The sequence below is a fragment of the Fructilactobacillus sp. X7R7C1 genome, from assembly GCF_059901065.1.
The window spans coordinates 1-57,671 of sequence record NZ_JBWXVF010000004.1 but is presented as its reverse complement, the minus strand read 5'-3'; the positions used below and the strand labels follow the sequence as shown (position 1 = coordinate 57,671).

Here is a 57,671-nt window from a genome sequence, read left to right as displayed (position 1 = left end):
ATTCCGACGCCGGCAGTTCCGGCACCAAAGCACAGGTACTTCTGATCGGTCATCTTTTCACCAGAAATCTTAAGGCCACCTAAGACACCAGCAAGGACGATAATTCCAGTTCCCTGGATGTCATCGTTAAAGACCAAGTAGTCATCCTTGTACTTATCAAGGATGTTTGAAGCGTTGGCACGCCCAAAGTCTTCAAAGTGCAAGTATAAATTAGGGAACAAGTCTTCTGCTTCTTTTACAAACTTGTCAACGAAGTCGTAGTACTTTTGTCCGTAGTCGCGGTCCTGGTGATTACCAAGGTAGAGTGGGTTGTCGAGTAAACTCTTGTTAGTAGTTCCAACGTCTAAGACCACTGGTAGGACTTCCGATGGGTCAATGCCAGCAGCGGCACTGTAAACCATCAACTTACCAACTGGGATGTCAATTCCTTGAGTTCCCCAGTCACCAATTCCAAGGATTCCTTCGCCATCGGTTACAACGATCAACTTGATGTTGCGTCCGGAAGCAGTGTTTTTTAAACTTTCACGGATCGTTTCAGGGTCATCGTGATTGATTGATAAAAACGCCGCGTTTTGTGGGTTAACGTACAGTCTGGAGTAATTTTCAATTGAGTCAGCGATCGTTGGGTCGTAAACGACTGGCATGAATTCAGTGACATGTTTAGCGAAGGTTGCATAGAATAGAACCCGGTTTTCGTTGAAAATACTCATCAAGTAGATGCGTTTTTCAAGGTCACTACCCTTGTGTTGGTATTCGTCATAAACGTTTTCAACCTGTTCGTCCAAAGTTTGAACGTTCGGTGGAAGCATCCCCACCAGTCCTAATGTTTTTCTTTCATCATCAGTAAATGCAGTCCCCTTATTGATAAAGGGATTGTTCAATATTTCTTCACCTTTAGCCATATTTTAAGACTCCTTTTTGTAGTAAAATAGTCTGTAATTGATTCTTTTAAATACTAATTCACTATCAAAAAGATAGTCAAACACGATTTATTCATAAATTTAATTTATATGAGGTCATCATGAAGCTAAAAGATTTAATGTACTTCAACAAGTTAACCGAGCTTAAAAATTACACCGACGTTTCCAAGTATTATCACGTTAAACAGCCCACGATTACCATGGCCATTAAGCGTTTAGAGGATAACTTCAACGTCGAATTAATTAATCGAAATCAAGCCCACCACCAAATTAAACTCACTAAGGCCGGCGTCGACCTTGAAAAACACGTCCAGGTAATTATGAAGGAAGTAGACAAAATTAACAACGAAATGGGCAGCATCAATGACCATGTCATTCGATTTGGTCTTCCACCAATCATTGGCAACTATTATTTTCCCAAGCTGGCGTCTAAACTATTTTCACTTGGGATCCTAAATGATCTTGATAACTCAGAGAGTGGTTCCAAAAAGCTTTTAGGGGAATTAAAAGACGGTCGAATCGACTTAGCACTTTTAGGATCATCCAAACCGCTTGAAAGTAGTGAGATCGACGCGACGGTTTTAACCAAAGACCACTTCATGCTGGTCGTGAATCGACAGTCACCACTGGCAGACGCTCACTCCGTTAAATTTGCTGACCTCAAAAACGAAGAGTTTGTGGGCCTCTCCAGTGACTTCGTTCACACTCAGGTTTTTTCGGATCTGTCTAAGCTTCACGCCATTCACCCCAAAATTAAGTATCGTACGTCTGACATTGAGCTAGCCAAACAATTAGTCTCTGAAGACGTGGGGATCACCTTTTTGGTTAGTAAGGCCATTAAACCTTCCGACAACCTTGTCCCCATCCCAATTGACGATGAAGATTTACCCCCGTTTTATGTTTCGGTGGCCTTTCGTAAAAGTCACGTTCTTTCACCCGAAGAGCAAGAATTAATCAACGTTTTAACCAAATCAATTGCACAAAAAAAGTAGGAATTCCGTTTGGAATTCCTACTTTTTAGTTCTTAATAACTTAGAAACTAAACTTCTTTATCAGTTTGCGTTTCAACCCCAACACCTTCGTATTCGTCAAGAATCATCTTCTTGAGATCTGCGATCAGTGGTTCTTTCGGGTTAGCAGTTGTACATTGATCAGCATATGCCAGTTCGGCAAGATGATCGGCAGCTGCTTCTAACTCTTGTTTGCTTACACCCTGTGACTTCAGATCAAGTTCAACTCCAACCGAGTGAGCTAATTCGATGAAGCGGTGAACCAAGGCTTCCTTCAATTCTTCATTGGAGTTTCCAGGAAGACCAAGGTAGCGAGCGATGTTAGCGTAATCGTCGTCGGCTCTAAATGATTCGTACTTTGGCCATGTGGCAATCTTCTTTGGTTTCTTGAAGTTATATCTGATAACGTGTGGCAAAGTAATGGCGATGGCAAGCCCGTGGGTGATCCCGAATTGTCCACCAATCTTATGAGCAATTGAGTGGGTAATTCCAAGGAAAGCGTTCGCAAATGCCATTCCGGCGATCGTTGAGGCGGTATGCATCTTGTCTCGAGCTTCCATGTTACCGTTGTACGAGTCAGTCAGGTTATCAAAAATCATCTTGATGGCCTGAAGTGACATTGGACGAGTGTAATCTGAAGCCATGGTTGAAACGTATGACTCAATCGCGTGAGTTAAGGCATCAAGTCCTGAGGCAGCAATGGTGCCCTTTGGTACCGTCTTAACAAACTGTGGATCAACAATGGCAACGTCAGGTGTCAAAGCGTAGTCAGCTAATGGATACTTAACGTGAAGCTTTGAATCAGTAATAACTGAGAATGGTGTTACTTCTGAACCAGTTCCAGAAGTACTTGGAATGGCAACCATTTGTGATTTTTCTGGTTTGTTGTACCTGTAAGCACGTTTTCTGATATCCAAGAACTTCTGTTTAGCACCAAAGAAGTCAGTCTCAGGGTTTTCGTAAATTAACCACATCATCTTAGCGGCATCAAGTGGTGATCCTCCACCAAGGGCGATGATGGTGTCTGGCTTAAAGGCGTTCATTTGGGTAACCCCAGCATTCACCATGTCAGTTGTTGGTTCACCATGAATGTCATCGAAGATGTAGTACTGAACGTCATCTTCTCTTCGGTTCAATTCATCTAAGACTTTGTCAACGTAGTGATATTTAACCATAGAAGGACTAGTAACAATAAAGGCCTTCTTAATACCAGGCATGTCGTGGAGGTAGCGAACTGAGTTCTTTTCGAAGTAGATTCGAGGTAGTTTAATCCATTGCATATTATTTCTTCTCTTTGCGATAGTTTTAATGTTCAACAAGTCATAATCAGTAACGTTATGGGAGATTGAGTTTTTACCCCACGATCCAGTTCCAAGCGTAAGTGATGGGGTCATGTTGTTGTACAAGTTACCAACTCCAGCAAGACCAGATGGTGAGTTAACGATCACTCTCGAAGCCTTAACGGCCACCCCAAAGTCAACGGCCAATTGATCATCTGAGGTTTGAATTGCTGCGGTATGGCCTAATCCACCGTAGTTTAGAAGCTCAGCACAAATTCTGAAAGCATCCTTGTGGTCTTTTGACTTGTAGACCGAAAGAACTGGTGATAATTTTTCCCCTGACATTGGGTACTTAGGACCAATTCCGGTCATCTCAACGGCAAGCACTTGAGTGTCTTCTGGGATCTTGATCTTAGCCATGTCAGCAATTTGTTGCGCAGTGGCACCAGCAATTGGACCCTTAACACTAAGACGCTTGCTGTCAAACATGGCGTCAGTTAATTTTTGTTTTTCTTTTTCTGGAACAAAGTAAACCCGGTTTAATTCGAGTTGTTCTTTTACATCTTTATAGATATCGGCATCGATTACCGCACTATTTTCAGTGGCACAGATCATCCCGTTATCAAAGGTCTTTGATAAAACGATATCGTTAACGGCACGTGGGATGTTGGCGGTTTTTTCAACGTAAACGGGACCATTACCAGGACCAACTCCTAAAGCTGGTTTCCCAGCGGAGTATGCGGCCTTAACTAATCCAGGACCACCAGTTGCAAGGGTAATGTCAACGCCAGGGTTCTGAATCAAAGCGTTCGTAGCTTCTCGACTAGGCTTTTCAATCCATTGAATGGCGTCCTTAGGTGCACCAGCTTTAACCGCAGCATCACGCACGATTCGAGCAGCTTCAATTGACGATTGAAGGGCTTGTGGGTGCAAACTAAAGATGATGGCGTTTCTAGTCTTCATTGAAATAATTGCCTTGAATAAAGTAGTTGAGGTTGGGTTAGTAACTGGAGTGATTCCAGCAATAACACCGAGTGGTTCAGCAACTTTAATCAGGTCATTTTCAGAATCTTCTGAGATGATCCCAACGGTTTTATCATTACGAATATCGTGCCAAATTTCTTCGGTGGCAAACAAGTTCTTAATGGCCTTGTCTTCTTCAACACCACGTCCGGTTTCTTCATAAGCCATCTTAGCTAATTTTTGGTGGGCGTTAACCCCAGCAAGTACCATGGCGTGGGTAATCTTATCAACCTTATCCTGGTCGAAATTACTCATCTCATCTACGGCAATGCGTGCTTTTTGAACTTTGGCATCAATATTCTTATCGATCTCTTCAACATTGGGTTGTTGCTTTGCATCTGTCATACTTCCAGCCTCCAATATTTTCTTGTTATTTTCTTCACAACTAATATCATATCATCATCTTTTTCAAAAAGCAATGGTTCATTGTTATTTTTATCACTTATTATTCTGACGGTTATTAAACTCTTAAAAAATAATTAATTAATTTGACGAATGCTATTGTTAAATAATGCACTAACTGTTAATTAAAAAGACAAATAACGCCCTCATGACGCTATCTGTCTAAATCCTTATTTGTTAAAAAGTTTATGTCTAACTAATCTGACACACTTTTGCACCCCAACAAATGTGAAATCAGTTGTAAGAGCTAATAATAATCCAATTCCTCCGACTGACCACGTAAAGATCGTGACCAACGAGAAAATTTTACCAAGAAAGATGAACACCGCCAAAAAGAGTGTGATACTCAAAACGACGATGGTTAGTTTGTAGCGGTTAAATGGTCGACAAACCATTGTCAAAGCCAACCAACAAATGACCCCAGTAATCAAAACACTCAGTGATGAAGTAATTGAGGTGAATAGTCCAAAAATATCGCCAATCACACCAATCACTAAAATGTAGAAAACGACACTTAGTGCGGCTGGAAGTGAAATTTCATAAATGTTAGAAGCAAAGCGGTCCTTTAAAGCTCGATAATTCGGTTCAAGCGCCAAGAGAAACGATGGGATTCCGACCATTAAGTCATTAATCGGAGTGAGTTGAATTGGTTGAAACGGATAGTTTCTGGCAAAAAACAGAAAGAGCACGCTGAGCATGACCGAGAACATGGTCTTAATCAGGTACAGGCAGGCGATGCTATCAATGTTGTTAATAACCCTCCGACCTTCGTTTAACACTTTAATAAGGGCGTCGAAGTTGGAATCAATAATCACAAAATCGGCAATACTCTTGACACTTTCAGATCCTGATGCCATTGCGATTCCACAGTCTGACTGCTTTAAGGCCAGTAAGTCGTTGACCCCATCACCAGTCATGGCAACCGTCCGACCGTTTTCTTGTAGCGCCTTAATTAGCAGTTGTTTCTGGTCGGGTTTGACCCGTCCAAACACCACGTACTGCTTGACCAAATCACGGTAGTCGGCGTCGTCTTCAATCGTCGTCATGTCAACGTAATCGTAGGCATTATGAATGCCAACTCGTTTGGCAATACTTGCTACCGTCACCGGATCATCGCCAGAGATGACCTTTAAGTCCACCCCCTGGTTATAGAAAAACTGCAGGGTTTCAGAAGCGTTCGGTCGAATGACGTCTGTAATCAAGATTAAGGCAATCAGTTCACTACCAGCGATACTATCCTCGTTTAATTGGTCCACTTTTGCGAGCGCAATGACCCGAAAACCCTGTTCGGCGTAATGCTTAACTTCTTGTTGTTGCTTGTCAGTTAGATCCAAAATGAACTGAGGTGCTCCGAAGACGTATTTTCCCTTGTCGTCTAACTCAGCCCCACTCCACTTTCTCGCTGAAGAGAACGGCACGATCATACTAGCGGCGTATGGGTGTTGCTTGAACTCATTTTTAAGCGCTGAAGCGGTCTCATTGTTGTCATCAATTTCATGGACCAAAGAGCCCATGATTTCGGCAATTTGTTGATCAGTGTAATTAGGGGCTTCTTTCACCATCTGTTTAAATTTCAATTCGCCACTGGTAATCGTCCCGGTTTTATCCAGACAGATCGTGTTCACCCGTGCCAGAGTTTCAATGGAAGAAAGGTCTCTGACTAAGACCCGTTTTTTGGCCAGGTGATAGGCAGAAATTGCGAGGGTCACTGACGTCAAAAGAACCAATCCTTCAGGAATCATCCCAATCATGGCCGCCACGGTTCCCAGAATGGCATTATTAACGCTCACCCCGTGCATCAAACGGGAAACAAAAAGTGCTACTCCAAGCGGAATGATAATAAACGTCAGAATTTTGATGATTTTTTTAATCAGTGATATTAAGACACTGTTCTTACTCTTGTCGGTCTTAGCCTGGTTTGTAATCGTGTTAACAAAGGTCTCATCGCCAACTTTAGTTGAAAGCATGAAGGCTTTTCCACTAACCAGAAAACTACCAGACGTCAGTTCATCGCCGGTGGTTTTCTCAATTGGATTGGATTCACCGGTGATTTGAGACTCATCAACCTCAATCCCCTTGGTTTGTTTTACGACTCCGTCAACCGGTACCTGGTCCCCACGATCCAGTTCAACGATGTCTCCTAAAACAATCTGGTCCGGTTGAATAAGTTCAATTTTTCTGTTCCGTCTAACTTTGATCTTGCTCTGAGACAACAACGCCATTTTGTCAACCTGGCGCTTAGAACGAATCTCCTGAAAGATTCCGATGGTAGTGTTCGCTATGGCAATCACCAAGAACAACATGTTGATATAGCTACCAGTATAGAATACTAGCGCACCAAGAACTACGTTGATTACGTTAAACAGCGTAAAGATGTTTTCCACCAAGATCTGTTTCACAGACTTCGTTAGTGGTTTAGGCGCCGTATTCTTATAACCGTCTGCCACCTGTTGTTTAACTTCCGTACTCGTTAGTCCCTCACTCGGATTCACGTTATTAATATCGATCTGGTCACTTGCCACAGTTACACCTCCTTATGTAATTAATTCATTTCTAATTAATATTGTATAAGAAGGAATTAAATTTTGCACCACTAATGAAAGAAAAGCGCAAAGCTTTAAAAATAGTTAAAAAAAGAGATGGTCCAACCGGATCATCTCTTAACACTTAGTCTAAATTAAATTAGTCAATTTCAACGTGATGGTTTTGGGTTTCATCATCTTGTGATTTTGGCAAAGTAATGGTCAAAACACCGCCATCGTAATCAGCTGAAATCTTGGTCTCATCAACATCAGGGATGTAAAACGAACGGTTAACGTCACTTGATGAACGTTCTCTACTTAAGATCCGACCATTGTCACCCTTATTTTCCTTGTCAATGTCATGAACAGCATGAATTGATAGGGTATCGTTATCATAACTAATGTCAATATCATTTTTTCTAAAGCCAGGTAATTCTGCCTTTACGACGTAGTCATCGCCTTGGTCTAAAACATCAGTTTTCATTCTGTTGCTTCCAGCAACTGAGTTTAATAAACTCTTGCCAAAGTCGCCAAAAAAGTCATCCATTGGATCATAACTAGCTTTTCTTAAATCGTTTGCCATAACTAAAACCCCTTTTTATTATTTTATTTGCTAATCTCTTAGCACCCTCTATACTAGGATGGATCGTCCCTTTCACACAAGAAATTAGCTCATAATTGGGGTAAAAAGTGCTACTTACAAAATAACTTTCGTATTAACCGTTAATTTTTCCTCGAAACCGTAAAATCAAACATTTTTCGTAACATAATAAGGAATTTATTTTAATAAATTGCTTCCATTCAAGCGGCTTTATGATAAAATCAATTAATTATGCCGCTCATCTTAAATACTTAAAAAAATGGATAAGTACGTTATAATATATTTATTGTTTAAAATTTTGAAATGAGGAATGAAATTTGAATACCGGTCAGATAATACTTGATCTAATAATTATTTTAATAACGTTCTTCTTTGCTGCATTCTTTGTCGCGTGTGAGTTCTCACTGGTCCAATCAAGGCCAAGTGCCCTCCAAGAAAAACTGGATGATGAAGATATCAGTGACAAAAAGAAGAAAAAAGTTAATCGTGAAATGAAAATGGTAACCAACCTTAACGAGTATCTTTCGACAACCCAAGTAGGTGTTTCACTTGCGGGAATCATTCTTGGTTGGATTGGTGAATCATTCGTGATTGAAATCCTGGTTTCCATCATGGAATTAAAGGATTTTAGTGTTAATCCTGCTACCGCTCACAGTGTTGGTGCGATTGTTGGGGTCCTTTTACTTACCTATTTAGAAGTGGTCTTTACCGAAATTGTACCTAAAAATATTAGTATTGACATGCCACTAAAAGTTTTGAGCGTGATTGCTGGTCCGCTTCACTTCTTTCACATTTTATTCTATCCATTTGTGTGGTTACTAAATGTGTCAGCAACTGGCGTAGTTAAGTTACTGGGAATCCCCGTGGCAAACGAAAACGACGAGGCCTTCTCACAATCAGAAATTTTGAGTCTTTCAAAGGATGCCGTTAAAAATGGTGATCTAGAGCGAAACGACTACTTGTACATGCAGCGTTCGTTTGAATTAAACGACAAAGTGGCCAGGGACATCATGATTGACCGGACCCAATTGGTAACGATCGACATCAACGATACGGTCCAAGACGCCATCAACGTTTACATTCAAAAGAAATTCAGTCGAATTCCCGTTGTTAAAGACAACGATAAGGATAACATCCTTGGCTATGTCTACAGTTACGATTTGGTCAGACAATCGCAGGTCGATTCAAACGTCAAGGTCGGAAAGTTAATCCGAAAGATTAGTACGACTCCTGAAACCACGCCCATTACGATGGTACTTCAACAAATGATTAAGATGCATCAACCAATTGTTGTCGTAATCGATGAATACGGTGGAACGTCTGGTTTAATTACCGATAAGGATATCTACGAAGAGTTGTTTGGAACCGTTCGAGACGAGATTGACCCACAGGTTAACGAATACATCTTTAAACAGCCCAATGGCACTTTCCAGGTGAACGGAAAATTAAACACGTATGACTTTGAAAAGTACTTCGACGTTGAGATGCCTGCTTTTGACGACTCTGACATCGTCACAATTGCTGGTTTCATCATCGAACAAAATCCTCACATTAAAGTGGGTGACGTTGTTACAATTGATGGCTTTCAGTTTAAGGTTCTTGACTACAAGAACTCGTTCATTAACTGGCTAGAGGTCAATAAACTGGAACCAACTGATGATGAATCAGACGCAGATGACGACCAAAAAGACAAATAACTAATATCAATAAAGCCGAGGCTGTCCCTCGGCTTTACTAATACATAGGGGTAATAGAAACAATGAAAACAGTTTTAAAAAAATGTCCGGATTGGCTTTTTTACAGTCTAATTTTTCTGATTATTATCATGGCCTACATCTGGACGTTTTACTTAACCGGTAACTCACTAATCTGGGGAATGGACGGAATTGCCCAACACTACCCCATCCTCGTAAACTTTAAACACATGCTAACTGAATTTCTTGCCCATCCCAGTCACGGCTTTACCAACTGGTCGTTTAACATTGGCCTCGGTGCTGATCAGTTAACCAGTTTTTCGTACTACGTTGTCGGTGATCTCTTCAACTACCTGATCGTTTTATTTCCAGACCACTTACTGGAACTGGGTTACGGACTCCTGGTAATTCTGCGCCTGTACGTTGCTGGATTGGCCTTTTTACTATTCATCAAACAATTTCATTTTAAAAAATACAGTGTCGTACTCGGAACTTTAACTTACACGTTTGCGGGTTACGCCCTTTATTCGGGGATGCACCACCCCTTTTTTATTCTACCGATGATTTTCTTCCCACTGATTTGCTACGGCGTCGAACGCATCATTTCTAACCATTCCTTCATTCCACTGATGCTGGCCGTTTCCTTAACTTTTTTAAGTAACTTCTACTTTGCCTACATCATTGGGCTTGGCAGTATTATCTACGTCATCATTAGGTATTTCAGCATTCGTAAAAATCCTGATTTTCATTTTGTGAGTTCACTGGTCAAAATGGTTGCGGCCATTCTAGCGGGAATTTTGATTAGTGCCGTCATTTTCGTTCCAACCCTCTTATTTGCCCTGAGTTCCACGAGGACCACTTCGACCTTTGCGAACGGCTATCTTTTCTATCCCCTCTACTATTACCTTTCCATTCCAAGTAAAATTCTCGGAAATGGCTACCTGACCATTAGTTTCTGGCTCATTGTTGGGATTAGTGGACTCGGATTTTTGGGCATTGTTTACACGATGACTCACTTCAAAAAATACCTTTACCTAAACATCGGCCTGTTGGTGGTTTTCATTGGTGCCCTGATTCCGGCTTTTGGAGCCGTCTTTAACGCCATATCGACCCCATCAAACCGGTGGATGTGTTTAGGATTACTTCCAATTGGGATGGCTGCCACGATTCTTTCAGATCATCTCACCACGTTAACTAAACGTGACGTGGAAGTCATGATTGTCGCAATCATCGCTCTCATTGTGCTTATTTGGGCTTCTCGCGGCTTCATCATGAAGCTAAGTGCGCATGACTACGGTGAAATTGTCCTCCTGCTGATTTTAATGGGAGTCATCCTATGTAGTCAGCTCTTTCATTTAAAGCCAGTGACAACCATTGGAAGTGTGACCGCGGTTTTAATCGTTAACCTTATCTCACTTGGCATTGGCTACTACAGTCCCAACGTTGCCGGCTTTTCAAAGGGCATGCTTAATAAACACGTTGCCACTAACTTCATCAATAATTTCTACGACGGAGCCGATCAGTACGTTGAACCACGGTTAGGTGGATATCGGACCTCACTTGGCAACCGATACCACTATGCTGGGAAAAATGACGTCAACTTGTCGAACTACTCTAACATCAATACCAACATCCCAATGTTATTTTCGACCCGTGACATTTCATCATATCTGACGGTGGAAAATGGGGCCATTGGCCAACTTGAAAATTCTGTTCAAAATAACCAACGGACCTTTAACGCTCCGGTCGCTCAAAATGACTACCGCACCACCCTTGATAATCTAATGGGCGTCAAGTACCTCTTTATTCGCACGGGCCAACAAAACAAATCACAACCCTTTGGCTTCAAGATGGTCAAGGGTAAGGACAAAAAGCCGCTCCTGTTTGCGTCTGACAACCCGCTCGTGAACCAAAAGGACCCCGATGGAACCTACGTTTTAAAAAACAAGAACGCACTTCCAATTGCTTACACCCAGGATCAAACGATCTCAAACCGGCAGTACCAAAAACTATCCCCAACCGCACGTGAACAAGCAATGATCAGTGGGGTCCACGTTGATTCGCCAATTAAGGGCATCAAATCAGCCAAGCTAAAACAGAACCAAAAACAACTTAGTTATGAGGTGCAACCGGACTACGAAAAGACCCTTGATAACTACGATAAATTAACGGCATTCACTAACAATTCTAAGAGTATTGAGTACAACGAACCAACCATTAATCACACGTCTCAGAAGACCGCCTTAAAGATCCTTTCCGAAAACGTCCAATTAGAAAATGACACCAAGAAGCAAAATCAAGACGGTCTCCACGTGGTAACTAAGGATGCGCTTGGTAAATCAGTCCCATATTTCCTTAAGATTAAGCAACCTAACCGCACCAAAAATGCCGAAATTTACTTACAATTAGAGGGTATTCAGAGTCACGATTACTCGTCGGCTTCAAAGGAAAGCATGACCAAAAGACAGCACGCTATCAAAAATCAACCGTACACGAAGATGATGAAACTAAACGAGAAACGAAAGAACCTTCACACTCCGTTTGTCGGTCAGTACTCCTTAAATGCTGCAACGAAAGGAATGAAGAACGGTTACTCACAGTATGGACGCGACAATCTCTCAAACTACACGCAAAAGAAAAACGCTTTAATTAACCTAGGGTATTCCACCAAACGCCGCAATCAAATTAAATTGACGTTTGATGGTGTCCACCAGATTAATTTTAAACACGCCAAGATTATTGCCGTTCCGTTTGGCAATTCGTATGGACAACGGATTCAAAAACTTCAACGTAACCGTCTCCAAAACCTTCAGGTTAAAAAGAACGAAGTCAAAGGAATCAGTAATAACCCGAAGAAGTCCGTCTTAACCACTTCCATTCCCTATTCAACGGGATGGAAACTCTTCGTCGACGGCAAACAGGTACCAACTACCCGGGTCAACACAGGATTTGTCGGAGCACCCATTCAGGCTGGTAAACACCAGATTGAACTGAAATACCAAACTCCCGGACTGCTACTTGGATCAATCGCTAGTGCCTTCGGAATTTTAATCCTCGCTATCAGTGGAATCGTCATCTGGATCGTAAAGAAACGAAATTAAATTAAAAACGTACGGATAACTAATTCCGTGCGTTTTTTGGCTGCTTTGACTTCTAAGATTCTGTGCATTTAAACTTGTTAGAGGTTACACTAATAGTGACTATTTTTCATATTTAAGGAGGTAGTAATCATCAAATCCATTCGCATTTTATACATCTCAATTGCTGGCAACACTCGCAATTTCGTGCAAAATTTAGAGGACTACGCGGAAGCCCAGCATCAAAAAGATGCCAGTAACCCACTAATTGAACCAACCGAAATCTCAGATCAAAGTGACTTTGCTGACGAAACATCACCGTACTTTGTTTTCGTGCCGACCTATCTTGATGGTGGAAACGGAATCGATAACGGAGTTAAAGAACTCATGACCAACACCATGGGCGAATACGTTGCTTACGACCATAACGCTAACTACTGCATGGGAATCGTCGGCAGTGGTAATCGCAATTTTAACGTCCAATTTTGTCTCACGGCCAGAAGATATGCGGAACGTTTTAACGTCCCTGAAATTGCAGAATACGAATTACGCGGGACTGATCGTGATGTCGTTCGCATTTATCAAACCATGTGTGAAAGATCCAGAGAATATAGTAATGAAGTCGCTTTCAAAAAATAACAAATAAGAACCATTTTATGAGTGTATTGATTAGCATTTCACAATTTTATCTGGTAGGATAACCTATAATTCATGAATATTGTTTCACACTAGGAGGTAAGTTGCATCATGAAAATTATTGTTGTTGGTTGTACCCACGCGGGAACTTTTGCGGTTAAACAAATCTTAAAAGAGCATCCCGATTATGACTTAACTGTCTATGAAAAAAATGACAATATCTCATTTCTATCATGTGGAATCGCCCTTTATTTAGGTGGCGAAGTTAAAGATCCAAAGGGCCTGTTTTATTCCGATCCAAAGGAATTAAAGGAACTAGGCGCCGACGTGCAAATGAAGCACGAAGTCACTAACATCGACTCAAATAACAAAGAAATCACCGTTAAGGATTTAGAATCCAGTGAAAGCAAGACCGAACATTACGACAAGCTCGTAATGACCAGTGGTTCCCTTCCGGTTGTTCCTCCAATCGAGGGCGTTCATAGCGATCACGTCAAGCTTTGTAAGAACTGGACCGACGCTCAGGTACTTTTCGATGACGCCAAGGACGCTAAACGAATCGCTGTCATTGGAGCTGGATACATCGGGGCCGAACTAGCCGAAGCCTATTCCAAGACTGGCCATGAGGTCACTTTGATTGATGGAGTTGACCGGGTTTTAAGTAAATACTATGACCCTAAGTTTACTGACATCGTTGAAAAAGACTACAAGGACCATGGCGTTAAGTTTGAAGGAAACCAAATGGTGCAAAAGTTCACTGATAACGGTGATACGGTCTCAATTAAGACCAGCAGTGACGAATTTACGGCTGACCTAGCTATTTTGTGCATTGGTTTCAAACCCAACACGAGTCTACTCAAGGGTCAAGTTGACATGCTTGAAAACGGTGCAATCATCACCGATGATTACATGCATGCTTCTAACAAGGACATCTTCGCCGCTGGTGACAGTGCCGCCGTTCACTACAATCCAACCCACAAAAACGCCTACATTCCGCTGGCAACCAATGCGGTTCGTCAAGGAATCTTGGTTGGAAAAAACATCGAAAACGACACCGAAAAATACATGGGAACGCAATCCTCATCTGGTCTGAAGTTGTACGACCGAAACCTCGCCTCAACCGGCTTAACCATGAGTGCCGCTAAGGCTCAGGGCATTAACGCTCATCAAGTAATTGTTGAAGACAACTATCGTCCTGAATTCATGCCTACCACGACTCCCGTTCTGATGTCACTGGTTTACAGTCCTGACACCCGTAAAATCTTGGGTGGCGCATTGACCAGTCTCTACGACATTTCTCAATCCGCTAACGTGCTTTCGGTTGCCATTCAAAACGAAAACACCATCGACGACCTAGCTATGGTTGACATGCTGTTTCAACCAAACTTTGACCGTCCGTTTAACTACCTCAACATCTTGGGTCAAGCGGCTCAGGAAAAAGAAGCCAAAAACAAGTAATTGTAAGTAAAATAAAATACACCGCAAAAGAGCCCTTAACTATCGTAAGTAGTTAAGGGCTTTGGTGTCGCAACTATTTTTCTCCTTCTTTTTTGACATATTGACTAATTCGGTCCATTGCTTCTTTTAAATTTTCCATTGAAGTAGCATAACTAATGCGGACGTAACCCTCGCCGCCTGGCCCAAATGAACTTCCGGGAATGACGGCTACTTTAGCTTTACGGGCTAAGTCATAACTAAAGTCCATACTATTTTGAATTAAACCATCAGGGATTTTAGCGAAAATGTAAAAAGCGCCATCGGGATTGGCCATCTTAAAGCCCATCGCACTCAATTTTTCGTAAACAAAATCACGTCGCTTTCGGTACTCCTTTTTCATGGCATCAGTATCATTCATTCCGTTTCCAAGTGCTTCGGCGGCCGCAGCTTGTGCGTTTGTGGTGGTTGAAGTGATCGTAAATTGATCGATTTTTTCAAGTTGACTAGTGATGTCTTTAGGCGCCGCCATGATCCCAATTCTCCATCCGGTCATCGCGTGTGACTTTGAAACCCCATTCAATAAAATGGTTTGTTCGGGAAGATATTTAGCGATTGAGGCGTGTTTGCCATCATAAGTCAGTTCGCTGTAAATTTCGTCAGAAATTACAAAAATATCATGCTTTTTAATCACATCGGCCAGTTTTTGAAGTTCGTCAGGATGATAAGTTTTGCCAGTGGGATTAGTGGGAAAGTTCAAGACAATCGCCTTGGTTTTGGGGTGATCCCTTAAATTTTGTTCTAATTGTTCTGGAGTGAGGACAAAGTCAGTTTTAGATGTGTCCATAAAAATTGGGGTGGCTCCCCGCAGTTTAATAATTGGAAAGTAGAGTGGAAAAATCGGCGTTGGAATTAAAACTTCATCCCCAGGATTTAAAACCGATGTTAATGCCGTATAAATTCCGCCCGTCGCACCAGCGGTCATAATAATCTCCGTGTCGGGATCGTAGTTTAAACCGTATTTACTTTGTAAAAAGTGCGCAGCTGCATCCCGCAGTTGTTTGGTTCCCTTGGTAGGAGCGTAGTGACTCTCATTTTGTTGAATACTTTTAATTGCCGCGTCCTTAACGTGTTCGGGAGTATTAAAGTCTGGTTCTCCTAACGTTAACGGAATAATATCAGGAATCTGGCTCACCTCATCATTAAATTTTAAAATCGACGATGGTGATAGCTGCAGCATTTCTTGATTCATTTTACTTATTAATGCTTTTGACATTCTAATTCTCCTTTCGATAGACAAAAAAATCCCAGTTAACATTCGATGCTAACTGGGATTAAAAACACATTCGTTATTAGAAATATCCAACGATAATCTGTAATTAGCCTAGTTAGTATCCTTACGGTATCTAATTAGGCCCTCAAAACAACCTTACTTAGATACGCACTTGTACCAAGTAAAGTAAGTATAAAGGTCGTTTTGATGATCAATATGATTATTCATGGAATATTCCTCCTCTTCTTTAATTGCCACTAATTAAACAACTCAAATCACTTTCTGTCAATCATTTTTAAAATATTTATTTCAAAAACGCCATAAAAAAGAGAGCTAACACCGAGGTGTCAACTCTCTTTACACTTAATCTTATTGTTCGTTAAATTGTAAGTCCAAGCTAATGTGCTTACCATCTTTACTATCAATAACACGTGAATCAACAAAGACACTGTTCTTCTTAGTCTTAGTGATGTTGTCCGTTGGGTCAACGTCAACTAAAGTTTGAAAAGCGGTATCAGTTAATTTTGATAGTGGAACGTAAGGGATGAATGGAACACCCAAGTATGAGTGTAATGTTTCATCGTATTGGTCACGCAAAACGTTCATTTGATCTAAAACATCTTGAAGGTCTTTCCCAAAATCAGTTACATCCAAGAAGTAAACGTTTCGAACTTCATCAGTTTGTTCCCAAGGTTGGTCGGTCAAGATTGCTGATACTAAATCAGCCATTTTGTCTTCGTAATCTTTAATGTCATCGAGTTTTTCAATAATCTTTTTTTCGCTCATGTCATTCTTCCTCTCAATATTCAGTCTGATAGTTAATGACTATCACTTACAGTAATCATGATATCACATTTAAAGCGACTAATCGACACCTGATCTCCCATTAAGGTGCGGGAAATTGGGTTGGATTCTTTTTGTGAGATTGAGAAATAATGGTAAGATAATGCATATAAACTGATTAAAGGAGCACTCAATCAATGAACAATGAAACAGTTGGTAGTCGAATGGACCGCAATGTCGGAAACGTAGTTATTAACGTTGTTGATAAAAACGCTCAAAATTTGACTAACCCATTAAAATATTCGCAAACTCCCGGGGAAGCATTTTCAATCGAAGTCCCTGACCTAAAGGGATACGTCGTTCAGGGACTTAGTGGTGATCAGAATGCCGTCAGTTACCTCACTAACGTCACCTTTAAACGAAACGTTGATTATCCGGCAAACATGGGTCGGGTTGTGGCCGTCAATCCGAACGAGAATATCAACGGAACTTTTGCAAGAGGAACGCTCACTTACAACTTGGTGTACGCACCAAGTGCACAGGTGGTTTCCCCGGGTGTTGATAGAACAGCACCCAATCAAACGCAGTACCAAAGTGCTCCTAAAAAGAAGACACACCACTGGTTCCGCTGGATCGTCATTATTTTCCTAATTATCATTTTGTTGGGAATCTTTGGCTTATACCGTTCAGGAAAGAGTGCCCAGCAACAGGTTAAACAAAATCCGCCCGTGGTGGTTAAAAATTATAACAATAAACCCCAGAACAACGCTGATAATGGTGGCAACAATGGCAGTAATGCAGCTAACCAAAAAACTCAAGATGTCATTGAAAAAGCCAAACAAGAAATCGAACAAAATGCTAGTGAACGGGATAATAATGCTCTTCAACAAATTATCATGACCATCCAAGATGGTATCAATATGATAAAAGCCAACATTGAGTCTTTCATCGGATTCTAATTCAAAAAGAGATCATCACTGATATCAGTGATGATCTCTTTTTGTTTATCTTTCTTTATAAGGCAACATGTACTTTTTAAGGGCTTTTCCGGTAAATGATTGGGGAACTTTTTCCGATCCCTCAGGAATTCCACTGTACAGGACGTTTCCACCGTACGTTCCGGCTCCAGGTCCCATGTCAATCAACCAATCAGCCTGACTGATTACATCAAGGTTGTGTTCAACGATAATAAGAGAATCGCCATCAGCAACCATTCGTTTAAATAACTTCAGCAATCGTTGCGTATCATTCATGTGGAGACCGGCCGTGGGTTCATCAAGAAAGTAAATCTTGCCCTTCTCTTCTAGCATCTGGGCTAATCGTAGTCGTTGCAGTTCACCACCAGATAGCGTGGTCAAAGCCTGATTTAACGCTAAATAATCCAATCCGACTTCGCTCATCTGTTTCAACGGATTGGCGATTTCAGGGACATCCTTGAAGAACTCAGCCGCGTGAGCAACCGACATTGACAAAACGTCAGCGATGTCTTGTTCGTGATACTTATATCCCAAGGCTTCCTGACTGTAGCGTTTTCCGTGACACAACTCACAGGTCTGAACGACCGGATCCATGAAAGCCATGTTGGTAATTGTGACCCCTTTCCCCTTACAACGCGGACAAGCACCCTTGCCGTTGTAACTAAAGAGCTGGGTTGAAACGTTGTTGGCCTTCGCAAAAAGCCTTCGAATTGGGTTTAAAATGTTGAGATAGGTCACGGGAGTGGAACGAATACTGATGCCGGCTTGCTTTTGCGTTAGATCAACGTAATCGCCATTTAAATGGTCCTTCATGGCTTCAGCCAGTGAACTCTTACCTGACCCGGCAACTCCCGATAGAACGGTCATAATCCCGGTTGGTACCTTGACACTCACATCATCAATATTATGCATGTGAACATGCTCCAAGTCTACAAATCCCTTAGGTTGAAGTGGTTTGGCGAAGTGATGAGGTGCCCTTAACCATTTTCCGGTCAGAGTGTCAGAATCCAACACTTCTGGATAGCTCCCGGTAAAGGTAATCTTTCCACCATCAGCCCCAGATTTCGGGCCAACTTCGACCACGTGATCGGCAATCGACATGATCTCAGGATTGTGGTCAACGATAAAGATGGTGTTACCCTTCTTCTTTAGATTAATCATAGCTTTTTTAATCAAAGCGATGTCGTGAGGATGAAGACCCACACTTGGTTCGTCAAAAACGTACAGAATATCTGATAATGAATTGGTTAGGTGTTTAGCAATCTTAATTCGTTGAACCTCACCACCTGATAACGTGCTGGTGGTTCGATCGAGAGTCAAGTACCCTAATCCAATGTCAATTAACGGCTTAATTTTGGACTCTAAGCCCCGGATGATTTCATCTCCAAGGTTATCTTTAATGGACTCCAAAAAGTCTAAGAACTGCACCAAATCCATCCCAGAGACGTCGTTAATGTTATATCCGTTAATCTTAACGCTCAATGATCTGGGGTTAAGTCGAGCTCCCTTACATACCGGGCAAACTTCACGGGTCACAATCTCACTAATGGCTTCTTTGTGGTGCTTACCCTCACGACTGTTGATGATTGAACGTTTGATTCTAGGAACCACACCCTCGTACTGGCTCGTTTTGTAGTAAGCGGGCGCATTGGACAGTTTTTGTTGTGGCGCGTGCATCAACAAGTCATACTCTTCGGGAGTATAATCTTTAATTGGTTTGTCATTATCAAATAAACCACTGTAACCGTATCCCCGCCAACGCCAGGTTCCGGGTCCAAAACTAACGAAGGTAATCGCTCCGTCATTAAGTGACTTTTCTGGATCAATTAACTTTGACTCATCAACTTCATCGACATAACCTAATCCCTGACAGTACGGACACATCCCCTGCGGCAGGTTAAACGAAAAGACCTCCGAGTATCCCACAAACGGCTTTCCAACCCGTGAGAACAGGAGCCGTAATAACGAGTAGATTCCCGTATAGGTGGCAAGCGTCGACCGGGCGTTGCCGGTTAGTTGTTTCTGTTCAATTGCAATGGCAACTGGCAAATTTTTGATGTCACCAACGTGCGGCTGCCCGTACTTTGGGAGATACTGTTGTGAAAAACTAGGAAACGTTTCGTTTAGTTCACGACGTGACATGGCCGCAATCGTGTCGAATACTAACGACGATTTCCCCGATCCGGACTCACCGACAAAAACGGTGATTTCGTGTTTAGGGAGTTTGACGTTAACGTGCTTTAAATTATTTTGGTGTGCGTCAGACACATCAATTGAATCTTTATAATAAGTGTCGACCATGGTTTACCTCACTAATCTTGACGTGTTTTACTTAACTTTCTTGATTCGCTCATCACACAGAACAATGCGAATAAAATCAGTCCGCCGGATACGATAAATAAAGCGGGATAGTTGAAAAATTCAACCATTAATCCACCAAAGAGTGGGCCCACAGCCCTTCCAAGTGACATAAAAATATTAAATAGTCCCTGAAACTTTCCTTTTTGTCTGGGGTCCGCTAACGTATCAATCCACGCCGGAATTCCCGGCAATCCGTTCATCTCACCAAAGGTCAAAATAACCATGATAATTACGAAAACGGCGTACTGTCTAGCAAATATTAACATAAAGAAGCTTAGCGCGAAAATGACTACCCCAAAGGCAATCTGACGACTCATCTTAAACCGAGCCCCGATTTTATTAATAATCGGTTGAATGAAAACAATCAATAACCCATTAATCGTCCACAAGAAACTGTAATTTTCAAATGAGATCCCTAGTTGAGTCATGTGGACTGACATGACACTTTCCCAGAGCGTATAACTCATATAAATACAAAAAACCATGATGCAGATTAGCCAAATCAGTTTTAAACCGCGACTCTTTTTCTCAGAAACATCGTCGTCATCTTGTGAACGCTTAACGGCCGTCGGTTCTGGTCGATGTAATTTAATGTTAAATTCAAAAATCGTCATTAGTAACAACACAATGTAAAAACCAGTTGCCACGATGAAAACAATCGAAATCCCGTACTTCATCAAGAAACCAACCAACGCGGTTCCGACAACGACCCCCAGATTAAGCCCCACGTACAACGAATTAAAAACGTATCGCGTACTTTTAGAGGTGATCATCGATGCGTACGAATTTAAGAGCGTCATGCTGGACCCGTTACCCAGTCCGTACAGCAGTAACATAATTCCAAAGATGGGCCAGCCGTGAAAGAAGATCAAAGTCACAATCGAAGTCATCGTAATTAGAACACTGATGATGGCAGTCTTATATGGTGACCAGCGATCGAAAAGATAACCACCCAGATAGTTCCCAATAATCATGAACATTGACATGGCAAACAGCACGATGCCGGCCGTTGTCAGAGATTCATGAAGGTAATTATGCATGTAGACCGTGGTTAGCGGCCACATAAAGGATGACCCGGTATTTAATAGTAACGAATAGATTAAAACGGTACTCAACCTTAATTCTTTTTTTCTTCCTTTTACCATTTGCTTGCCTCACTTCATTATTCATTTTAATTTTTTCTTTAATTTCAACGCTTACACGATCGACCATAATAAAAGGGGAAACTCAACCGTAGTTGAAATCCCCCTAATAATCAGCAATGCTTACTTTTTTGTCGCATGCTTCTTTTCGTTATCACGCTTTTTGGCAACCAATCCGGCTACCATCGAACCCGCTACCAGCACCGAAACAACACTGGTTAACAGGATTTTCATTTTATTTTTCATGATGAAACTCCCTGCTTTTCTCCCTAATATAGTTATATCTTGTTTGCAACAAAAAAGCTACTTCTTTCTCTAATTTATAATTTTTATAATGTGATTGCCAACCGGTTACACCATTCACACTATGTAACCGCACTTTCAAAGATGAAGTTACCTGTCCCACGCTTAACCAAACTCTCTACTAAAATTAAATCCAATTTTAACTGGGAAAAAACCGATCCTTCTACTATAATTAAAGTCCATAAGGCAAATTAACGAAACGTTAATTGGAGGGAGAAACACATGATTCATATTGTTACTGATTCAACTGCTCAATTAACCCCAGATGAAATTCAAAAAAATAATCTCACGGTCGTACCACTTCAGGTTACCATTGATGGTAAAACTTATGAAGATGGTGTTGACATTACCAGAAAAGAATTCTCCGATCATCTTGCAAACGACAAAGAATTTCCGAAGACCAGTCAACCTTCTCTGGGTCAATTCATTCAAGCCTACGAAAAAATTCAAAAAGAAGATCCAGACGCTTCAATCATCTCCATTCATTTAACCAAGGTTTTAAGCGGAACGGTTGAGACGGCTAGGACCGCTGCCAAACAAGTGGGCGGAGACATCTCAGTCCTAGACAGTGATTCCACTGATAGTGGTCTTACTTTTGCCGTCATACGCGCTAAAAAATTGGCCGATCAAGGCAAGTCTGTTAACGAAATTATGGACAATTTAAAGGCTTTTGTACCAACCATCATGACCTACGTTTTCATCAACAGTTTTGATTACATGGTCAAGGGTGGGCGTGCTAGCCGGGCGGTTGGCTTTATTTCCTCACTAATTCAACTAAAGCCCGTAATTCAACTGACTGAGGGAACTTTAAAACTGAAGTACAAGTGCCGTGGCATCAAGAAAATGACCAAGATTGCCAATCAGGTCACCGATGAAATCATTAATAATAAGGATATTTCCGAAGTTGGTCTTTCATACGTTGATGACGGAACGGCCCCAAAGAAAATTGCCGCTAAGATCAAGGAAGCTAGACCTGACATCGACGTCACTTGCCGTCTGACAAGTCCCATCGTTATGACGCACGTTGGTCCCGGTGGATTTGGCTACATCTTCGCATAACTTAATCCTAACAATTAAGATCGGACATTTATGTTCGGTCTTTTATTATGAAAAGAGGAAATCATGGAATCATCGCTTGTTTATTCGGACTTTTAATGAGCCAATTATGATAAATTAGCGGTTAACACCGTGTCAACATGTGGGTATAATTAAATTATTACATAGAAGGAAGGATTTTTTATGCCATCATCAACTTTTTTAAACCTCCCCCAGGCAAAAAAGGACCGCATTAACACAGCCCTTTTAAATGAATTTTCCGCTCATCCCTTCGCTGACGCCCAGGTTGCCAGGATCATCAAGGATGCCAAAATCTCACGTGGAGCCTACTACAAATACTTCATTACTTTAAAGGGTGGCTATGATTACACGCGCAGACTGGTTTTATCAACCCTTCACCGGCCTTTCACAAATAAAAAGCTTGATGAACTAAAACCGAGCGACTACGTTGATGCCGCCCGTTCCTTTCTAGAAGATAGTGCTGAAAGTGAATACTTTGAATTTATTCAGATGGACATCCTGCATAATCAGAAAAACATTGATGATTCGGCAATCATTAAGCTGCCATCCAAACGGTGGGCCATTACCGTTCTGTGCCACCAGACGATTAAAGAAGCAATGGAATCTCCCAGTGATTCCGAAAAATTACTTCATCGGCTTCAAAAAGTTCTTGAAATTATTTATTAATTAATCCGTACAAAAAGGAGACCCAGAAGTGGGTCTCCTTTATTAATTGATTTCAATCATTAATTAATCTAAAATTCTTCGTAAGTGGCTGGATCTTGGTTGTGGGTTCGACCATCTGGTTTGGTTAACGAATCAATCGTTTCCATATCTTCAGGAGTAATCTCAAAGTCAAAGACGTTCAGGTTACCACTCTGTCTACCAGGATGAGCTGACTTAGGAATTGGCAGCGTCCCTAACTGAATCTCCCAGCGTAAAATCAATTGACCAACGTTTTTATGGTACTTAGCGGCCATATCAACTAATACTGGATTCTTCAACATCTCACTTGCACGACCAAGTGGGCTCCAGTCTTCGGTTAAAATGCCGTGTTCTTCATCATAATGTCGCATATCAGCTTGATTAAAGTAGGGATGGAGTTCAATCTGGTTGATTGATGGCATCACACCAGTTTCATCAACTAACTTGTCAAGATAATCGGGTAAGAAGTTGCAGACACCAATTGTCCGAATCAGACCATACTGTTGAGCATCAATCAATGCTTGCCATGCTTCGACGTAGTTCCCCTCTTTGGGATTAGGCCAGTGCAATAAATAAATATCGAAGTAGTCTAGACCAGCCCGATAAAGTGACTCTTGAATGGCATTAATGGCGCTCTTTCGGTCGTAGTAACGGCCTGGCAACTTTGAAGTTACCAGCAAATCAGAACGGCGCACGTTCGAATTTTCAATTCCACGACCAACGGCCCCTTCGTTTTCGTAGTTATAGGCAGTGTCGATTAACCGGTAACCCTTATGAATGGCAGAAGTGATCGCCATTGCACCTTCAAAGCCCTTTAAAAGATAGGTCCCAAATCCAATCTTTGGAACCTGCATTCCGTTATTTAACGTATAATACTCATATTCCATGATGAGAACTCCTCTCAATGTGTTTCTACGATTAGGATAAGCGGAATGAATATTCGTTTCAAGCAAGTCGATTTGTGATAGGATAGTAGTTACGATTTAAGGAGTGATAACGTGAAAAAGAAAAACCAAAAAAATAACGGATCCTTCAACTTTCGGGGATTCTTTCATTTAATTCGACAAACTAAACCACACTACTGGCAACTAATGGTTGGACTAATCCTGGGTCTAGTCGCTACTGGAGCCCAACTAACGGTCCCAAAGATTGCCCAGGTCATGGTAAACGATTTTGCCAAGGGCGTGAGTCTAGTCCTGATTTTTGCTATGGTTATTTTATTTGTCTTGAGTGCCCTAATTAACGCGGGCTCAGGAACGCTCCTGGGGTTCTTCGGTGAAGACGTCGTGGCTAACCTTCGAGAACTACTATGGGAGAAAATGGTGAAGTTAAACGTTCACTATTTTGATAGCGTGAAGACCGGAAAAATGACCTCGCGGCTCGTGAGTGACACAGATCAGATTAAAGACTTACTGTCAGTTTCATTTCCCAACACGATTACGTCGATCTTTCAACTAATCGGGGCTTTAATCATCATGCTCATCATGGATTGGCGAATGGCCTTAATCATGTTTATTGCCATTCCCATCGTCATGACCGTGATGCGACCAATCATTCACAAGTCGAGTCAGATTGGGAAATCGCGTCAGGACCAAATGGCTGATTTCAGCGGAAAGGCGCAGGAAACTTTAAACGAAATTCGCTTAGTTAAATCATCAAATGCCGAACCGTACGAAACCAACGCTGGTTCTAACTTGATTCACAATCTGTATCGAATCGGCCTCAAAGAGTCGGTCTATGACTCCATTGCGGGACCAATTCTGAACACGGTCATGATGGCTATGATTGTTGGAATCTTGGCATATGGCGCTCATCGGGTTGCCATTGGAGCTATGACCATCGGAACCATGTTTGCCTTTCTAATGTACCTGTTTCAAATCATTGGTCCCGTTAGCATGCTGGGTCGTTTTGTCACTGACCTCTCTAAAGCCAATGGTTCTACTGAACACGTCCGAGAACTCCTCATTGAACCCGAAGAAGACTTTGCGTCAGGCTTCTCGGATGATATTGGCGGTAAAACGTTGCGCCTCAATGACGTTAGTTTTGCCTACGACCCCGATGAACCGGTCTTAAAAAAAGTCAACGTCGCTGCCAAGCCCAATCAAACTACGGCCTTCGTTGGACCTTCTGGAAGTGGAAAATCAACCATCTTCAGTTTGATCGAACGTTACTACCAACCAACGTCTGGCACCCTTACAATTGGCAAGGAAAACATTGAGGACATTAACCTCTCCAACTGGCGGCATCAAATCGGACTGGTTAGTCAGGATTCAGCCATCATGGCGGGGACGATTCGCCATAATTTGACCTATGGACTAGACGAGCAGTTTACCGATGACCAACTCTGGCACGTCCTAAGCCTGGCGTACGCGGAGGGCTTTGTGAAAGAGATGCCCGACGGACTTTCCACTCAAGTTGGTGAACGAGGAATCAAGGTCAGTGGTGGCCAAAGGCAACGACTCGCGATCGCTCGGGCCTTTTTGCGAGATCCAAAAATCTTGATGCTTGACGAAGCCACGGCCAGTCTTGATTCACAATCAGAGGCCATGGTTCAAAAGGCGCTTCATCAACTCATGAAGGGTCGTACTACCCTCATTATTGCTCACCGATTGAGTACCATCGTTGATTCAGACGACATTTACTTTGTTGACCACGGTGAAATCAGTGGACACGGAACTCACGAAGAGTTAATCAAGACTTTGCCCAAGTACCGCGAATACGTTAAAATTCAATTCAAAAAATAAGGAATTCAGCAATGAATTCTTTTTTTGTGTCACAAATCAGGATTTTCCTGTTATACTTTAAGAATTATTTAAGAAATTGGAGGTTACATTTGATGGACAATAAAAAGTTATCATTATTTGCGTTAGTCTTAATGATCTTTACATCCGTCTTCGGATCAGCGAACATTTCCAGAGCGTTCTATCTAATGGGGTATGCCTCAATCATCTGGTACATCCTGGCAGCGCTCTGCTTCTTCATCCCGTTCGCGTTCATGATTGCGGAGTTTGGTGCGGCTTTTTCAGAAAAGCACGGTGGCATCTACACTTGGATGAGCGAATCAGTTAATCCTAAATTCGCCTTCACGGGAATCTCCATGTGGTATGCTTCCGCCATCATCTGGATGGTCAACACCAGTTCCGCCATCTGGGTCCCACTTTCAAATGCAATCTTCGGCGTTGATAAAACGTCAGATGCTCATCTCTTTGGACTTTCAAGCGTTGAAACCATCGGCCTTTTAGCCGTCCTTTTAATGGTCGTAATTACGTTCATCGCTACCCGTGGAATCGGTCAAATTCAAAAGGTCACTTCCATCGGTGGGTTTGCGGCCATGTTAACCAACGTAATCCTCATTGTTGGTGGTGCCATCATCCTTTTAATTAACGGACACACCTTTCAGCCGCTCTCCTGGAAAGCCGTCTTGGTGTCGCCTAATCCGCAATACGATTCATTAATTAATGTCCTCGGATTTATCGTATACGCAATCTTTGCCTACGGTGGACTAGAAACCATTGGGGGGCTCGTTGATCAAACCAAGACTCCCGAAAAGACTTTTCCTAAAGGAATCACCATCTCGGCCATCACCATTTCCGTCGTCTATTCGATTGGGATTTTCATGGTCGGAGCTTTTACGAACTGGAACCAGGTCTTGGGTTCAAAACACAACATTAACCTAGTCAACATCCCTTTCGTTATCATGAATAACTTTGGTTATCAACTGGGGACCGCCCTGAACTTTCCTCATGGCGTCTCCGTTCAAATCGGGATGTGGGTCAGTCGTTACGTCGGGGTTTCCATTTTTCTAGCACTGAGTGGGGCCTTCATCACACTCGTCATTTCGCCAATCAAGACGATTGTGGAGGGCACTCCCAAGGAAATTTGGCCGAGGTTCTTTACCAAAATCAACCGACACAACGTACCAGGTAACGCCATGATGATTCAGGGACTCTTAGTCATCTTGTTCATCCTCGTAATCTCGTTTGGGGGACAAAGTGCCAAAGCCTTCTTCAACATCTTGGTTCAGATGACCAACGTGGCAATGGTAATTCCGTACCTGTTCATTGCCTTCTCGTTCATTGGGTTTAAAGCCAACCAGAAAATCAAGAAGCCCTTTGTCTTCTACAAGAATTCACTGGTCGCTAAATTAGCGGTCTGTGTCGTAATGCTAACGGTCGGTTTTGCCATTATTTTTACGATTATCGCTCCCGCTTTGAGTGGCAACTACGTAAGCAGTATCTGGATGGTCGTAGGACCAGTACTGTTTGGTATTGTGGGTTATCTTTTGTACCACCACTACGAAAAGAAATATCTAAGTAAATAAGCAAAAATGAGACGTCCCTTTGGTGAAGGCGTCTCATTTTTTATTAGTAAATAATACTTTAATTTAAATTCATTACATTCAATAAGAACACAAAGTTATCCAAAGATATAGCGTATACTAGGTATGTAGACAACTTCAATGATATTTTGATCAAAATAAAGGGAGAAGTAAAAGTCATGAGCAATAGACATTTATATAATTGTCAAGAAGGCTGCCCAGTTGAAAGTACATTGCAAATAATCTCTGGCAAATGGAAAAGTGTTATTTTGTATCACTTATTTAAAAGTAAAGTAGTTAGATTTAATTATTTAAATAAGCAGATCAACGGCTGCTCAAAACGTATGCTGGCGCTACAATTAAAGGAACTAGAAAACGATAATATCATTGAAAAGAAGGTCTACCCAGTCGTTCCACCAAAAACAGAATACAAAATCACTAAATTTGGTGAATCACTAAAACCGGTTATTGATGAAATGGAAAAATGGGGAAAACTGTATAATTCAATCAACGACGATCAGAGATAAAAGCTTCAATCACAGTAATCTAAATTATCTAGTGAAACTCTTGTAACCTAGTAACAAAAATTACATTATTGTAAAGCATCATTTTCTCCTTAAAATTAACAGTAACTTAAATAAGGAGATTAGATAGATGATGAAAAAGAACATGAAGGCAATTGGCTTTACTAAATATTTATCAATTAAAAATCCAGACAGTCTATTTGAATTTAGTACAGAAGTCCCTACCCCTAAACCTCACGATTTATTGGTTAAAGTAGAGGCTGTATCGGTAAATCCTGTTGATGTTTATACTAGACGCGCCCAACGAAAGCAACTTGTTCATCCTAAGATAATGGGATGGGACGCCTACGGAACTGTCGTTACAACTGGAGCAGAGACGAGCATTTTTAAAACTGGTGATAAAGTTTTTTATGCTGGATCGTATAAACGACCTGGAAGTGACAGTGAGTATCAATTAGTCGACGAAAGAATAGTGGGGCATGCACCCAAAAAACTAAGTATTGAAGAAATTGCTGCGATGCCACTAACCAGTATAACGGCATGGGAAGCAATGTTTGAACAAATGGATATCGATATTAATGATACCGAAGGTAACTCGTCAAAATCTATTTTAGTCATTAATGGATCTGGTGGCGTTGGTTCGGTAGCAACCCAATTAGCCCATCTGGCCAATTTGACCGTGATTGCAACTGCAGGAAACGAAACGACTAAGAAATGGGAATTACAGCATGGAACTGATCATGTTGTTGACTATCACGATAGCATTGTTGACCAGGTTCATGATTTAGGGTTTAAGCACGTTGATTATATTTTGGAATTAGCAAATCTTGATGCTTATTGGTCAACCATCACAAAATTAATTGGTCCAAACGGAAACATTGCATCCACCACTGGATCCGGTCGAAATTTAAACTTTAGTCCATTAAAATCACGGATGGTAAGATTTGGTTGGGAATGGATGTATGAAAAATCATGGTACCAAACTCCCAACATGATTACACAACACATAATCTTGGATAAAATTGGAAAACTACTTGATGAGGGAAAAATTAAAAGTACCCTCACTAAAACAATTAGTCCCATTTCTGCCAAAAATCTTCGTAAAGCAACCAGTATGGTGGAGTCCCATCAAATGATGGGGAAGGTTGTTGTAAAACAATAATCAAATAATTAATTTGTGCCATAAAAGGCTAATCACTAAAGATTAGCTTTTTTATTTCCAAAACTCCTTGAAAATAACCCACTTCGCTTGAAGCTTCTAACTCATGTATAATAGTTATAAGACATCTTTACCGCAAAGCACTAAGAGGAGAAAACATTATATGGAATTATTAGTTTCAATGTTTCCGATACTAGTCCCAATAATTCTGCTGGGTTTTTTAAACATGCCAGCTTTAAAGGGAATGAGTGTAACGGCAATACTTGTTATTTTAGCTAGTTTATTGGTTTGGAAGATGCCAATGAAAGCTCTGGCAGCCTCAGCCATTCAGGGAGTCCACAAAAGTCTGACGATTGCTTGGATTCTCCTTGGGGCACTGTTATTACTAAGAGCACTGGAATACACCGGATCAGTTGACCGGATTAACGCTGGCTTCACCAATTTAACCACCGACATGCGCCTGCAAGCCGTCCTGATTGTCTTTCTGTTTGGGTCCCTAATTGAGGGAGTCTCGGGCTTCGGTGCTCCAGCCATGGTCACCGCGCCACTGCTAATTGCTCTGGGATTTAAACCGCTCTCTTCAATCGTTTTAGCCCTTGTAGCCGACTCAACTGCCGCCTCGTTTGGAGCCGTTGGGACCCCACTAACGGTTGGTCTAAGTAACACCGTTAGTAAAGCTGAGATGGGAAAAGTCGGGTTAAAGATTGCTAACCTCGAGTTAATCAGTGGGACCCTGGTTCCGCTGATCCTCATCGTTATGCTGGTCTTTTTGCTTCCCAATCAATACACCAAGCACCGCTTCAAATCAGTTTTACAGGTTACTCCATGGTGTCTTGCCATTGGGTTAATCTACTCGACTTCAACCATTATCAGTCAATTATTACTGGGGTACGAACTAACATCCGTTATCAGCCCCATTATTGCGCTGATCTTTGCCATCTTAAGTATTAAGTTCAACATTTTACTACCAAAAGATATCAAGAAAAATCCATGGAAACAGTCCGAAAAAGTAACCATCAAAGAAGCCCGAACCGATATTTCACTCGTAAGGGCATGGTTACCCTACGTCCTCGTAGTCGTTTTGTTAGTGATTCCCAAACTCGTCAAACCAGTTCACAACTGGTTAAACAGCCACGTCAACCTATCATTAACCAACATTCTTGGCTTTAAGGACATTGACTCGAGCTGGCTCCTTTTAGCTTCACCGGGAACCGTCCTCTTGATTGTTGCCCTACTAACGGTCCTGCTTCGTGAAGAATCATTTCGTTCGTTTTCACACGAAGCGTGGGACGTGGTGAAATCAATGAAGACCACGCTTCTGACCTTAATTGTGACTTTAATCATGGTCCAAGTCTTTACTAACACCAATTTTAACGGCGCCAAACTAGACAGCATGCCCGGTTACTTGGCATCGTTTATGGCTACTCACCTGCACGGCGTCTGGTTAGCAATCGCGCCAATTTTAGGCGCGGTTGGCTCATTTGTCACCGGGAGCACGACCGTCTCCACCCTGACTTTTTCATCAATTCAGGCTGATGTCGCCGTGGACGCTGGTTTAGATAAATTTCTCATCCTCGCCGGTCAAGTCATCGGTGCTGCGGTTGGGAACATGATTTGTGTCTACAACATTGTTTCAGTGAGTGGAGTAGTTGGATTGAAAGGACAGGAGGGGACGGTAATGCGGAAGACTGCCATTCCAGCAGCCGCTTATCTCTTTTTTCTCATTATCTCCATCTTCATATTCAAATAATTATAGGTAAACAAAAAATCCATCCCAATTCAACATTGGAATGGATTTTTTTTCAGATTTAATTGTCAAAAATTTTAATCTTTAAACGTCCATACTTCGTTAAGTAAAAAGCCAATAAACCCTAGAATCAGGATTAAATCAGTCCACATGACGGAAAGATGAGAAATTCCAATTATTACCAAAAGAAACACAATCAGGGTCACAATCCCACCCCAAATACGTTGCTTTGGAGTAATTTCACCCGCAATCTCCATTGCTGGATTCTTAATAAATAAAGTGACCGCCCAAATAATGATACAGAGGGCACTTAAAATAATCAAAATCCAGTCAATGAAACCAATGGGAAAACCATAGATGATCTCTTGGATGCCTTCAACCACACTAGTGCCAAATAAAATCATGGCCATGGCCGTCCACAGTAAACTGATACGACTAGTAAATGCGTTTTTCTTCATATTTAACACCTACCTTTAGATAAATTTTAACATATATTTAACTTTGAAAGAAAATGTTAAAGAAAAAGGGACTGACATCGTTTGTTCATTGACGTCAATCCCTAAAAATATTTTATAGCAATGCTTTAAGTTTTACCTCTGATCAGCGGCCCACTTGGCAAACTGGGTCCAAATCTCATGCTTTTCTTTCTCATCATCAGTACCCTTTGACGCCTTAATCGTCGAAGCTAACTTGGCTTTTAAGGATTTTTTCTGATCAGCTGTCAAATTTTTAACCGACTCAGTTAAATTAACCTGGCCCTCTTCCATTCCTTGATTAGCCAAGTTCAAGGTCCCGTGCTCGTGGCTGTTTTCAATAAACGACCAAATTGGGATAATGATAAATAAAGTCAAAGCAATTCTAGGAAAGAAAAACGCCAAAATAATCAAAATGACGTACGCCGCGATTGAATAGTTAAAGTTTCTGGCAAATATATAGTTGAAAACTTCGTGTTGCTTGGAATGCTTTCGGTACTTGACTTCAGCAATTTGCGACACAATGATGCGAAAGACCACCAATAAAATTAGTGAAAGAGTGCCATAAAGCATCACCGTGATTTGCGATGTATCGTCGGTCATAAGCTTTGTAAAAGTTGGAATTAACGACATGAAAAAGAGGAACACCAGGTCCATGACAACCGTCTTGTTGGCGACTTTTTCGGTATCATTGAATACTTGTGCATGCTGGTACCACAAGTTCCCAACAAAACAAAAACTAACGGCATAAATTCCAATGGCACGAAATAGAACCAGATACTCAACGTTTCCACCCATTTTCTCAATCGGCAGTTCCAACACCATCACGGTAATAATGATGGCAATGATGGCGTCACTGAAGGCATCAAGTCGATCTTTCATTTTTTTCTTGATTTCACCCATAACGTTTCCTCACTTTGATAGATTTACGCTAATTATAGCACGCCATTATGGAGATTTTAAACACATCAAAAAAGCGTTTCACAATTACCAACTTCATGATTAAATTTATCTACAACCAAAAAGGCTATCAAGTCCTTGATAGCCTTTCATTTGGCAAAACATATCATAACCGCGATCACTGATTAACCGTCTTTATGGTGTTCCACTATCTTTTGAACCATACTTGATGCTCCAGTTAAGCGTAGCGTCATATCCCCCGGTACTACCGACGGCACTTCCACTCTGGTTCATCCTTAAATCAAGTCCTTGATTAGCATTCCATTTAATTGGAGTCGTAATCTTACCATCTTCCTTTTTCCCAGGATAGTTGTAAACCTGGACGTTGCCAGTTCCTGGGTTCAAAATGGTTGGTTGTTTGCTGTTTAAGGCAAAGTAAGCCAGTGAAAATGGTGACCCGGGCCTCCCAATCTCATGTGGATTTTCAGGAGTATTCTCCTGAGAGAGCCAGACACTGTACGGACTCTTAACACGACGATCATCGGTTAAACTAGCAACCTCGTACCCTTTGTTGATGTCAATCGGGGTCTTTTTCTTGCCAAGGTTTCTTGGTTGCATGTACTGATCCTTAAAGAAGTAGTCATTTTGAAAGCCGTAGTCTAAATCCTGCGGTTGACTCAAAACAACCGATCCATTGTAGAAATTATAGGTCTCTTTTCGTCCTTGAAACTTAAGTGAATCCTGGTTGCGATCGGTTCCCGTCAATTCAGGGATTGAACTCATATTATCAGGATTATTGTCCCCAAGCTGAAGGTCAGCGGTAATATTAGTTACCTCTCGACCATTCATGTCTGGAAGATTCTTAATCGTAATCTTCTTAGCGTTCTTAAAGTTAGAGTTGGAGTCTTTCCCACTAATCTCATAATCGGTGGTGTCACTTACCGTATAATCACTATTACTAATTGGTTCTCCGTTAACATCAATGTTCTTGATGTCTTTAATACTTGGAACCACAAATGAATACGAACCATCTTTAAACTGCGTGCCTTCAATCATGTTATGAAGGGAAATCTTGTACTGAACCTCACTTCCGTCTTTGACGTCGGTCAGATTATTGGTCCAAGTATTACCACCGTCATTTGACATCTGGTTTTGTAAAATAACCCGTGGTTTAACGTTGTCGTACGGGTTATTCGACATTTCGACGGTCGCCTGACTTGACTTAACCACTCCGTCATCCGGTGCCGTAAAGTTACTTCCCTTAGCGGTTACCGTATTCTGCTTAATATTAGGATCTGGATCAGTAATAATCGTTCGAAATCCAACTGAGTCAGGTTTCCCATCATCGTCGATGGGTTCAATTCCGTTGGGGTATTCCGCCACGATTTGATCGTTATCGTCCAGACCACGCATCCCTAGATTGGTCATGTCATCCGTAACCTTAACGTTATCCCAGGTATTTCCTAAACCATTATCTTTGTAGTTGTAGGTATCGACCTTATAAAGCATCACGTCTCCAACCTTAGCGTTAGTGACAAGGTCCTTAAATTCACTTGGATCGATTTCCTTAATCATGTCATTTGCGGCACCGGTATCACTATCATAGGGATTAATATCCTTATACTTCCCCTCACGTTGAAGCGCACTTAAATCACAAACTAATTTTTTAACCCCAGGAATCTGAGGAATTTCGGTATTGGCAATGGCACTGACCATGTTCAATGCACCAGTTGCACCAGTAAATCCCCACCATGCGTAGTCACCTTGAAATTGGCTCAAAGGAACATTTTCAGTAGTGGTATGCTGATCAATTCCGTCAATTGAGTGACTAGACTTGGGATCATTATAAGTAACCGTTGCGGTGGCATGATCCGACCTGGCGTTACTATCTGGTTGCCAGTCATTAGGCATCCACTTGTAAGTCACCGGGATCCATGTTCCCTGATTAGCCGTTAAAGATGGCGTCTGACTATAATCATGGTGATTGATTCCAATATGATCTTTATCGTGCCAGTCAAATGGACCAGTGAATTCATTTGGATAAATGAACGCCGTATGCGGAATCTTTCGCGGCAATTTATGGTCACTATAATCTCCGTTGTAGTATGGATCAAACTCAAACGATAAAGCATTGTGAATAAATTGGGTCCTCAAATATGCCTTTTTAGGATTAACATGATCATTGTCAATTGCCTTTGAAGCGGTTCGGACATTTCCATATGAACCGAGTGATTCACCCGATGATCCGATGGCATTTGGATTGTCATTTTGCAGGGTAAAGGTCAGTCCATCAGCTAATGTTTTAACTTTTTTCGGGTTTTTCATATAAACGTAAAACTTAATTGTAAACGGTTTTTGTAAATCAACTTGGTTCTTCCACCACATGGTTTGAGCAGAATGATCATCACCAGTATTATCAGTTACCACCTGAACGTTGGGATATCTTTTTTGAACGCTTTCATTCGGTTGAATCCCAGCAAACATAAATTCATCCATTGACGGACCTGATTCTGGTGGTGCAGGAATGTTATACGGATTATCTGGATCCGCCCTAACACTCATCATTGCGCCACAAATCATAAATACAGCAGTACAAACCACTCCTATTAATAGCTTATAAAGTACTTCTCTTTTTATTCTCATTTTTTCTCAATTCTTTTTATTTTTCTTTTTGTGATAGAACATCCGACAAATCCAAAAAATAATCCAAATTTCGATGGTCAAAAATACCGCAATTAAAACCGGTACGTATGACTCTACTTGGTTTGATAACTTTAGTGGGGTAAACGTCTTGTGCAATCGAACCGTTTGCTTGTCAGAATGGATCATAACATCCATCCGATACCTACCAGGCTGCAATTTTTGATAGGGAATTGTCCACACCAAAGGAGTATTCGGGGCAATACTGACATCCGAATATTCCTTTATCGTATCCAATTTTTCGTTATGAAAAACTTTGACTCGCACCCTCGCATGTTGAATCAGCTGTGGGTAATTATTCTTAATCGTAACTTTAAACGCATTTAATCCATCATAATTTCCACTCTCGATGTTTGAAATTTTTAAACGATCTAATTTCAATCCATCCTGTCCACTTAACGAAACTCCAATAACGTAACTGGCTAAACTGTTAACCTTCTCGTTTGAAACGGAAGGAACCACTCCAGTAGCAGTAATGCCAGCAAGTTCTGTTCCCATAACTCGTGAATTTGTCCTGATTTGGTAATTGACTACCTTACTTGCATCCGGAGCCAAATTCACTTCTCTTTTAAGTTTTCCAACAACTTGTCTAGAAACCGAATTCTGATCATTTTTAAGCACGCTTGGATTAGCGTATGAAATACTGCCACTCGACGTGGTCGTTGCATTATTCAGCGTTAACCTAATTTTAATGGGACGGTCTCCGTGATTTTTCAAAAGAAGCGGGAGCTGGTATTCCCGATTCGGTTTAGCTTGAATCGCAAAATACTCCTTTCCCTTTTGAAGCGGAAGTCCACCCAAAACCGGCGTGGCAGAAAATGACGGATAATCATCCGAATTGGCCTGGGAAGTCATTGGCACAAACAGTTCAATCAACAAAACTCCAACTAAAATTATAATTTTAATTAGTTTTCGCATTTGAATTTTATTTCGAATTCTTCAATTCTAATTTTTTAATGAAATGACGGTTTAATATAATCAGAAAAGCGATAAAGAGAAAAATCACTCCGGCTACCATTGTGCCCCATTTAAGCATTTGTCCTGTTTGAGGTAACGTACCTTGTTGCTCCCCACTAACAGCAATGGTTGGCGGAATTTTAGTGCCTTCTGATTCAGAGGGACCTGGGGTTTTATTAGACATATCTTCAGGTTGACCACCCTGTCCATTGGGTGCTGGAGTTACGTTTCTACCAATTCGAATTGTGGTATTTGAATTAGATTCACTCTTCGCAAACGAAGCTGCATTCGCTTCTAACCCAACGGCTATTAAAATAGTTAATCCAGTTAACAGTACCATCCTTAAAAACTTAGAACATTGTATTCGCATTTGTACATCTCCCAACCTAGTTATTTAGATTGATCGTTTCTTTTATCAAGTTCTGCTTGCTGTGTGGCAATCAAATCCTTTTGTTTTTTGTGTTGACGGTACAAAACGTAGCATAAGATCAAGATTAAGATTAACAAGATAATCAATAGGATGATCCACCACCAGTTTTTATTAGCATTATTAATTGCTGCCTGAGCAATTGAAATATGGAAATCTTTTTCAATATCCCACTTGTTTCCGTTAATGTCTGAAGCCTGCAAACTCAAATGATAATTACCGGGTAACAACGCGTTTTTGCCAAAATTATTCATAAAATTAAAGTTGGAATTAGGCGCCATACTTAAGCCACTCTGGTTGGCCTTACTCAAGACTTTCTTTGGATTACTCTTTCGGTAAATCTTGTCTTTTAAATGCATTTGACTAACCGTCGTGGGCTTTTCGTTCGCTAACTTAGTATAAATCACCGGTTCATTAGATACCTTCCCCGGTTTAATACCTTGAGCCGTAAGCTTTGGTTTAATGGTTTGATTAGTGTTGTCACGAAGATAGACGGGCATTGCTAAAGCAAACTTATTATTAACGCTGACTCCCCTTAACTTAGCTGCAGAAGGTGGCAATTGTGGACTAACGTACAGTCCACCCATGATGACACCTTGATAAGTCTTGTCAGGAGCTTTTACGTTAAAGTTAACGTTGGTTCCCTTGTTAGGAGCTAAGTTAATCGTCTGCTTCTTGTCTCCTTGGACTAAATCCTTGAATTTATACTTCAAAGTTTTATCAGTCGGAAACTTATTAGTCGGATTGAGCGCAATGGCACCACCACCGGAAGTAAAAGCAGTTGTTGGTTCAATGCTAAAGGACTGGGGTGACTTGGATAAATTAACGATGCTCAAACTAATTTGTTGGGTTTGACCCGGCTTGGTTTGAACAAAGATCACTCCATCTTGCTTAATTTGATTCTTAGTGTAATTCGGTTTAACCGCAATTGATGGACCTTGGGCTGCATTTGTTTTTAAGGTTCCAAGTATCGGAATCATCAAAAGAATGGTTGCAACGGCAAGTAAAAACGGTAACCAGAATTTCTTCAACCTTGATAAAATTACAATCACGTCCTACTTAATTAATTTTCTAATTTACTAAAAAGAAGACAAACCGTACGTGGTCTGTCTTCTTGGTTATACAATACACACCCGTAAAGAGAACTATTAGTTAGTTGGGTTTTGTGGGCCTTGTGCGTTAAGAGTCCAAATAATTGGTGCGTTGTAATCAGCTGGAGTAACGTTAGCTGGCATGTTCAAACTAGCGTCAGTACTCTTTGAGTAGTCAACTGAAGTCGTTCCTAAACCTTGACCAGCATTAGCTGAAAGAACTTGGGAAGAATTGTCAGCTCCAGCATTCAACAATGGAGTATTTACTTGAGCGGCACTTCCAATACTGTTTTTAACAGCGGTTTGGTTCAATTGAACACCCCAACCATTACCTGGTTGATCATTGAATTGACCTAAAGCAGCTGAAACAGTCCAACCAGCACCATTTGGTTGATCTTTGACGGTACGACCATCAACAACAACTAATTGTGGTTTACCATTACCGGTTTGGTTATCATGCAACGGAATCCCAAATTGTGGGTTACTGTTGTTGGCTGCTTCACCGAAGTTTAAATCTGGAACTTCTTGTAAAGTTAAGTATCCGGTTCTTACTTGAACGTGAGCTTTTGATTGTCCTTGTACTGAACCAGTAGTGTCATTAGGAGTTGCACTAGTGTCTGCTGGAAGATGAACAGGAGCAGCGTTTACATTAATGTTCTCAATGGCCATTGACAAACCTAAAACGGCTGCTAATGATGCCACACCTAAAACTAATTTCTTACCAATATTTGCTTCCATAAAAAACTACCTCCAAAAAATATATTATTTTATTGCTAATAAATTGTATGTTTGTAATGGTGATAAAGCACCACAGACACGCAATCTAATAACATCTTTCACAAAGACATTATACCATAGAATAAAATCCTTGTGCAATAAAAATAGGAAAAATTTCACAACACCCACTTCTTTTCACAATATCCTAATAGAATCCTGGCTTCATGCAAAAGTCTACTATTAGTATAACTTATAAATGGATTATTTTTCAAGCTAAAAAAGTCACGGTGACCAATTTGATCACCGTGACTTCAATTAATTCTTATTAATTAGTTAGTATAAATTTATCTTAGTACCAACCGTGTGATTGCCAGAATGATTGGGCGCCTGACCATGAACCATAACGTGAAGTTACGTATTGGTTAGCAACTCGATCTTGGTTAGCAGCTGAGTAGTCACCATTTAAGTATGACTTAGATAATTGGTACTTACCGTAGTAGTTACCATTTGAAGCAGTGTATGAACCACCTGATTCACGTGCAGTGATCCAAGCTTTGGCTGCATCATCACCACCGTTGCTTGAGTAGTTAACGTTAGATGGTTTAACAGTGTTAGTTTGTACAGTGTAAGTTCTTTGGTTAGTTCGTGGTGCTGCTGGAGCTGGAGTACTCTTTTGAGCTGATGCTTGTACATTAGCCTTTGGTGATTGGGTTGGTTGAGTATTAGCTTGTTGTTGTGCAGCTGGAGCTTGTTGTACGGGAGCTTGAGCTTTTGGTGCTGCTGGGGCTGGGGCTTGTACTTGAGCCTTTGGTGCTGGTTGAGCAGCAACTGGTTGTTGTACAGGTTGTGCAACCTTAGCAACTGGAGCTTTAACAGCTGGAGTAGTCTTTGGTGCTTGGTAACCAGTAGTTTGTGCTGGTTGTGATACAGCATTTGGAACAGTAACACCAGTTGGGATTACTAATCTTTGTCCAACTGAGATTTGGTCAACATTTTGTAAATGGTTAGCTTTAGCGATTTGGTTAGTAGAAACTTTGTATTGTTGAGCAATTTCTGAAACAGTGTCACCTGATTTAACTGTAACGTTTGTTGAAGCGTGGGTGGTGTTAGCACCTACTGCTAATAAACCTAATGCTGCGGCACTTGATAAAACTACGGCCTTGATACTTTTTGACTTCATAATAATAATCACTCCTAATCTAAATTTCTTAACTAATTTTCGTTTTCCGGTTTTCTGTTTTTTAAATTCGTTGATCTCCTGTATCAATCAACAATGTATATACTAAACGGAAAACATTACACACAAATAACACAGTGTTTAAAAAAATCGCCGATTTTTGTTATTTTGTAACATAAGTAACATGTTTTGCAACATAACCCTAAAAATCACCGGATTATTAAGTGTTTCCTGTATCATTTTGTAATTTTTACTCGTTTTTTTGCCATATATTCCCTTCAATTTCTTCAAAATCACTTCAAAAAAAGGTTGACAACCATATTTTTAGGTCAATTCAACCTAATTTTTCCTTTTTTGACCTGTTTCTACTATATTAATCTAACGATCATTAGATTCACATCATCACTGTTTCCCGCTTTGAATTTTCCACTACCATTTTATTTTTAACCATCAATTCTTTGTTATTATGGTAGAAAACTTTTTTATGTCGTTTAAATTATCAGTCCTTTTTTTACGGCCAGCCACTTTATGACCTGTACCAATTTGGCAATCAAAAAATTATTTTGGCCTATTTATAATGAAGAAATGCGTCAAGTTAGGGATACTTTAGATAGCGCTTTCATATGTGGAACAATAAGGAATAAACCACTTTTTTTGGTAGCAGTAGTGTTATATAATTGGTCTTGTATACGAATAACTATAATTATTAAAAGGAGTGAGTATTAATGGCAACTGCTAACCGTGCATTATTCATGCTTTTCGGTGGCACTGGTGACCTTGCTTTGCGAAAGTTATATCCAGCCTTATTTGAACTTTACAAAAAGGGCAGTATTGACAATCATTTTGCACTGCTTGGGTTAGCTAGACGACCCCACACCGATGAGGAATTTCAAAAAATGGTTTTGGATTCCATCTCGTCAGAAGCAGATAATCAAGAACAAGCTGAAGAGTTTGCTAGTCATTTTTACTTCAGATCTCATGATGTTACCAACGTGGAACATTATCAGGCCCTGAGTAAATTAGCCGACGAACTTGACAAGAAATACGAACTTAATGGTAATCGGATCTTTTATGTTTCAATGGCCCCAAGATTCTTTGGAATCGTTGCTAAAAATCTGAAAGAACAACACGTTCTTTCAGACAATGGTGGCTTTAACCGCTTGGTAATTGAAAAACCATTCGGTCGAGACTATGAATCTGCTGAAAAATTAAATGATGAATTAACCGCTGCATTTAAGGAAGACCAAATCTTTCGCATCGATCATTATTTAGGCAAAGAAATGGTTCAAAGTATCCCAGTTATTCGATTCGGTAACCCCATCATCGATGCCGTTTGGAACCACAACTACATCGATAATGTCCAGATCACCCTATCCGAAAAACTTGGTGTAGAAGACCGTGCCGGATATTACGACACAGCTGGTGCTTTACGTGATATGATTCAAAACCATACCATGCAAATCATGACCCTCCTTGCAATGGATAAGCCAGAATCATTTGTTGATACTGACGTTCGTGCTACCAAGGTCAAAACCCTTGAAAGTATGAACTTCTATGATACTGAGGGTGTCAAAAAGAACTTTGTTCGTGGTCAATATGGAGCTGGTAGTGGTTCAGCCGCCTACCGTGACGAGCCAGACGTTCCACACGATTCTAATAATGATACCTTTGTTGCTGGAAAAGTAACTTACAATCTTTCTAGATGGGAGGGCACTCCTTTCTACGTTCGAACTGGTAAGAAGTTAAAAACCAAAGCCACTAGAGTTGATATTATCTTCAAAAAAGACATTAACAACATCTTCAGTAAAGCCGGTTTGCCAGATACTCTTAAAACCAACGTCCTCTCAATTTTAATTGACCCTCGTGGTGGAATTACACTGAGGGTCAACGTCAAGGACTCCAAACAAGGTTTCCATACCGAAACCATCGACCTTAGTTACCTACAAAATGATGCTCGGGCTTCAGAAGTTCCTCAACCATACGAGCGTCTTTTCCATGACATCTTAAATGGTGATCACACCAACTTTGCAAGCTGGCCAGAAGTTGCCGCCGCTTGGAAGTATGTTGACCCCATTCAGAAGTACTGGGACGAAACCAAACCTGATTTTCCTAACTACGAACCAGGTTCAATGGGACCAAAGGCAGCAGACGAGTTATTAGCTCGAGATGGTCACAGTTGGTACTTCCCTGCTGAAAAGTAAAGAAAGTGCTTACAAAATTTGAAGTTTCTATTTCACAATTCTAATGTGAAATGGTAAACTACTAGTGTAATGAATTAACATATATATTCGAAAAGGAAGGTATATTATGGCTGATAAAAAAGCAAACATTGGTGTTGTTGGTATGGCTGTTATGGGTAAGAACCTTGCCCTCAACATTGAAAGTCGCGGTTACACAGTTGCAATTTATAACCGTACTGCAAGTAAGACTGAACAAGTAATGAAGGATCACGGTGACAAACACTTGATTCCAAGTTACAACGTTAAGGATTTCGTTGAATCAATTCAAAAACCTCGTACGATCTTATTGATGGTTAAGGCTGGAAAGCCAACTGATGCCGTTATTGCTGAACTATTACCATTACTTGATAAGGGTGACACTCTTATTGACGGTGGTAACACTAACTTCCACGATACTATGGCTCGAAGTGAAAAACTTGCTAAGTCAGGTATTAACTTTATCGGAATGGGTGTTTCTGGTGGTGAACTGGGAGCCCTTAAAGGCCCTTCACTAATGCCCGGTGGTCAAAAAGAAGCCTACGACCGTGTTGCTCCAATCCTTGAAAAGATTGCTGCTAAGGCCGAAGATGGCGAACCATGTGTTGCTTACATTGGCCCTAACGGTGCTGGTCACTATGTAAAGATGGTCCACAACGGTATCGAATACGGTGACGAAGAATTAATCGATGAAACCTTCAACCTTTTGAGAAATGCTGCTGGTTACTCAGTTGATGACCTTGCTAAAATCTTCAAAGATTGGAACAAGGGTGAGTTAAACTCATACTTGATCGAAATCACCGCTGACATCTTGACTAGAAAAGATGACTTAGGAGACGACAAGAACAAGCCAATTGTTGACGCAATCTTAGACCGTGGTGCTAACAAGGGTACTGGTAAGTGGAGTTCAATCGATGCTTTAGACATTGGTGCTCCTCAATCAGTTATCACCGAATCAGTTTACGCTCGTTTCATCTCAATGATGAAAAAAGAACGAATGGCCGCTTCAAAGGTTCTTCATGGTCCTGCCAAAGAACCTAAGTTTAACAGCGACGAAATCGTTGAAAAGGCTCGCCAAGCATTATACTTCGGTAAAATCATGAGTTATGCTCAAGGCTTCGAACAAATGCGGATGGCCTCAGAACACTACGGTTGGGACTTGAAGTACGACCAATTAGCTAAGATTTGGCGTGCTGGATGCATTATCCGTGCCCAATTCCTTCAAAACATCACTGATGCCTTTGATAAGGATCCTAAGTTAACTAACTTGTTAATGGACCCATACTTCTCAGACATCGCTAACAAGTACCAAGACTCAGCTAGAGAAATCGTTTCGTTAGCTACTGAAGCAGGTATTCCTGTTCCATCATTGTCAGCTGCCGTTTCATACTTCGACTCATACAGAGCTCAAGTACTTCCAGCTAACTTGCTTCAAGCACAACGTGATTACTTCGGTGCTCACACTTACGAACGTACTGACCGTCCAGGTAACTTCCATTACCCATGGTACAAAGAACAATAAAACAAACGTTTTAAAAAGATCGACTTTAATAGTCGATCTTTTTCTATGTTTTTAGCTAACAAACAAGCATTATAGTCTAAAAAGCTGTATTATGATGGTGTAGTAGATAGTTAAACAATTAGGGAGGAACAAGACAATGTCCGAACGAAAAGTATACAATGATTATTTCTATGATGAACCAGCTTTTAACACCCATGACGGTGGATACATTCCACTCAAGGTGCCTGATGTTCCAGAACACAAATTAAACATCCCCGAAATTTTAAAGCCCGATAAAGAAACCGATACCGACATGTGGTACACGGTGGATGCTCAACCAGGTGAAACTCAGATTTTACCCGGTGAAAAAACAAAGACTTGGGGTTACAACGCTAGTATTTTAGGTAAGACCATCATTTTAAAAGAGGGTAAACACATGCATGTGACCTTAAAAAATGACTTACCAGTTTTAACCACCTTTCATTGGCACGGACTAAATGTTTCCGGTCCATACGTTGACGGTGGTTGTCACGCACCAGTTTACCCTGGTGAAAGCAGTGAAATTGAGTTTACGGTGGATCAGCCTGCTGCCACATTGTGGTTGCACGCTCATCCATGTCCAGAAACTTCTGAACAAGTCTACAAGGGTCTTGCAACCCCAGTGGTTGTTCAAGACGACATTGAATCCAAGTTACCCTTCCCAAGAAATTACGGGGTCGATGACATTCCCGTTGTCCTACAAGACCGTCATTTCCACAAGGGTAACCAACTAAACTACAAAGAAGACTACGATCCAGACGGTGTTCAAGGTCCAACTGCCATGATTAATGGTACCGTGAACCCCTACTTTGACGTTACTACCCAACGAGTACGACTCAGATTCCTGGACGGCTCCAACCGTCGTGAATGGCGCCTTCACTTTGATGACGATCTGAAGTTCACTCAGATTGGTTCTGATGGCGGAATTCTCTCTGAACCAGTCGAGTTCACTCACCTCATGATGGTTTGTGCCGAACGTGATGAGGTCATCGTTGATTTCAGTGGTTATAAACCCGGTGATGAAGTTCAACTCTACTCCGACGACGTTCCCATCATGACGTTTAAGATTCATGAGTTTGCACCAGACAACACCAAGCTCCCAGATCACCTCGTTGACATGCCACCATTTGCCAAAATTGACAAGGATGCTCCCGTTCATAAGGCAGCTATGTCTGGAATGGACGAATCCGTTGAAATCAACGGTAAAAAGTTCGATATGCAACGAATCGATGATCGCCAAGAAGTCGGTAAAGAACGAATTTGGGAAGTATCTAATTCAAACGAAATGGATGGTGGGATGGTTCATCCTTACCACATGCACGGAACTCAATTCCGAGTACTTTCCAGAAACGGTGGTGACCCTTATCCAAACGAACACGGTTGGAAGGACACCATTGGGGTTAACCCCGGCGAAGTCGTTCGCTTGCAAGTTAAGTTTGACTTCCCTGGCGTTTACATGTATCACTGTCACATTACGGAACACGAAGACGGTGGCATGATGCTTCAGATCCAGGCTTATGACAAGAATGATCCACACAAGAAGTACAAGTTAATGAACATGGATACCCTTTTGAACGCTCTTTCAAAAGAAGAGGGCATCCCAGTGAAGGACTTAGATATCCCAGCTATGAATTCATACAAAAAGATGGGAATCCACATGTGTTAATTAAAGATTGGAAAACAGCTGCAGTGATGCAGCTGTTTTTTTGTGGGTAAAATTATTTATGTAATTTATTAATGTTAAAAACAAGCATCATGATGCAAATTCATCCAATTATCATCTAATAATTACAAACTGGCTCCGTTGCATTTTATCAACTTTATGATAATATTAATTACAATATAGAGCTTTAAATGGTTCAGAGAAGCCACAAGCATAACATGTTATCCATATAATGATTGAACGATTGTGTTCTCATGCTATTCTGTGCGGTGAATCTGGACCCTGCAGAATTAAATGGGAGGACAATTTTTTTATGCCAAAATTGACAAAGTATCAAAAGCGCATCACGTGGTCAACTGGGATTGGGTTCATCCTGGAACGAATGGACGCCATGTTCATGTCACTGGCGCTGGCTTCAATCATCATTAGCTTAAACATCTCAAAGGCTCAGGGTGGCTTACTGCCAGCCATTACCGCCATCGGATCCATTTTCGGTGGGATTGGCTTTGGCGCAATCGCCGACCGTTATGGAAGGGTCAAAACTCTCTGCTGGACCATCATTATCTATGCCATTGGAACCGCCGGAATGGGACTTACCAACTCGTTCTGGATGCTATGTCTCTTTCGCATCATCATCGGGGTCGGTAATTCTGGTGAGTATGGGATTGCGATTACCATGCTAAGTGAGGCCTTCTCCAAGAAATATCTCGGTCGCTTGTCGGCCGCTGCTGGAGTCTGCGGTCAGATTGGTTCAATTATTGCCTCCCTCCTATCTGCCTTTATTCTTCCCCACTTTGGTTGGCACGTCCTCTTCTTCATTGGGATCGTTCCCGTTATCTTAGCTTGGTTTATCAGATTTCACTTACCCGAGAGTAAAGAATTTACCGAGAACCGAAACGCCATTGAAAAAGATCCTAACCGTGATTTCAGCCACTGGACCGAATTATTCGCCACCCCGAAAGAATGCTTTCTAACGGTCAGAATCATGATTATGTTCATGATCCACATCGCCGGATATAACGGTCTCATTAGTTGGCTTCCCTCAATTGCTCAAGAAAGAATGCACATCTCAGTGGCCGGTTCCTCTCTCTGGATGATTGCGACCATCGTCGGCATGTCGCTGGGAATCATGTGTTTTGGAATCGTTCAAGATCACCTCGGCAGTCGCCTAGCATACGGCATCTGGCTACTAGCCGCCGCTGCCTCGGTCTTTTTGCTGATTATCGCTTCAAATAAGTTGGAATTTTTAATCGGTGGTGGAATCGTTGGTTTCTGTTCCGACGGGATGTATAGTGGTTATGGAACCATCGTCAGCAAGCTCTATCCCACCGAGATTCGGGCAACGGCCAACAACACCATCATGAGTATTGCCAAAAGTGTCGGCAGCTTTTCCACCGTCCTGATTGGATTCTTGATGGATCGCTTTAACCTCATGGCTGTGATCCTCTTTTTGAGCGGAATTTACCTCGTTAGCTTCGTAATCATGCTGTCAATCAAGGAATTAAAACACGAAAACAAGGCGCAAATCACTACATCAGAAAACACGGAAAAGGTGGCATAATAATTTGAAAGTCCGAATTTTATCAACCAGTGACGTGCATGGATACGTGTACCCCACTAACTATACAACCCGCAATAACCACGCTTCACTTGGCATGCTTCAGGCGGGTGCCATCATCAAGAAGGCTCAACAGGACGAAAAAGACGACGAAATTGTCGTAGCAATTGAAAATGGTGACTGGATTCAGGGATCACCATTTTCAACCTTTTTGTCAGAACAGGGCGTAGACAAACGTCGTCTTCTCAGTCAAATAACGGCTGACGTTGGATATGATGCTGCCACCCTGGGAAATCACGAGTTCAACTACGGCCAACAGTACATTAGGGACACTGAGAGTAAACGGAACTACCCCATTTTGAACGCCAACATTGAGGGTGCCATTTCTAACAAGATTGCCGATCAACCGTACGTAATTATTGAGAAAAAAGGCGTCAAGTTTGCCATTCTAGGACTAACGACCGCCTTTATTCCCAATTGGGAGCGTCCCAATAATATTCAAGGATTAAAATTTAATTCAGCACTAGCAACGGCTAAGCAGTATGTTCCCGAATTACGTCAAAGGGCTGACGTGGTCATTGTCGCCTACCATGGTGGGATTGAAGCCGATCCCAAAACTGGTCAGCCAACCGAAAAGGACACATCAGAAAACGAAGGCTACCGCATTGCGACGGAAGTCCCTGGAATTGATGCCCTCATTACGGGTCATCAGCACCGTCAGCTGGCGGGAAAAATTAATGGCGTTCCCTTCACTCAGCCTGGAGTTCATGGCAGTGATGTCGGTGAAATTGACCTGGATTTAACTTCTAACAAACAGCTTGTTAGAAGTTCCAGTCATCTCATTTCAACGGCTCACACCCAACCAGACTATGACTTAATTCCCGATCATCAAATCGAAAGCGAGGTGGAAGACTGGCTGGATCAACCAGTCGGCCAAACAACGGGAGAAAGCATGCTGATTGACGATCCCATGAAGGTCCGAATGAACAATCATCCCTACATCGACTTTATCAATCGGGTGGAGATGGATGCGATGAACGTTGACATCGCCGGAACCGCCCTCTTCAACGATGATATTAAGGGCTTTCATCATGACATTTCAATGCGTGAAATCATCAACGGTTACAGTTACCCCAACACCATTATGGCCGAAAAAATTACCGGAGCGGATTTAAAGCGGGCCCTCGAAAAATGTGCCGAATTTTTCGCCATTCAAAACGGTAAGATTGTCATTGACCCCAAATTCATTACCCCCAAAATGCAACTATTCAACTACGATATCTACAGTGGAATTGACTACGAATTTGACATCTCCAAACCGGTTGGAAACCGGGTGGTTAAACTCAACTATCACGATCAGCCGGTCGCTTACAATCAGGAATTAAAGGTTGCGTTAAATAACTATCGGGCCATTGGTGGTGGCGACTATGACATGTTTAACGCCCAGAAGGTAATCAACGAAAGTCCAGACAGTGCCTCCGACTTAATTGTGCAGTATCTAAAAAGACACGACCCCTATGTCGCCACCATCCCGAATAATTTAACGGTCAGAAAATAAAAAGAGCTTCCGTTTGGAAGCTCTTTTAGTCTACTCATCTTCATTAATAATTTTATCGATAAATTCTTTAGTTCGTTGATTTTGGGGATGGTCAAAGAGCTGATCCGGTGTATTCTTTTCCTGGATGTAACCGTTCGCCATAAACCAGACTTCATCGGCTACCTTTTTCGCAAACCCCATCTCATGGGTCACCACTATCATCGTCATGCCCTCATTAGCCAGTCCTTGCATGACATGAAGCACTTCACCGACCATTTCAGGATCAAGTGCACTTGTCGGTTCATCAAATAACATAACTTGCGGATTCATGGCAAGTGCTCTAGCCATGGCAACCCTTTGGGCCTGTCCACCAGAGAGACTGGACGGATAAACATTGGCCTTCCCCTTTAATCCCACTCGGTCTAGTAATCTCAGTCCAATTGAAGCGGCCTCCTGATCTCTGACGTGTTTCACTTTTTTAGGAGCCAGCTTTAAATTTTCTAAGACGGTCATGTTAGGAAAAAGATTAAAGCTTTGAAACACCATCCCAATCCGTTCACCCAAAGTAGCAACCTCTTTGTGGTTGAACCTGGTAAGATCCTTTCCATCAAAGATAATTTGTCCACTGGTGGGTTCTTCCAACATGTTCAGACACCGCAAAAAGGTACTCTTACCAGAACCAGAGGGACCAATCACACAGATGACCTGGCCCGTTTTAATGGTTCCGTCGATGCCCTTTAAGACCTTATTTGCTCCAAAATCTTTCTTTAAATCGTTGACTTGAATCAACGCTTCATTATCAGTTTTAGTCATGGTTCATCCTTCTTTCAAAGTAGTTAAGCACCCTTGACAACGAGAACGAGAGGATAAAGTAGAGAATCATTGCGACGGCAATTGGTGCCACTCCTCTGTAAGTGTCAGCCCGAACGATGTTTAGTTCGTACACGATTTCTGTTACTCCAATGATTGAAACGATGGAACTGTCCTTGATAATGGTGATAAATTCATTTCCAAGGGCGGGCCAAATGTTCTTAAAAGCCTGGGGCAAAATAACCGATGCCATCATGTCTTTTTTAGAAAGCCCCAGACTTCTCGATGCTTCTGACTGCCCCTTGTCAACGGCGTTAATCCCACCTCTGATAATCTCACTGACATAAGCACCACTATTTAAGGAAACGGCAATAATGCCGGCGGTTAACGCGGGAATGTTGACCAGAACACCTAAACCGAAGTAAACGAACAGGACCTGTACCATCATAGGTGTTCCTCTGACAAACTCGGTGTAGGCGACTGACGGCCAGCTCAAGAACTTGTATTTCGAGAGTCTCATCAGTACCAAGATGATGCCAAGAATGATGCCGAAGAAGACGGAAACGACTGAAATAATTAAAGTATACTCAACCCCAGTAGCGAAGTATTTCCAGTAGTGCCACATTGACGTGTTGTGGGTATTAACCTTCATGTGCTTCCCGGCGTCCTTTAGGTATTGTGGAATCAGGTTCTTTTGGTGAATCTGATCAATACTTTGATTGACTGCGCCTACAAGGGACGTGTTCCCCTTCTTAAACGCAATGGCAGTCCCAACGTCGTTTTTATTTAATTTGTAACCCGAATCAACGGCCTTTAGGGCATGATCGTTTGCGACATAGGCTTGGGCCACCGGCTTTTCAACCCCGACGGCAGCAACCTTGTGGGTCTTAAGTGCCAGAACTAAATCTGGTGTCTTGTCCATCCCAACTACGTGCGCGTTGGGAATATACTTTTTAGCTAAACTTTGTTGCAGGGTTCCGGTCTGAGTTCCAACCTTTTGCCCCTTTAAACTATTTTTGTTTTTAATTTTGCCGGCATCATTTTTGTTGATGAGAAAATCCTGCCCACCGCTATAGTAAATCTTGGAGAAATCAGCATTCTGCTTCCGTTCGGGAGTCGGATTAATTCCGCCAATTGCCATGTCAATCTTGCCCGACTGAACGGCTACCAGCAGGGAATCAAAACTCATATTCTTAATCTTTAACTTAACGTGTAAATTTTTCGCAATCTGTTTGGCAATGTCAATATCAAGTCCGACATCGTCCTGTTTCCCATTCTTATTAACCTGAAACTCAAACGGTGGATAATCCGGAGCGGTTCCGACCGTCAGTGTTCCTGATTGCTTGACTCGGTTCAACGATTGGTCATCCGCGTGTGCTGGTCGTCGTGTTAACAAGGTACCCATTCCAACAATGACAACGACCAACAACAACTGCATGACAGTCTTTAACTTCGACTTACTCATTGAACTTCATCTCCTTAACAATTTCTTAATTAATTTTTCAAAGTGTACCACCTGTGAAATGAAAAGCAAATCTAATTTAAGAAAATTTGCTACCAGAGAACACAAAAAGACTGAAGCCATGCGGTTTCAGTCTTTTTTGCTTTTTTTATTTTAATTCAGCTTTAGCCTTGTCAATCTGCGCTCTGACCTGCTTAAACCCGGTTCCACCTTCGGAGTTACGGCGCTTTACGGCCACTTCTGGATCAAGTTCATGATAGACATCGTCCTGGATTACAGATGAGGCTTTCTGTAACTCTTTTAAACTCATGTCCTGTAAGTCACGGTGCGTCTGAATGCAGTTTAAGACTAATTTACCAACAATTCCGTGGGCCTCACGAAACGGAACCCCCTTGGCCGCCAAGTAGTCGGCCAGCTCGGTTGCGTTTGATAAATCATGCTTGGTACTATCACGCATCTTGTCCTTATTGATCTTTAGGGTGGAGAGCATCCCGTTGAACACCTTGAGTGCCGGCAAGACGGTCTTAACCGCATCAAAGACCCCTTCTTTATCTTCCTGTAAGTCTTTATTATAGGCCAATGGCAGTGATTTCATGGTTGACAGAAGTCCCATCAAGTCACCATACACGCGCCCGGTCTTTCCCCGAATCAGTTCGGCCATGTCTGGATTTTTCTTCTGCGGCATGATTGAACTACCAGTCGAATACTCGTCACTGATTTCTAAGTACTGAAACTCATAACTAACCCACATACTAATCTCTTCACAGAAACGGGACAGATGCATCATCAAGATGGAACAGTTACTCAGAAATTCCAGGGCAAAGTCACGGTCAGAAACAGCGTCTAACGAATTGGCATAGACCTCATCAAAGCCAAGTTCTTGGGCAGTAAACTGCCGGTCAATGGGAAACGTGGTCCCAGCAAGAGCCGCCGCTCCCAGTGGCAGCATGTCCGTGTGCTTCTCATTAAACTCAAAACGTTCCTTGTCCCGCTTCAACATCTGGTAGTACGCCATCAAGTAGTGGCCGTACGAGATGGGCTGGGCATGCTGAAGGTGCGTATAACCCGGCATGATGGTTTCCACGTTTTCATCCGCCATCTTCACCAACGTCTTCTGTAAAATCGTAATCTCGTCAATGATTTTGGGAAGCCGCTTTTTTAGGTATAAATGAAAATCCGTTGCCACCTGATCGTTTCTGGAACGCGCCGTGTGAAGTTTTCCGGCTACAGGACCAATCCGATCGGTGAGGATCTTTTCAATATTCATATGAATATCTTCATTTGCTTTGGAGAACTTAATTTTACCAGCGTGCAAATCGGTTTGAATGCCCTCTAAGCCACTAACAATCTGTTTAACGTCGCCAGCGGGAAGAATGCCAGTCTTTTCTAGCATTTTTACGTGAGCCAGCGATCCCTCAATATCCTCGTCAGCCATTAATTGGTCAAAAGAGATTGACGAACCAAAATTATCAACCGATTCATCAGGTTGCTCGGTAAAGCGGCCACCCCATAGTTTATCGCTCATTTACTTTTGTCCTTTTGCTTTTGATTTTTAATCTGAACCTGGGAGTTCACCTTGGTTGGAAGACCCCACAATTTGATAAAGCCCTTGGAAGCTACCTGGTCGAATGAATCCGATGAGGTGTAGGTAGCAAGATCCTTATCATACAGCGAGTTCTCTGACTTTCTGCCAAGGACGGTGACGTTACCCTTAAATAACTTAACTCTAACCACCCCACTGACGTGTTTCTGCGAATCCTTCAAAAAGGCCTGAAGGGACTCCATTAGTGGTGAGAACCAGAGTCCGTCGTAGATGACCTCACTGATTTCGTTTTCAACAATGGGCTTGAAGTGTGCCAATCCTCTTTCAAAGGTCAAATCTTCAAGTTCCTTGTGAGCTTTAAGGAGCACCGTTGCTCCAGGAGTCTCATAGACTTCTCTGGATTTGATTCCAACTAACCGATTCTCAATGTGGTCAATTCGACCGATTCCATTTTCACCGGCAATCGTATTTAACTCTTTGATGATATCAGCGAATTTCATGGGCTTGCCGTTCAACGCAACTGGAAGACCTTTTTTAAACGTAATTTCTAGTTCGGTTGGTTCATCGGGCGTTTCTTCAACCGGTTTGGTCATATCAAAGGCATCCTCTGGAGCGCTAACCCATGGATCTTCTAAGACCCCGGCTTCGTTAGCACGACCCCAGATATTACTGTCAATTGAATATGGTGAGTCTAAATCAATTGGGATATCAATATTGTGATCCTTAGCGTACTCAATCTCGTCTTCTCTAGACCAGTGCCAGTCACGAACTGGACTTAACACGTCTATGTCGGGAGCAAGGGCATGAATAGCAACTTCAAATCGGACCTGATCGTTTCCTTTTCCAGTACAACCATGAGCGATCGCATCGGCGCCTTCGTTCTTTGCGACCTCAACCAATTTCTTTACAATCAAAGGTCTTGATAAAGCAGAAACAAGCGGATACGATCCTTCGTACATGGCGTTGGCCTGTAAGTCGACTGAAGCATACTCATCAGCGAATTCATCTTGAGCGTCAATGACGTATGAGCGGACGGCACCCACCTTTAGCGCTTTATTTTTAATGAATTCTGGGTCCTTGTTTTCGCCAACGTTGATGCAGGTTGCAATGACGTCATAACCTTTATCAGTCAACCAAGCGATCGCAACTGAAGTATCAAGACCACCAGAATATGCTAGAACAACTTTCTTCCTTTTATCTGACATTACTAATTCACCCTTTTCTTTTAAGATTGTTCTAAGAGTACTACGCGAATATTGATTTTTCAACCACCTTTGGGATAAAAGTCACATATTCAACACTTAAAGGTTCTCGTCAATCTCTTGATCATCACTGTCGGGAATCTTGGAGTCGGCGTGACGCATGCCATAAACGAAGTAAATAATGACACCCAACAGGAACCAAACGACCGCATAAATTTTAGCCTGAATATCGAGTCCCATAAAGACAGCGAGGGAACCCAAAAAGCCTAATGCGGGTAAGATTGGATAAAAAGGAATCCGGTAAGCCGCCTTGGGGAGGGTTTTCCCTTCGCGTCTTCTGAGTGGATACATGGCCAGTGAGACCGCCATGAAGGCAATTAACGTCCCAGCTGAAATCAATTGGGCGAGGAAGGTAAACGGAAAAATGGCCCCCAGAATGATTCCAATGATGGTGATGATCCAGAGCGCATTACTTGGAATCTTTTTTTGATTCAGTTTGCCAACGGCCTTGGGCAACATTTTGTCACGGCCAAAGGAATAGATTAAACGGGAACCAGCCATCATCATTCCAATTAAAGCCACTAACATCCCGGCAACCGCCACGGCCTGCACGACGGTGGCAACAATAGTGTGACCACTTTGTCGAAGCGCCCAGCCAACTGGTTCGGCGTTGTTAGTATACATGGTGTACTTAAACATCCCTACCAACACTAGTGAAACACAAATAAAGAAAATCGTAGCGATTACTAACGAACCGATGATGCCACGTGGCATGGTTTTTTGGGGATTCTTAGCTTCACCAGAGTTAGAGGCAATGGAATCAAACCCAATATAGGAGAGAAAAATCGTTGAAATCCCAGCGTAGATCCCTTGCCAGCCACCGAAGACCGTGCCATCAGGATTCGGGTGACTTTTCGGGAAGAACGGAACGTAGTTTTGAGCCTTGATGGCGGTCGCACCAACCACGATAAAGGCAACGATTGCTAGCAATTTCAACACTACCAACACGTTTGAAATTCGAGTTGTTTGTCGGTCACCACGCATCAAGATGTAAGTGACAAGTGCCAACACTAAAACGGCAATAATATCAATTACCCCTCCGTTAGTACCAAGTGGGGAAGAAATTGCCTTTGGTAGCGTAATTCCAAGCGGCGAGATTAGTCCCTGAACGTTTGATGAGAGTCCAGCGGCAACAAAGGCCACGGCGATTAGGTATTCCGCTAGTAGCGCCCAGCCAACGATCCAGCCCCAAAACTTACCGAACAGGACTGAGATCCACGAATAAGCAGAGCCGGCAAAGGGCAAGACGGAAGCCATTTCAGCGTAATTCATTGCTACGAGGCCAGCTACTAGTGCTGCCAAGATGAACGAAATGACAACGGCCGGTCCGGTGTACTTGGCTGCTACAATCCCAGGTAAGGTGAAAATTGACGTTGAAAGGATGGTTCCAAGGCCGAGCGCGAGGAAGTCCTTGACGGTCATGGTTTTTTCCAAGTGTTTATCTTTAGATATATAGAAATGAAAATCAACTTTTTCATTCATCTTGTGCCAAATATTTTTCATGCTTCAAACTCCTTTTGATTACCAACCCATGTTTGCGGGTGATTTAGTTAATTTTCCGTCGTTTAATTCTTGCATTGCCTGCTCAATCATTGAAAAGGCTTTTTGTAAATCGGTTTCTTTAATTACCAACGGTGGTTGGAAACGTAAAACATTGCCACGGACGGTAATCATGATTGCGCCCAACTCAAATATCCGATAAATTAGTTTGTTAGCGGCATCACCGTCTGGTTTCTTGGTCTGCGGGTCAACAATGTCAATTCCACCATTTAATCCATACATCCGAACATCACCAATAAAGGGAAACCGGTTTTGCATTCGCTTAAAGAATTGGTTGGCCTGTTTGCCTAATCTTGCGCTTCGTTCTACCAAGTGTTCGTTTTCAATGACGTCTAACGTAGCGTTAGCAGCGGCCGCCGACACTGGATTACCAGCCGTCGTAAAGGTATTCCCAGGTGCATCCAAGGCATCCATAATTTCTTTTCGACCCGCAACAGCACTGAGCGGCAATCCGGATGCAATTGACTTTCCAATCGCAACTAGATCTGGATGCACATTCTTAAAGTAATCAATTGACCACATCTTCCCACTTCGTCCAAGGCCCTGATTAACCTCATCTACGGCAAATAGAATCCCGTGATCCTTGGCGAATCGATACACCCGATTTAAAAACCGTTCTGGTGCTTTAATAAAACCACCATCACCTTGAATGGCTTCGATCTCAATGACAGCCGTCTCTTCAGCTGGTAAATAAGTCTCAAATGGCAACTTAAAGGCCTCAAACATCCGATCACTGAACTCATCATCATTTTCACCCTTTAGACGATTCAATGGACTTGGATAGGGAACCTTCACCACTCCAGGTAAGAGTGGTCCAATTTTACGTGACATGTTGAGACTAACTGCCGAAGTACTAATCGATCCATAGGTTGAACCATGATAAGCACCGGTAAAACTCACAATGTATTGACGGCCCGTGAATGCTCTCGCAAATTTAATAATCGCATCGTTCGCGTCAGACCCAGAATTACCAAAAGCCACTTTAGTTGGCCCGTCAATTGGAGCCAATTCAGCTAATCGTGGCGCTAACTTAGCTTCTTCAGAAGTCGCAAAATAGGCTGGAGTGTATTGAATCAACCGGCTAGCTTGATCTGAAATGGCTTTGACAACTTTCTGATGACAATGTCCGGTATTAGTTGATGAAGCACTGGATAAGAGGTCAATGTAACTGCGTCCATCTTCGTCCGTTAAAATGGCTCCGGCCCCTGATTTAATTACAATATCAAAATATTTAATTCGTGCCGCCTTTGAATAAGCCCGCTGTTCGTGAGCCAGCGTTTCTTTATTTGTCATTTCAAACCCTCCTTAAACTATTTATTAAAGTTAACTTCTTGAAAATAAAAAAATCCCCCAGTTCACGTAACTGGAGGACATTACCTACTTACCCCCGCAGTTACCAACAAAACTGTGAGGACTTAAAGAAGAAGTTAGCTCTGACTTAAAGGCATCTTATTATCCACACAATTTTTAATCATCACTGTGACTAAAATGAATAATAAAATGCTAATCATGGAAACTACGGGTGCCGTCATCGCTAAAACTTCCTTTCATTAGTTTCACTGATTGTAAATTGAAACGACCAATCCTGTCAATGCTTTTTTATCAATTTCTTAACAAACGACAAAATAAAAACTGAAGCCAGCTTAAATGTCCAACTTCAGCTTTAACGATTATGCTTTTTTTGATTTAACTTGTTTGACATAACTATTCGCTTGCTTCCGGTTAAATTCATGTTCAGAACTTCCAATTACCACCGTCGCAAGTGAATTGCCGACCACGTTGACTGCCGTCCGACCCATATCAATGAACCGATCGATGCCAGCGATGAAGGTCAAACCAGACATGGGAACGCCAATCGTTGAAATAGTGGCAAGCAGCACAACAAAGGAGGCCCCTGGAACTCCGGCCATTCCCTTTGAAGTGATCATCAATACAATCAGTAAGGTAACCTGCTGTCCAATCGATAAGTGAATGTTATAAGCTTGGGCAAGAAAAAGAGCCGCCAGTGACTGGTAAATGGCTGAACCGTCAAGATTAAAGGTGTATCCGGTTGGGATAACAAACGAAACGATTGATGGATTAACGCCAAAGTGATCCATTTTTTGAATCATCTTAGGTAGAACCGCCTCAGAGCTGGCAGTCGAAAAGGCTAAAACAATTTCATTCTTAATAACCGCCAAAAGGTCCGAGAGTTTGAAATGACAGAGGCGAGCCACCACTCCCATTACTACCAAAACGAAGACAAGCATAGTGAGGTAAACTAAGAAAACAAAATAGCCTAACGGTAACAGGGCCTTAATTCCTAGCTCGGCCAAGGTGACCCCAATTAGGGCACAAACTCCAATTGGAGCTAGGTGCATGACCCAATTTGTAATTTTAAACATAACTTCTGAGACCGCACTCATGAAGTTAATAATGATTTGTCCCTTTTCACCGATGGCTGCGGTTCCTAAACCAAAGAAGACCGAAAAAACAATGATGGGCATCATATCACCCTTGCTTAATGACGCAAAGATGTTAGTAGGAATTAAGTTCATGATCATGGACCAGATTCCTGTATTTTTGGACTGCTTGGCAGTCGCTATGTATTGACTAATGTCCGTCGATCCATGCATCTGATGAACATTAATGTAAGTTCCGGGATGAGCGATGTTAGCGACTAAGAGACCCAAAATAATAGCAACCGTGGTCATTAATTCGAAGTAAACCAGCGTCTTTACCCCAATTCGTCCGACCTTTTTGATGTCACCCATTCCGGCAATCCCAACCGTTAAACAAGAAACCACAATTGGTAAAACAATCATTTGAATTAGGCTAATAAACATAGTCCCAATGTTTTGCATTACATTAATGGCATCTTTATTCTGATAAAAAATAACACCTAAGATAATCCCTAAGAACAAGCCAAATACAATTTGCCAACCAAGTGAAAAACGGTACCAGCGTTGTTTTTTCATAAAATCACTACCCCTATGACTTAATTGTTGGTAATTATACACCTAATTTACGGCACAAAAAAAGAGTTCCTAACCAAATGGTTAAAAACTCTAGGTTGCGTGGCAACGTCCTACCCTTGCAGGGGGCGATCCCCCAACTACTCTTGGCGTGCTGAAGCTTAACTTCTGTGTTCG

The 57,671-nt window shown here is 41.8% G+C and carries 43 protein-coding genes (1 of these 43 running past the window's edge); 18 read left to right on the top strand and 25 right to left on the bottom strand.

Annotated features, from left to right (window positions below):
- A protein-coding gene (locus tag AC6UDC_RS06200; protein WP_500695837.1) for a malolactic enzyme crosses the window boundary here: on the bottom strand, nt 1–902 show its 5' portion. It extends 754 nt beyond the left edge of the window; only the first 902 of its 1,656 coding nucleotides appear in the window; it begins with the start codon at nt 900–902; its stop codon lies off the left edge, out of view.
- A 119-nt stretch (nt 903–1,021) separates the two neighbouring features.
- On the opposite strand from AC6UDC_RS06200, the gene AC6UDC_RS06195 reads away from it, so the two are divergent.
- Complete coding sequence (locus AC6UDC_RS06195) at nt 1,022–1,912, top strand: LysR family transcriptional regulator (protein WP_500721805.1); 891 nt, start codon at nt 1,022–1,024, stop codon at nt 1,910–1,912.
- Nucleotides 1,913–1,959: 47 nt separating this feature from the next.
- On the opposite strand, the gene adhE is transcribed toward AC6UDC_RS06195, so the two are convergent.
- The 3 genes from adhE to AC6UDC_RS06180 form a co-directional block, all read right to left on the bottom strand.
- Complete coding sequence (gene adhE / locus AC6UDC_RS06190; RefSeq protein ID WP_500694096.1) at nt 1,960–4,578, bottom strand: bifunctional acetaldehyde-CoA/alcohol dehydrogenase; 2,619 nt, start codon at nt 4,576–4,578, stop codon at nt 1,960–1,962.
- 227 nt (nt 4,579–4,805) lie between these two features.
- Nucleotides 4,806–7,157 (bottom strand): HAD-IC family P-type ATPase, encoded by a 2,352-nt coding sequence (locus AC6UDC_RS06185; protein ID WP_500721803.1) that lies wholly within the window; start codon nt 7,155–7,157, stop codon nt 4,806–4,808.
- A gap of 160 nt (nt 7,158–7,317) precedes the next feature.
- The gene (locus AC6UDC_RS06180; RefSeq protein WP_500694098.1) at nt 7,318–7,740 is read right to left on the bottom strand and encodes an Hsp20/alpha crystallin family protein; all 423 of its coding nucleotides are present in this window, start codon (nt 7,738–7,740) and stop codon (nt 7,318–7,320) included.
- Between the two features lie 335 nt (nt 7,741–8,075).
- Here AC6UDC_RS06180 and AC6UDC_RS06175 point away from each other — a divergent pair, with 335 nt between their 5' ends.
- The 4 genes from AC6UDC_RS06175 to AC6UDC_RS06160 all read left to right on the top strand — a co-directional run bounded on the left by AC6UDC_RS06175 (nt 8,076) and on the right by AC6UDC_RS06160 (nt 14,623).
- Entirely contained in the window at nt 8,076–9,455 is a 1,380-nt protein-coding gene (locus AC6UDC_RS06175; protein WP_500694099.1) for a hemolysin family protein, read from the top strand.
- Between the two features lie 62 nt (nt 9,456–9,517).
- Nucleotides 9,518–12,553, top strand: coding sequence for a YfhO family protein (locus tag AC6UDC_RS06170; RefSeq protein ID WP_500721801.1), 3,036 nt, complete (start codon nt 9,518–9,520; stop codon nt 12,551–12,553).
- Between the two features lie 129 nt (nt 12,554–12,682).
- Nucleotides 12,683–13,168, top strand: coding sequence for a class Ib ribonucleoside-diphosphate reductase assembly flavoprotein NrdI (gene nrdI / locus AC6UDC_RS06165; protein ID WP_500721920.1), 486 nt, complete (start codon nt 12,683–12,685; stop codon nt 13,166–13,168).
- Nucleotides 13,169–13,276: 108 nt separating this feature from the next.
- The gene (locus tag AC6UDC_RS06160) at nt 13,277–14,623 is read left to right on the top strand and encodes an FAD-dependent oxidoreductase (RefSeq protein ID WP_500721799.1); all 1,347 of its coding nucleotides are present in this window, start codon (nt 13,277–13,279) and stop codon (nt 14,621–14,623) included.
- A 73-nt stretch (nt 14,624–14,696) separates the two neighbouring features.
- On the opposite strand, the gene AC6UDC_RS06155 is transcribed toward AC6UDC_RS06160, so the two are convergent.
- Nucleotides 14,697–15,875, bottom strand: a complete 1,179-nt coding sequence (locus tag AC6UDC_RS06155; protein ID WP_500721796.1) for an aminotransferase class I/II-fold pyridoxal phosphate-dependent enzyme — start codon at nt 15,873–15,875, stop codon at nt 14,697–14,699.
- 366 nt (nt 15,876–16,241) lie between these two features.
- The gene (locus tag AC6UDC_RS06150; protein WP_500721794.1) at nt 16,242–16,658 is read right to left on the bottom strand and encodes a hypothetical protein; all 417 of its coding nucleotides are present in this window, start codon (nt 16,656–16,658) and stop codon (nt 16,242–16,244) included.
- A gap of 194 nt (nt 16,659–16,852) precedes the next feature.
- On the opposite strand from AC6UDC_RS06150, the gene AC6UDC_RS06145 reads away from it, so the two are divergent.
- The gene (locus AC6UDC_RS06145; protein WP_500708521.1) at nt 16,853–17,614 is read left to right on the top strand and encodes a hypothetical protein; all 762 of its coding nucleotides are present in this window, start codon (nt 16,853–16,855) and stop codon (nt 17,612–17,614) included.
- 45 nt (nt 17,615–17,659) lie between these two features.
- On the opposite strand, the gene AC6UDC_RS06140 is transcribed toward AC6UDC_RS06145, so the two are convergent.
- The 3 genes from AC6UDC_RS06140 to AC6UDC_RS06130 all read right to left on the bottom strand — a co-directional run bounded on the left by AC6UDC_RS06140 (nt 17,660) and on the right by AC6UDC_RS06130 (nt 21,381).
- Complete coding sequence (locus AC6UDC_RS06140) at nt 17,660–19,933, bottom strand: ATP-binding cassette domain-containing protein (RefSeq protein WP_500721791.1); 2,274 nt, start codon at nt 19,931–19,933, stop codon at nt 17,660–17,662.
- Nucleotides 19,934–19,944: 11 nt separating this feature from the next.
- Nucleotides 19,945–21,138 (bottom strand): MDR family MFS transporter, encoded by a 1,194-nt coding sequence (locus AC6UDC_RS06135; protein WP_500721789.1) that lies wholly within the window; start codon nt 21,136–21,138, stop codon nt 19,945–19,947.
- Nucleotides 21,139–21,258: 120 nt separating this feature from the next.
- Entirely contained in the window at nt 21,259–21,381 is a 123-nt protein-coding gene (locus AC6UDC_RS06130) for a hypothetical protein (protein ID WP_500694107.1), read from the bottom strand.
- Between the two features lie 279 nt (nt 21,382–21,660).
- Here AC6UDC_RS06130 and AC6UDC_RS06125 point away from each other — a divergent pair, with 279 nt between their 5' ends.
- Complete coding sequence (locus tag AC6UDC_RS06125) at nt 21,661–22,497, top strand: DegV family protein (RefSeq protein ID WP_500694108.1); 837 nt, start codon at nt 21,661–21,663, stop codon at nt 22,495–22,497.
- A 180-nt stretch (nt 22,498–22,677) separates the two neighbouring features.
- Complete coding sequence (locus tag AC6UDC_RS06120) at nt 22,678–23,181, top strand: TetR/AcrR family transcriptional regulator (RefSeq protein WP_500721786.1); 504 nt, start codon at nt 22,678–22,680, stop codon at nt 23,179–23,181.
- Nucleotides 23,182–23,249: 68 nt separating this feature from the next.
- Here the strand turns inward: AC6UDC_RS06120 and AC6UDC_RS06115 are convergent, their stop codons facing one another.
- Nucleotides 23,250–24,086, bottom strand: a complete 837-nt coding sequence (locus tag AC6UDC_RS06115; RefSeq protein ID WP_500695847.1) for an aldo/keto reductase — start codon at nt 24,084–24,086, stop codon at nt 23,250–23,252.
- Nucleotides 24,087–24,197: 111 nt separating this feature from the next.
- Between AC6UDC_RS06115 and AC6UDC_RS06110 the strand changes: the two genes are divergently transcribed.
- The 5 genes from AC6UDC_RS06110 to AC6UDC_RS06090 all read left to right on the top strand — a co-directional run bounded on the left by AC6UDC_RS06110 (nt 24,198) and on the right by AC6UDC_RS06090 (nt 30,950).
- Entirely contained in the window at nt 24,198–25,943 is a 1,746-nt protein-coding gene (locus AC6UDC_RS06110) for an ABC transporter ATP-binding protein (protein WP_500695848.1), read from the top strand.
- A gap of 92 nt (nt 25,944–26,035) precedes the next feature.
- A complete protein-coding gene (yjeM, locus tag AC6UDC_RS06105) occupies nt 26,036–27,520 on the top strand; it encodes a glutamate/gamma-aminobutyrate family transporter YjeM (protein WP_500721784.1) in 1,485 nt (494 codons plus the stop codon).
- A gap of 176 nt (nt 27,521–27,696) precedes the next feature.
- The gene (locus AC6UDC_RS06100) at nt 27,697–28,044 is read left to right on the top strand and encodes a winged helix-turn-helix transcriptional regulator (RefSeq protein ID WP_500695850.1); all 348 of its coding nucleotides are present in this window, start codon (nt 27,697–27,699) and stop codon (nt 28,042–28,044) included.
- A gap of 130 nt (nt 28,045–28,174) precedes the next feature.
- Complete coding sequence (locus AC6UDC_RS06095) at nt 28,175–29,203, top strand: zinc-binding alcohol dehydrogenase family protein (protein WP_500721918.1); 1,029 nt, start codon at nt 28,175–28,177, stop codon at nt 29,201–29,203.
- Between the two features lie 160 nt (nt 29,204–29,363).
- The gene (locus AC6UDC_RS06090; protein ID WP_500721782.1) at nt 29,364–30,950 is read left to right on the top strand and encodes an L-lactate permease; all 1,587 of its coding nucleotides are present in this window, start codon (nt 29,364–29,366) and stop codon (nt 30,948–30,950) included.
- A 74-nt stretch (nt 30,951–31,024) separates the two neighbouring features.
- Here the strand turns inward: AC6UDC_RS06090 and AC6UDC_RS06085 are convergent, their stop codons facing one another.
- The 8 genes from AC6UDC_RS06085 to apf all read right to left on the bottom strand — a co-directional run bounded on the left by AC6UDC_RS06085 (nt 31,025) and on the right by apf (nt 39,392).
- Nucleotides 31,025–31,405, bottom strand: a complete 381-nt coding sequence (locus AC6UDC_RS06085) for a hypothetical protein (RefSeq protein WP_500707403.1) — start codon at nt 31,403–31,405, stop codon at nt 31,025–31,027.
- 132 nt (nt 31,406–31,537) lie between these two features.
- Nucleotides 31,538–32,323 (bottom strand): TMEM175 family protein, encoded by a 786-nt coding sequence (locus AC6UDC_RS06080; protein WP_500694117.1) that lies wholly within the window; start codon nt 32,321–32,323, stop codon nt 31,538–31,540.
- Nucleotides 32,324–32,515: 192 nt separating this feature from the next.
- Complete coding sequence (locus AC6UDC_RS06075; protein ID WP_500721779.1) at nt 32,516–34,882, bottom strand: lectin-like domain-containing protein; 2,367 nt, start codon at nt 34,880–34,882, stop codon at nt 32,516–32,518.
- Nucleotides 34,883–34,969: 87 nt separating this feature from the next.
- Nucleotides 34,970–35,899: a WxL protein host-binding domain-containing protein gene (locus AC6UDC_RS06070; RefSeq protein ID WP_500706759.1), complete on the bottom strand. Its 930-nt coding sequence runs from the start codon at nt 35,897–35,899 to the stop codon at nt 34,970–34,972.
- A 46-nt stretch (nt 35,900–35,945) separates the two neighbouring features.
- Nucleotides 35,946–36,347: a hypothetical protein gene (locus AC6UDC_RS06065; protein WP_500694120.1), complete on the bottom strand. Its 402-nt coding sequence runs from the start codon at nt 36,345–36,347 to the stop codon at nt 35,946–35,948.
- Nucleotides 36,348–36,367: 20 nt separating this feature from the next.
- Nucleotides 36,368–37,456, bottom strand: coding sequence for a DUF916 domain-containing protein (locus tag AC6UDC_RS06060; protein ID WP_500721777.1), 1,089 nt, complete (start codon nt 37,454–37,456; stop codon nt 36,368–36,370).
- A 96-nt stretch (nt 37,457–37,552) separates the two neighbouring features.
- Entirely contained in the window at nt 37,553–38,233 is a 681-nt protein-coding gene (locus AC6UDC_RS06055) for a WxL domain-containing protein (protein WP_500694122.1), read from the bottom strand.
- A gap of 328 nt (nt 38,234–38,561) precedes the next feature.
- The gene (gene apf, locus AC6UDC_RS06050) at nt 38,562–39,392 is read right to left on the bottom strand and encodes an aggregation-promoting factor (RefSeq protein WP_500694123.1); all 831 of its coding nucleotides are present in this window, start codon (nt 39,390–39,392) and stop codon (nt 38,562–38,564) included.
- Between the two features lie 722 nt (nt 39,393–40,114).
- Here apf and zwf point away from each other — a divergent pair.
- From zwf to AC6UDC_RS06025, 5 genes are all read left to right on the top strand, one after another.
- Complete coding sequence (gene zwf, locus AC6UDC_RS06045; RefSeq protein WP_500694124.1) at nt 40,115–41,590, top strand: glucose-6-phosphate dehydrogenase; 1,476 nt, start codon at nt 40,115–40,117, stop codon at nt 41,588–41,590.
- A 106-nt stretch (nt 41,591–41,696) separates the two neighbouring features.
- Complete coding sequence (gnd, locus tag AC6UDC_RS06040; RefSeq protein WP_500694125.1) at nt 41,697–43,127, top strand: NADP-dependent phosphogluconate dehydrogenase; 1,431 nt, start codon at nt 41,697–41,699, stop codon at nt 43,125–43,127.
- Nucleotides 43,128–43,263: 136 nt separating this feature from the next.
- Nucleotides 43,264–44,811: a multicopper oxidase family protein gene (locus AC6UDC_RS06035; protein ID WP_500721775.1), complete on the top strand. Its 1,548-nt coding sequence runs from the start codon at nt 43,264–43,266 to the stop codon at nt 44,809–44,811.
- Nucleotides 44,812–45,121: 310 nt separating this feature from the next.
- Nucleotides 45,122–46,369, top strand: coding sequence for an MFS transporter (locus AC6UDC_RS06030; RefSeq protein ID WP_500721773.1), 1,248 nt, complete (start codon nt 45,122–45,124; stop codon nt 46,367–46,369).
- A gap of 4 nt (nt 46,370–46,373) precedes the next feature.
- Complete coding sequence (locus tag AC6UDC_RS06025; RefSeq protein ID WP_500721771.1) at nt 46,374–47,924, top strand: bifunctional metallophosphatase/5'-nucleotidase; 1,551 nt, start codon at nt 46,374–46,376, stop codon at nt 47,922–47,924.
- Between the two features lie 30 nt (nt 47,925–47,954).
- On the opposite strand, the gene AC6UDC_RS06020 is transcribed toward AC6UDC_RS06025, so the two are convergent.
- The 7 genes from AC6UDC_RS06020 to AC6UDC_RS05990 all read right to left on the bottom strand — a co-directional run bounded on the left by AC6UDC_RS06020 (nt 47,955) and on the right by AC6UDC_RS05990 (nt 57,497).
- On the bottom strand, nt 47,955–48,716 hold the full coding sequence (locus AC6UDC_RS06020) for an amino acid ABC transporter ATP-binding protein (RefSeq protein WP_500701299.1): 762 nt from the start codon (nt 48,714–48,716) through the stop codon (nt 47,955–47,957).
- Nucleotides 48,709–50,178 (bottom strand): ABC transporter substrate-binding protein/permease, encoded by a 1,470-nt coding sequence (locus tag AC6UDC_RS06015; RefSeq protein WP_500701300.1) that lies wholly within the window; start codon nt 50,176–50,178, stop codon nt 48,709–48,711. The genes AC6UDC_RS06020 and AC6UDC_RS06015 overlap by 8 nt, the downstream gene beginning before the upstream one ends.
- Nucleotides 50,179–50,323: 145 nt before the next feature.
- Complete coding sequence (argH, locus tag AC6UDC_RS06010; protein ID WP_500721768.1) at nt 50,324–51,700, bottom strand: argininosuccinate lyase; 1,377 nt, start codon at nt 51,698–51,700, stop codon at nt 50,324–50,326.
- Entirely contained in the window at nt 51,697–52,923 is a 1,227-nt protein-coding gene (locus AC6UDC_RS06005; RefSeq protein WP_500694132.1) for an argininosuccinate synthase, read from the bottom strand. Before AC6UDC_RS06005 ends, argH begins: the two co-directional genes overlap by 4 nt.
- 96 nt (nt 52,924–53,019) lie before the next feature.
- Entirely contained in the window at nt 53,020–54,483 is a 1,464-nt protein-coding gene (locus tag AC6UDC_RS06000) for an APC family permease (protein WP_500697019.1), read from the bottom strand.
- A gap of 18 nt (nt 54,484–54,501) precedes the next feature.
- Nucleotides 54,502–55,833 carry an aspartate aminotransferase family protein gene (locus AC6UDC_RS05995; protein ID WP_500721764.1) on the bottom strand — a complete coding sequence of 444 codons (1,332 nt, stop codon included), beginning with the start codon at nt 55,831–55,833 and terminating at the stop codon, nt 54,502–54,504.
- A gap of 377 nt (nt 55,834–56,210) precedes the next feature.
- Entirely contained in the window at nt 56,211–57,497 is a 1,287-nt protein-coding gene (locus AC6UDC_RS05990; protein WP_500695875.1) for a cation:dicarboxylate symporter family transporter, read from the bottom strand.
- Between the last annotated feature and the right edge of the window lie 174 nt (nt 57,498–57,671).

Excerpts from the sequence above, each read along its gene's own strand:
- AC6UDC_RS06195 (WP_500721805.1), top strand. The coding sequence starts at position 1,022 with ATGAAGCTAAAAGATTTAATGTACTTCAACAAGTTAACCGAGCTTAAA.
- adhE (WP_500694096.1), bottom strand. The coding sequence starts at position 4,578 with ATGACAGATGCAAAGCAACAACCCAATGTTGAAGAGATCGATAAGAAT.
- AC6UDC_RS06180 (WP_500694098.1), bottom strand. The coding sequence starts at position 7,740 with ATGGCAAACGATTTAAGAAAAGCTAGTTATGATCCAATGGATGACTTT.
- AC6UDC_RS06170 (WP_500721801.1), top strand. The coding sequence starts at position 9,518 with ATGAAAACAGTTTTAAAAAAATGTCCGGATTGGCTTTTTTACAGTCTA.
- AC6UDC_RS06160 (WP_500721799.1), top strand. The coding sequence starts at position 13,277 with ATGAAAATTATTGTTGTTGGTTGTACCCACGCGGGAACTTTTGCGGTT.
- AC6UDC_RS06155 (WP_500721796.1), bottom strand. The coding sequence starts at position 15,875 with ATGTCAAAAGCATTAATAAGTAAAATGAATCAAGAAATGCTGCAGCTA.
- AC6UDC_RS06150 (WP_500721794.1), bottom strand. The coding sequence starts at position 16,658 with ATGAGCGAAAAAAAGATTATTGAAAAACTCGATGACATTAAAGATTAC.
- AC6UDC_RS06145 (WP_500708521.1), top strand. The coding sequence starts at position 16,853 with ATGAACAATGAAACAGTTGGTAGTCGAATGGACCGCAATGTCGGAAAC.
- AC6UDC_RS06140 (WP_500721791.1), bottom strand. The coding sequence starts at position 19,933 with ATGGTCGACACTTATTATAAAGATTCAATTGATGTGTCTGACGCACAC.
- AC6UDC_RS06135 (WP_500721789.1), bottom strand. The coding sequence starts at position 21,138 with ATGGTAAAAGGAAGAAAAAAAGAATTAAGGTTGAGTACCGTTTTAATC.
- AC6UDC_RS06130 (WP_500694107.1), bottom strand. The coding sequence starts at position 21,381 with ATGAAAAATAAAATGAAAATCCTGTTAACCAGTGTTGTTTCGGTGCTG.
- AC6UDC_RS06125 (WP_500694108.1), top strand. The coding sequence starts at position 21,661 with ATGATTCATATTGTTACTGATTCAACTGCTCAATTAACCCCAGATGAA.
- AC6UDC_RS06120 (WP_500721786.1), top strand. The coding sequence starts at position 22,678 with ATGCCATCATCAACTTTTTTAAACCTCCCCCAGGCAAAAAAGGACCGC.
- AC6UDC_RS06115 (WP_500695847.1), bottom strand. The coding sequence starts at position 24,086 with ATGGAATATGAGTATTATACGTTAAATAACGGAATGCAGGTTCCAAAG.
- yjeM (WP_500721784.1), top strand. The coding sequence starts at position 26,036 with ATGGACAATAAAAAGTTATCATTATTTGCGTTAGTCTTAATGATCTTT.
- AC6UDC_RS06100 (WP_500695850.1), top strand. The coding sequence starts at position 27,697 with ATGAGCAATAGACATTTATATAATTGTCAAGAAGGCTGCCCAGTTGAA.
- AC6UDC_RS06095 (WP_500721918.1), top strand. The coding sequence starts at position 28,175 with ATGAAAAAGAACATGAAGGCAATTGGCTTTACTAAATATTTATCAATT.
- AC6UDC_RS06090 (WP_500721782.1), top strand. The coding sequence starts at position 29,364 with ATGGAATTATTAGTTTCAATGTTTCCGATACTAGTCCCAATAATTCTG.
- AC6UDC_RS06085 (WP_500707403.1), bottom strand. The coding sequence starts at position 31,405 with ATGAAGAAAAACGCATTTACTAGTCGTATCAGTTTACTGTGGACGGCC.
- AC6UDC_RS06080 (WP_500694117.1), bottom strand. The coding sequence starts at position 32,323 with ATGGGTGAAATCAAGAAAAAAATGAAAGATCGACTTGATGCCTTCAGT.
- AC6UDC_RS06075 (WP_500721779.1), bottom strand. The coding sequence starts at position 34,882 with ATGAGTGTTAGGGCGGATCCAGATAATCCGTATAACATTCCTGCACCA.
- AC6UDC_RS06065 (WP_500694120.1), bottom strand. The coding sequence starts at position 36,347 with ATGCGAATACAATGTTCTAAGTTTTTAAGGATGGTACTGTTAACTGGA.
- AC6UDC_RS06055 (WP_500694122.1), bottom strand. The coding sequence starts at position 38,233 with ATGGAAGCAAATATTGGTAAGAAATTAGTTTTAGGTGTGGCATCATTA.
- apf (WP_500694123.1), bottom strand. The coding sequence starts at position 39,392 with ATGAAGTCAAAAAGTATCAAGGCCGTAGTTTTATCAAGTGCCGCAGCA.
- zwf (WP_500694124.1), top strand. The coding sequence starts at position 40,115 with ATGGCAACTGCTAACCGTGCATTATTCATGCTTTTCGGTGGCACTGGT.
- gnd (WP_500694125.1), top strand. The coding sequence starts at position 41,697 with ATGGCTGATAAAAAAGCAAACATTGGTGTTGTTGGTATGGCTGTTATG.
- AC6UDC_RS06035 (WP_500721775.1), top strand. The coding sequence starts at position 43,264 with ATGTCCGAACGAAAAGTATACAATGATTATTTCTATGATGAACCAGCT.
- AC6UDC_RS06030 (WP_500721773.1), top strand. The coding sequence starts at position 45,122 with ATGCCAAAATTGACAAAGTATCAAAAGCGCATCACGTGGTCAACTGGG.
- AC6UDC_RS06020 (WP_500701299.1), bottom strand. The coding sequence starts at position 48,716 with ATGACTAAAACTGATAATGAAGCGTTGATTCAAGTCAACGATTTAAAG.
- AC6UDC_RS06015 (WP_500701300.1), bottom strand. The coding sequence starts at position 50,178 with ATGAGTAAGTCGAAGTTAAAGACTGTCATGCAGTTGTTGTTGGTCGTT.
- argH (WP_500721768.1), bottom strand. The coding sequence starts at position 51,700 with ATGAGCGATAAACTATGGGGTGGCCGCTTTACCGAGCAACCTGATGAA.
- AC6UDC_RS06005 (WP_500694132.1), bottom strand. The coding sequence starts at position 52,923 with ATGTCAGATAAAAGGAAGAAAGTTGTTCTAGCATATTCTGGTGGTCTT.
- AC6UDC_RS06000 (WP_500697019.1), bottom strand. The coding sequence starts at position 54,483 with ATGAAAAATATTTGGCACAAGATGAATGAAAAAGTTGATTTTCATTTC.
- AC6UDC_RS05995 (WP_500721764.1), bottom strand. The coding sequence starts at position 55,833 with ATGACAAATAAAGAAACGCTGGCTCACGAACAGCGGGCTTATTCAAAG.
- AC6UDC_RS05990 (WP_500695875.1), bottom strand. The coding sequence starts at position 57,497 with ATGAAAAAACAACGCTGGTACCGTTTTTCACTTGGTTGGCAAATTGTA.